This is a genomic window from Afifella sp. H1R (assembly GCF_021462425.1).
Taxonomy (GTDB): Bacteria; Pseudomonadota; Alphaproteobacteria; order Rhizobiales; family Afifellaceae; genus Afifella; species Afifella aestuarii.
On record NZ_JAKEDY010000002.1, the window covers coordinates 339,737 to 397,407 of the forward strand.

The window sequence follows — 57,671 nt, forward strand, 5'->3', positions numbered from 1 at the left end:
GAGCTGCGGTCGCCGATCGGCGCATCCGCCGCCACCTCGCCCAGCGCCTTGTCGGCCGGCACGGATTCGCCGGTAAACGCCGCCTCCTCGATCCGAAGCCCGCGGGCGCGGAAGAGCCGGAGATCGGCGGGCACGCGGTCGCCCGCCTCCAGAAGCACGATATCGCCGGGCACCAGCTCTTCGACCGGCACGGTGAGGCGCCGCCCGTCGCGGAGAACGGACGCGTGCGGGCTCACCATGCCGCGGATCGCCTCGAGCGCCTTTTCCGCCCGCCCCTCCTGGATGAAGCCGACGACGGCGTTGATGACGACGACACCGAGGATCAGCGACATGTCGATCCATTCCGCCAGAAGCGCGGTCACCGCCGCCGCCGCCAGAAGAACGAAGATCAGAAGATTGTCGAACTGGGCGAGGAAACGCAGAAGCGGTCCGCGCGGCTTTGCGACGGGCAGACGGTTTTCCCCGAAGCGGGCAAGCCGGTCGGCCGCCTCCGCCGTGCTCAGCCCGTCGCGGCTTGCGCCAAATGTGTCGAACACCGTCTCGAGCGGCGCGGCATGAACGGCGACATCGGCTCGCGCCTCGGCGGCGTGGCCGCGGCTCAGGGCCGTCTCGTCGCGTCCCTCTTCCCGGATGTCCCGCACCATCCGAACCTCCCGCCCGCCAGGCATCGGGCGCTGCCGTTCCCCGAGGCTTTCTGCCGGCGCGAGACCCACAGACATGGCCCGCACCGGGGGTCCGCCAGGGTCGCGCGCAGGTCCCGCCGGCGGTCACGCGCCGCATCACCCTTGAAGTGGCGTCGGCCGCCACGCCGGTCAAAGCCCGGCCGGCGATATGTCGCGCCCCTCCGATCCCCGCATTTCGGCGCCCGCGGCCATAAGTTGCGAACTACGCCAGCAAACAGTTACAAATTTTGCGAACTCGCCAAAGTCCTGTTCAGGAATAGGGGCTAGTTTCCGTGGCGGAACGGAAGGTTCGGCGCACCCATGCTTTCAGAAGTTTCTCCGCGGGGACGTATGCAGATCCTGCGCTGGACGACGCTCGGCACCCTTTTCTGCATCGTCTTCGCTGTTTCCTTCAATTTCTTGATGTTTCGCGATCTCGGCGATCCGGCGCTGACGCGGGCTTTGTTCAGCTCGGCCGTGGTGGCGTTCATCCTCGCCGCCCCGTCCTTCTTCTATCTGTCGCTGAAGCTTCGGCAGCTCGCGAAGACCAACCATCGCCTCAACACGATCGCCTCGCTCGACGGGCTCACCGGCTGTCTCACGCGGCGCGCCTTCTCCAGCCTCGTCGACGACTGGTTGCATGGTGTCGGCAATCCTGGCGAGACGAAGGACAGCCTGGAGAACAGGCGTCCGGGCACCCTCCTCGTCATCGACGCCGACCGCTTCAAGAGCATCAACGACCGCTTCGGCCATCAATGCGGGGACGAGGCCTTGTGCGTCATCGCAGCGGCGATCCGCTCCAGCATGCGCATCGACGACATCGTCGGCCGGCTCGGCGGCGAGGAATTCGGCGTCTTCCTGCCCGGCACGGTCGATGCCGGCGAAATCGCCGAACGCATTCGCCGCAAAGTAGAAACGATTTCATTTGCGCCGCAGGAATGTCCGCACCAGCTTACCGTCAGCATCGGCGGTGCCAGCGTCTCGGGCGGCAGCACCTTCAACCACCTCTACCGTCTCGCCGATGAACGCCTCTACGAGGCAAAGCGCGGCGGGCGCAATCGCGTCGCCGTCGGACCCGCCTCGAGCGCGGTCCCGCCGCTCAGGCTCGTTACGCAAAACCTCGCTTCGGCGAGCTGACCCCCCGTCAGAACGGCAAGAGCCACGGAACGAGCGTCACGGTGGCGACGAGCGAGATGCCGGCAAAGGGCACGCCGACGCGCACGAAATCCATGAAGGTGTAATCGCCGGGTCCGATGACGAGCGTGTTCACCGGCGAGGAGACCGGCGTCATGAAGGCCGAGGACGCGGCCAGCGCCACCGTCATCGCAAAGGGATAGGGCGAGGCGTGAAGCTCGGCGGCGACGGCGACGGCGACCGGCGCCATCAGAACCGCCGTCGCGGTGTTGGAAATGAACAGCGAGAACGCCGCCGTCACGATGAAGATGCCGACGAGAACGGCGCGCGGGCCGGCGTCGCCGACGACCGACAACAGCGCATCGGCGGCGAGATCGACACCCCCCGTCTTCTGCAAAGCGAGCGAAAAGGGCAGCATGCCGACGATGAGAACGAGGCTCTGCCAATGGATCGACCGATAGGCGCTCGTCATGTCGACACAGCCGAAAAGCCCCATGACGAGACAGGCGATCAATGCCGCCTGCACGTTCGGCACCACGCCTGACACCATCAGCCCGACGAGAAGCGCAACGGAAGCAAGCGCATAGGGCGCGCGCCCCGGCGCCGGCAGGGCATCGTCGAGTTCGGCCGGCAAATTGAGGGCGATGGTGTCGCTTCCCTCCGCCTGCAAAGCGCGGATCGCCCGCCACGGCCCGAAGACGAGAAGCGTGTCGCCGAGCTTCAGGGGCTCGTCGAGGATCGAGGTCGTCACCGCCTTGCGTCCGCGTTTCAGGCCGACGACGGCGAGATCGGTCTCGGAGCGGAAGCGCGCCTCGACGACGGTGCGGCCGATCAGGCTCGATTCCACCGGCACCATCATCTCCGCCATGCCGATTTCCTGCGAGCGGTCGGTGAAATAGGCGCCGGACAGCGGCAGCCGGGCGAGGCCGAAACGCTGGCAGACATCGTCGATGTCGATCGTCGGCACGAAGACATCGAGAAAGAGGATGTCGCCCTCGTGCAGCTGCGTCTGCGCCAGAGGGCGGATGAGATGGCGGGCAAAGCCGCGGCCGCGCTCGATCGCGATGACGTTGACGCCCGAGGTGGAGCGCAGATTGAGATCTTTGAGACGGTGACCGATGAGCGACGAACCCGGCTCGATGCGCAGCCGCCCCTCACGCCCGGCGAGCCCATATTCCTCCACCCAGTCGGAGAGATGCGGACGCACCGCCCCGCCCGCCTTCTTCGGCTTGCCGGGCAGGAGACGGCGGGCAAAGAGCATGTAGACGATCGCGAGAACGAGAAGCGGCACGCCGAAGGGCGTGATGGCGAAAAAGCCGAAACCTTCGAAACCCTGCCGCAGAAGCTCTGAATGGACGATGAGGTTCGGCGGCGTCGCCACGAGGGTCATCATGCCGCTGATGAGACCGGCGACGCTCAACGGCATCATCAGGCGGCCGGGCGCGAGATCGGCAGAGCGGGCGACGCGCAGGACCACCGGGATGAAAAGCGCCACCACGCCCGTCGAACTCATCACCGAACCGACCAGCGCCACCGTCACCATCAACAGGACGATGAGGCGGGCCTCGTTGCCGCCGGCGCGTGCCACGATGCGCTCGCCGAGCCTTTGGGCGATGCCGGTGCGCACCAGGCCCTCGCCGATGATGAAGAGCGCCGCAATCAGCACGACGTTGGGATCGGACAGGCCCGACAGCGCCTCGGAAACGGTGAGCACGCCCGTGAAGGGGAGCGCCACCATCATGATCACGGCCACCGCATCCATGCGCGGGCGGTTGGCGACGAACATCACGATCGCAGCGCCAAGAAGCGCCAGGACGAGGGCAAGGTCGATCGTCATGGTCAGGTCAGAAGGGCTGATACGGCAAAAGGACGGGGGTGCATTCCCCCGCCATAGCGCATTCTCAGCCGTCCGTCGCCCGCCCCAGGCGACGCGGACGTCAGGGCATGGGAGCCAGGGGCGCGGACGCCAGGGGCATGGGCGTCAGGGGCATGGGCGTCAGGGGCATGCGCGTCAGACTTTCAGCGCCGCACCCGCCGCCGCGGCGCCGGCCGTGCCGCCTGTTCGCCGGAGCTGCGCGTCGCAAGCCAGATGACATGGCGCGCGCCGGCGCCGTTGGAGCGGGCCCGCACCTTCTGTTCGGCAACGGCAAAGCCCGACTGCCGCAGCCTCTCGGCAAAGGCGCGATCCGGGGCGGCCGACCAGATCGCGAGCACGCCGCCGGCCGTCAGCGCCCGGCGCGCCGCACCAAGCCCGCGCCAGGCATAGATCGCTTCGTTGTCTTCGGCGACGAGACCGTCCGGCCCATTGTCGACATCGAGCAGGATCGCATCATAGCTGCCGTTCGCCTCGGCGATCAGCCGGGCGACATCCTCCTCCACGATCGTGACGCGCGGATCGGCGAGGCTCGTGCCGTAAAGCTCCGCCAGCGGCCCGCCGGCCCAGGCGACCACGGCCGGCACGAGTTCGGCGACGGTGACGCGCGCTTCCGGCGGAAGATCGGCAAGTGCGGCACGCAAGGTGAACCCCATGCCGAGGCCGCCGATCAGAATATGCGGGCGCTTGCGGTTTGAAATCCGCGCACAGGCGAGATGCGCCAGCGCCTCTTCGGAGCCGCTCTGGCGGGAATTCATCAGTTCGGCACGGCCGACCATGATGGCGAAATCGCCGCCGCGCTGCATGAGACGCATTTCGCCGCCTGCCGGCAGCGGCGCCGTATCGAGCTTGAGCCAGGGGAGCAAGGGGAACCTCTGGGATGGGGGGAAGCCCGCCCTTGCACCATTTGACGCAAAGAAGAAAGGCGCGGCAGCCATGCCGCTTCAGCATGGCTGCCGTGCAGGGTCAACTCTGCTCGATGGCGCGCGCCGCCTCATCGAGGATTGCGGCGATCGCCTTCGATTCCTCCTTCGACAGCGCCCCCCGCTCGCGGCGGAGCGACAGTGCCATTTTGAGGTTCTCGAAAGCCCGCAGCACCTCCGGTGCGGAGCGCGAAGGCTGCGCCGCCGCCACTTTTTCCATGCGCGCAAAAATCGTCTTCACCAGCGTCTCGTGCGCTTCGAGATAGGTGCGCCCTTCGTCGGTGATCGCATAGAGCTTGCGGCCGTCGCGCTCCTCGATCGAGGCGTGGCCCATCTCCTCCAGCATGCTGAGGTTCGGATAGACGACGCCCGGGCTCGGCACATAGGCGCCGGCGAGCTTTTCCTCGATCGCCTTGATGAGGTCGTAGCCGTGGCGCGGCTCGTCGCGGATCAGCGTCAGGATGACGAGGCGCAGATCGCCCTGGTCGAAGATGCGCCCGCCGCGTCCGCGTCCACCGCCATGGCTTCCGTGCCCGCCGCCGAAGCCGCCATCCGGACCACCCCGGGGGTCGCCGCCGAAACCGCCAAAGCCGCCACGGGGGCCACCCCGCGGGCCGCCACCAAAACCGCCGCGGGGACCGCCCCGGGGCGCTCCATGAAGCGCGTCACGAGGCCCGACATGGGGACCGTCATGGCCATGCCCATGGCCGCCGCCGCGTCCAAACTCGTGCCCGAAGGGATGACCATGGCGACCGTGCCGCCCGCCTTCAGCCTCCCAACCGCAGAAGTCTTGGCGATCGTCCGGCCTGCGGGCATCGGCGCGGCCAGCTCCTCTCGCCCTGCGCTCAGGCCCGAAACCGTCGCTGCCTTCGGCCTCGTCGTCGCACATGTCCCGTTCGAAGGTCTCGTCCTCAAAATACGCGCGGCCCTGATCGCCGCATGCGTCGTGCCGGTGACGGCGACCGCCGCCGAAACGATGATGTCCGCGCTCCGCGCCCGGATGGTTGTGATGATGATGCATGTCATTCTCCGATGCATTTCGATATGTCGTCGACTTAGATATATCTAAATGCATCGGACGCAAGAGGGCGTCGCGCAAAATTCTCTCCGGCCGAGAGCGGATTGGTAACCAATGCATGGCACAAGAGCGGCAAATGCGTATCCGTTTGTTGCGTTCTGCATTTTCGGGCGTGGGAGTCGGCCTTTTGGCCGCAGGTTTTGGATTCCCCTCGCCGAGCCTTGCCGGCGACACCGCATGGCAGGCCACAGCAAGCGACACCTGGCTCGATCCCCGAAACTGGACCTCCGGCACGCCCTCCCGCGACGATGCGGCCGTGATCGATGCCGCGCCCGCCGTGCGTCTCGAAGGTGAGGATGCGGAGGCTGGGTCGCTCGCCGTCGGCGCTTCGGGAAGCGGCACGATCCGCATCCTGAGCCGTCTTGCGACGCAGACCGCCACGATCGGTGCCGCAAGCGGCGCGGCGGGCGACGCCACCGTCATCGGCGACCGCGCCAATTGGCAGAATGCCGGCAGCCTCATCGTCGGCGACGAGGGCGAGGGCAGGCTCAGCGTCGAAGGCGGCGCCTCTCTCGCCACCTCCTCGCTCGCGCTCGGCGAAGCGCCTGGCGGCGCCGGAAAACTCCTCATCTCCGGCCAATCCCTCGTCACGGTCGCCACGACCCTCATCGTCGGCAAAGCCGGCATCGGCGAGCTCGAGCTTTCCTCCGGCTGGCTCACCGCCGACAGCGCCCTCCTCGGCGATTCCGCCGGTGCTGAAGGTGTCGCCAGCGTCTCCGGCAATCGCGCGACCTGGGCCGTCGCTAACAGCCTCGCGGTCGGCGGCGCCGGCTCCGGCCGCCTCGACATCACCGCAGGCGGCGAGGTCGCAAGCGCTTCGGGCACGCTCGGCGACCAGGTGGGCGGAACGGGCGACGTCGCGGTCGACGGGCGCGGCTCGTCCTGGACCGTCATCGATGGCATTGCCATCGGCACGCGCGGCTCGGGGCTTCTCTCCGTCTCGGGCGCCGCGTCGGTCGCCTCTGGCTCAGGCGTGATCGGGGCGGAGGCCGGCGCCGAGGGAAAAGTCGCGATCGACGGATCGGACAGCCAATGGACGACGGGCGCGCTCACCGTCGGCGGCAAAGGCGCGGGCGACATCGCGGTCACGGCCGGCGGAACGCTCGCGAGCGGCGACAGCACGCTCGGCGCCGAGGCCGGCTCAGACGGTCGCGTCACGGTTTCCGGCGAAGGCTCGTCGTGGACGACCAAGGCGCTTGCGATCGGCGGCAACGCCGACGCGCGATCGGCAGGCGGCGCGGGATCGACGGGCGGAACCGGCACGCTCCACGTCACGGCGGCAGGAACCGTCACAAGCGACAGCGCGAGCCTCGGAGAAACCTCGGGAGCCACCGGCACCGCCGCTCTCGATGGCGGCGGCTCGTCCTGGACGGTCATCGACGGAATTTCCATCGGCACGCGCGGCTCCGGCCTTCTTTCCATCGACCGAGGCGCGAGCGTCACCGCGGCCGAAGCAATCGTCGGCGCGGAAACGGGCAGCGCGGGCGCCGTCCGCATCACGGGCTCGGGCTCCTCGCTCGAGGCCGGCCAGGAGATCGTCATCGGTGACGGTGGCAGCGGCGATGCCAAAATCGCGGCTGGCGGCGAAGCCAGCGCCATCCGCATCGTCATCGGCAAAAAGGCCGGCTCTTCCGGCGCGGCGGCCGTCGAAGGTGCCGGCTCGGACCTCGTGAGCGCAAGCGACCTCACCATCGGCGGGGCAGGATCGGGCGACCTCGCCGTATCCCGCGGCGGACACGCCGCAGGCCAGGAGATCGTGCTCGGCAGGGCCGCCGGCGCGTCCGGCACGGTCCACGTCACCGGCAACGGCTCGCACCTCGCCTCGTCCGGCACGATCACCGTTGGAGACGCAGGCACCGGCGCGCTCAACGTTTCCGGCGGGGGACGGGTGACGGCCGCAAATCTCGTCGTCGCCCGGCAGAACGGCTCTGCGGGCACGCTCACCATCGGCGCCGAAGAGGCCCCCGTCTCCGCCGGCCGCATCGAGGCTGAGACGATCACTTTCGGGGACGGGACGGGTACCCTCCTCCTCAACCATTCCGACCGAGATTACAGGCTCGACCCGGTTCTTTCGGGCAACGGCACGGTCAGAGTTCTTTCCGGCACGACCATCCTGACCGGCCGCTCCTCCGATTTCACCGGCACGACGGACATCCGCAATGCGCGCCTTCTCGTCGGCGAGGCGGCCGGCAGCGAGGCTTCTCTCGCCGGCACGATTCAAGTCGGCGACAGCGGTCTTCTCGGCGGCACCGGCCGCGTCGGCACGACACGCGTCGATGCAGGCGGCACGCTCTCGCCAGGAGCCAACGGGATCGGCACCTTGTCGGTCGATGGCGATCTCACCCTCTCCGCCGGTTCGACCTATGCCGCCGAGCTCGCCACCGACGGGTCGAGCGACCGGGTCGATGTCGCCGGCAAGGCCGTCATCGCGGGCGGCAGCCTCGCTTTGTCCGGTGCGCGCGGCCCCGGACATTACACGCTCCTGACGGCACGCGAGGGCGTCACCGGCCGCTTCGACACGCTCCTTGCGACGAGCCGGCTCTTCCTCGATCTCGCGCTCGATTACGAGAGCGGCGCCCTGTCGCTTGCCGTCACGCGCAACGACGTCGCCTTTCAGGATGCCGCCACCCGTGCCGATCAGCGTGCCGTCGCCGCGGCGGCCGAAAGCCTCGGTGCCGGCAACGCGCTCTACGACGCTCTCCTGCTTTCGCCCGATACCGCGGCTGCCGAAGCCGCCTACAGCGACCTGTCCGGACAGGTGCATGGCGCCGCGCGCCGCGCCGTCGTGGAACAGGGCCGCTTCCTGCGCGATGCCGTCGGAGCGCGCCTGCGGACGGCTTTGCGCGATGAGACACCTTCGCGCTTTTCCCCGCTTGCCTATACGGGCGAGGATCTCCTCGAAGCCCCGGCGAGCGCGGCGCTCTCCTATGCCGCCGGCCAGAACACCGGCCGCGAACCCCGCGGCGCACGCCGCAACGTTTGGGCAAAGGCCTATGGCAGCTGGGGAACTTTTTCGGCTGAAACCGGCAGGCCGGGCTATTCGGTCAAGGAAGGTGGGCTCATCGCCGGGCTCGACAATATGGTCGGCTCGGCTTGGCGTCTCGGCAGCGCCGTCGTCCTCGGGCGCGCCTCGCTCGACGGACGCGATGGCGCCAACGCCGTCGTCGACAGCTATGGCGCGGCCCTTTACGGCGGCCGCAACATCGGCGCTTTCGGCCTCACGGGCGGAGCCGCCTATACGTTCAACCATATCGAGACGACGCGCGACATCGTCATCGGCGAATTCGCCGAACGCGAGCGCGCCGATGACTGGAACCGGACAGGCCAGATCTTCGGCGAGGTGAGCTACGAGACCTCGCTCGCCGCCCTTGCCATCGAGCCCTTTGCCGGCCTCGCCTTCCTGCATGTCGACGGCGACGACATTTCGGAGACGGGAGACGTGGCAGGGCTTGCCGGAGATCTGGAAAGCCAGAACCTCCTCTTCTCCACGCTCGGCCTGCGCGCCTCGAGCTTCTTCACGCTTCCCGGGGGCCGGCTTGCCGTTGTCGCCGGACATGCCGGCTGGCGCCATGCGGAGGGCGACCTCGCACCCGCCGCCAAACTCCGCTTCGTGGCCGGCGGTCCGAGCTTTGCGACGCAAGCCGCGCCGGTTGCCGCCGACGCGGCGCTTCTCGGCGCCTCGCTCTCCGTCGCGGTCGCCGAAATGGCGATGCTGTCCTTCTCCTACGACGGCGAGTTCGCCGCCGAAGGCCGCCGCCACGATTTCAACGGCAGTTTTTCGATGCGGTTTTAAAGAGGGGCGTTTCTGCCGAACGTTCTTGCCGGGCGTTCCTGGGGGAACCGGCCAGGGCGCCAGCGGCATCGGCGCAGCCCTCAGGCGGCGTATCCCTCCAGCCGCTCCGCCGCATGGCCTTTGAGCCAATCGGCGAACGCCTCCGGCGGCAGGGGGCGGGAAAACAGATAGCCCTGGCCTTCATGGCAGCCCGCTTCGATCAGAAAATCGGCGACATCCTGCGTCTCCACGCCTTCCGCCACCACCCGGTAGCCGAGCGCACCGGCCATATGAATGAGGCTCTGCACCAGAGTGGACCCCCGGCTTCCCGGCTCCAGCTCGCGGATGAACGTCTGGTCGATCTTGATGATGTCGGCCGGGAAATCGTGCAGATAGGAGAAGGTCGAATAGCCGGTGCCGAAATCGTCGATGGCGCAGACGACGCCGAGCTCGCGGATGTCGGTCAGGTTCTTCACCACACGGCGGCGGTTGGAGATGAAGGTGCTCTCGGTGAACTCGATCTCCAGGCACGACGCCGGCACGCCGTTCTCGGCAAGCACGCCGGCGAGACGGAGACCGAACTCCTCCTCTTCCAGATTGGCGGCTGAGACGTTGATGGAAACGCGCAGATCGTAGCCTTCGTCGCGCCAGGCGCGCAGCTGGGCGATGGCCCGGGACTTCACCCACGAGGTGAGCGGACGCATGAGGTCGGTCTGTTCGGCGAGCGGAATGAATTCGGCCGGGGACACGGACCCGTATTCGGGGTGCTGCCAGCGCAGCAACGCCTCGGCGCCATAACACCGGCCGGTCTTCAGATCGATGCGCGGCTGGTAGACGAGCGACAGCTCCCCGTCACCGCCCCTCTCCAGAAGCTCGCGCAAGGCGGCGATCAAGGCATAGCGGCGTTTGTGCTCTTCGTCGGTCGCGGCCGAGTAGATGCCGACGATGCGGTCGGTTTCGCGGGCATCCTGCGCGGCGTGATGGGCGGCGCGCAGAACGTCGCCGGCCTTGACCTCGCCGAGGAGGAAAGGGGCGATGCCGCAGGCCATGTGGCTCAGGCTCGCAGCCCCCCTGCCGCGGCTGAAATCGACGAGCATGTTGAGCCGCTTGACGAGTTCGCCCTCGACCCTTTCTTCGTCCGCATCGCCGATCACGGCGAGAAGCTGGGCTCCGCCCACGTGATAGACCGTATGGCCCTCGACCTTCAGATTGCGCACGGCATCGACGGACAGGCGCATCAGATCGTCGAGATAGGTCGGCCCCAGAACCCGCAGCGCCTGGACGATCTGGTTCGGCGGCGCGAGATCGAGAAGGATCGCCAGCCGCCGCTCGCCGGCAAAATCGCGCGCCATGTCCTCGAGATTCTCGGTGAATTGCTGGCGGTTGGGCAGGCCGCTCACCGGGTCGATGCGGCCGAAGGCATGCTGCAGCTCGATCTGGGTCATGACCATGGCGGCGAGGTCGCGCAGCGCCTTTTCGTCGTCCTCAGCGATCTCACGGGGAACCGTGTCGAGGACGCACATGGAGCCGAGCGTCAAGCCCTCTTCGGTGACGAGCGGCGCGCCGGCATAAAAGCGCACGCCGTTTTCGACGAGCACGCTCTTGTTGAAGCGCGGATCCTCGGCGAGATCGGGGACGACGAGCACGTCGCCCGAGCGCGTCACCTCGGCACAAGGGGCATGCTCGCGCGGAATCTGGGGGCCACAGCCGACCCGCGACTTGAACCATTGCCGATCGACATCGGTAAGAGAAACTGCCGAAATCGGGGTCTCGAAAAATTGCGCTGCAAGTCGGGTGATGCGGTCGAAGTTTTCGCTCGGCGCCGTGTCCAGAATATTGAGTTCACGAAGCGCTCGCAGACGCTCCTCTTCTTTTTCATCGGCAGCCATAATGATATTTTCTTCTACCCTCTGACCAATTGCGGTTTAATGGACCACATGCTGCAGAAGCGTTGTGTCAAATCGTCAGCGCTTGTCTGCATCTTCATCTCCGGGAACGTCTGGCGAATGGAATAGTTCATAGCCAGCTTCACATTCTCGTCATCTGAGCTTTTGCGAAGCTTTCCCGCAGGTCTGCCGCGACGAAATATTTTCCCGCCTCGCCTCCTCTCCCCCTCTTCACAGCGCCTCGCCACAGACGCGTCTTGACTCTCTTCGCCATCTCGGGAATCCATAAGAACAAAATAGGAACATGATCCCATCACAATGGTCGGAGCACAACACGACAAGGAGCCCGGCGCGGGCTGGCGCGCGGCCGTTCTCAAAGAGCTGCGCCGCGAAGTGGGCGCCCTGGAGGCCGGGGCCCGCCCGGATGCGCCGGCGCTCGCCTTCGAGGCGGAGGCGATTGATGCGCATCTGCCGGAGGGGGGATTGCGGCTTGGCGCCCTGCACGAGATCTGGGGCGGATCCGCCCTCCCGATCGACCGCCAGGCCCCTGAAGGGACGAACAAAACCGGAGCAGGCGGGATCGAAAAGATCGGCGGGAACGGCGGCGCGGAAGACATCGCCGCCGCCACCTTGTTTCTCGCCGGCCTCCTCGCCCGCCTCTCCGGTCCCGTTCTGTGGTGCCTCAAGGCCCGCGATCTTTTTACCCCGAGCCTTGCGGCCGCCGGTCTCGATCCGGACCGGGTGATCTATGCCGAGACCTGGCACGAGCGCGACGTGCTCGCCGCCATGGAAGAGGGGCTGCACCATGCGGGGCTTGCCGCCGTCGTCGGCGAGGTGGCGCGGCTCGGCCTCACCGCGTCGCGGCGCCTGCAGCTTGCCGCCGAAAGCGAGGGCGTGACGGCCTTCACGCTTCTGCGGCCGCATCGCCAGACGGGGGCGGAGCCGACGGCCGCCGCGACGCGCTGGCGGATCCGCTCCGCCCCCTCGCTGCCGCTGATGTCGTCGTCTTCTGCCGCCCATCCTGTCGCCGGCATCGGGCGCGGGCGCTGGCGTGTCGATCTCATGCGCTGCCGGGGCGCCGATCCGGTGAGCTTCATCACGGAGGCCTGCGATGGCACGGGTCGTCTCGGTGTATCTGCCCTTCTTCGCGACGGAGCGGATGCGCCTCACCTCGACCGATCTGCCGCCTGAGGCGCCGCTCGCCTTGACGACGCGCATCGGCGCCCAGCGCCTCGTCGCCGCCGTCGATGCGACCGCCCTGGCGCATGGGCTGAAGCCCGGCATGGCGGCGACGCAGGCGCAGCTCCTCCTGCCCGGTTTGACCTTGCGCGACTATGCACCGAAGGCGGACGCCCATGGCCTTGCGAAACTCGCCGCCTGGTGTCTTGCCCGCTACAGCCCCGTCGTGATGCCGTCCCCGCCGGACGGGCTCCTTCTCGATGTCACCGGCTGCACGCATCTTTTTGCGGCCAGGACAGGAGGGCAGCGCCGCAATCCGGACGAAGGCGAGAGCAACCTCCTCGCCGATCTCGCCGCCCGTCTCGCCCGCCGCGGTCTGACGGCAAGGCTGGCGCTTGCCGGAAGCGTCGGCGCCGCACATGCGCTCGCCCGCTTTGCCGCGGCCGACTGCACCCGCATTGCCGAAACGCAGAGCCTCAAAGGCGCGCTCGCTCCCTTGCCGGTGGAGGCCCTGCGTCTTTCGCCGGAGACGACGCAGGCTTTGCGCCGGCTCGGCTTCGAGCGCATCGGCGACCTCATCGGCGTCAAGCGCGCACCGATCACCCGCCGCTTCGGCCATGACGTGTTCCTGCGCCTCGACCAGGCGCTCGGCCTGTCGCGCGAGCCGCTCGTCCCCCTCATCCCGCCCGAGCTCGTCTCGGCAAGACTCTCCTTCGTGGAGCCGGTCATCACGGCGGAGGGGCTCGCCCAGGCGGTGGAGCGTCTCTGCGTGGATCTCGCCGCCGTCCTGGAGACGCGCCAGCACGGGGCCCGGCGGCTCGACCTTCACGTCACGCGGCTCGATCGCAGCACCGGCATCGTCTCGGTGCGCATGGCAAAGCCCAGCCGCGCGCCAGAGCATATGGCGCGCCTCGTCTGCGAAAAGCTTGCCGGCCTCGATTGCGGGCTCGGCGTGGAAAAAGTCCTTCTCGCCGCCCCTCTCACGCGCCCGCTCCTGCCCGAGCAGATCGCCTCAGAGCTTTACGGCCGGCCGCAGGAGCCCGATCTTTCCACCCTCGTCGACCGGCTCGCCAACCGGCTCGGCGCGGGCCGCATCTACCGCACGGCGCCCGTCGAGAGCGACTGGCCGGAACGCTCGGTGCGCCGGGTCGCGGCCCTTGCCCCGAAACCCAGGACAGAGACGCCGCGGCCGGAAAATTGGCTGCGCGACTGGCCGCGGCCGGCGCGGCTTCTGGCCGATCCCATGCCCGTCGAAGTCATTGCGCTTTTGCCCGATTATCCGCCAGCCCTCTTCATCTGGCAGGGGCGCCGCCACCGCATCTGCCGCGCCGACGGGCCGGAGCGGATTTTCGGCGAATGGTGGCGCGCCCCCGGCGAAATCGCGCTCGCCCGCGACTATTTCCAGGTCGAAGACGAGGCCGGCCAGCGCTTCTGGCTGTTTCGCGAGGAAGCGGGCAACCGCCCGCAGCGCTGGTATCTGCACGGCTTCTTCGCATGAGCGCCGCCCCTTACGCCGAATTGCAGGCGACCTCGAACTTCTCCTTCCTGCGCGGCGCCTCGCATCCGGAGGAATTGTTCGCCGAGGCGGCGCGTCTCGGCCTGCCGGCACTCGCGCTCACCGATCGCGGCTCGCTCGCCGGCATGGTGCGCGCCCACCAGGCCGCGAAGACGACCGGCGTGCGCCTCATCGTCGGCTGCCGGCTCGATCTCGCCTGCGGCATGCCCCTCCTGCTCTATCCGCGCGACCGGGCGGCCTATGCGCGGCTCTGCCAGCTCCTCAGCCTCGGCAAGAAACGCGCCGGCAAGGGCGCCTGCGTGGTCACGGCGGAGGAAGTGGCGGCCTTCGGCGAAGGCCAGATGGCGACGCTCATTCCGGACATGGCGGATGCGGAACTCGCCGCCCGGCTCTCCTGGCTCAAAGAGACCTTCGGCGCCGATGCCTCGCTCGCCCTCACCTTGCGCCGCCGGCCCAACGATGCGGCGCGTCTTGCCGCGCTCGTCGCCATGGCGGAGCGGGCCAGAGTGGCACCGGTCGCCACCAACGACGTCCTCTATCACGCGCCGGAGCGGCGCATCCTGCAGGATGTCGTCACCTCGATCCGCGAAGGCGTCACCATCGACGAGCTCGGCTTTCGCCGCGAGCCCTTCGCGGAACGCCATCTGAAGCCGCCGGAAGAGATGGCGCGGCTTTTCTCCGCCTACCCGCAGGCACTCGCAAGAAGCCTGGAAATCGCCGCCGCCTGCCGCTTCTCGCTCGACGAGCTCAAATACCAGTATCCGGCGGAGGTCTCGATTCCCGGCCTCACGCCGCAGGAGGCGCTCGCCAAACTCACCTGGGAGGGGGCGCAATGGCGCTTTCCGGACGGCGTGCCGGAAAAGGTCACGGCTCAGATCACCCATGAACTTAATCTCGTCGCGGAGCTCGATTACGCGCCTTATTTTCTCACCGTCCATTCCATCGTGCGCTTCGCCCGCTCCAAGGGCATCCTCTGCCAGGGGCGCGGCAGTGCCGCCAATTCCGCCGTCTGCTTCGCGCTCGGCATCACCTCCATCGATCCGGAGCGCAACGATCTCCTGTTTGAGCGCTTCGTGTCGCGCGACCGCGGCGAGCCGCCCGACATCGACGTCGATTTCGAGCATGAGCGGCGCGAGGAAGTGATCCAGTGGATCTACGAAACCTATGGGCGGCACCGTTCCGCCCTCTGCGCCACCGTCATCCGCTACCGTTCCAAGGGCGCGGTGCGCGAGGTCGGCAAGGCGCTCGGCCTCACCGAGGACGTCACCTCAGCCCTTTCCTCGCAGATCTGGGGCTGGAGCAAGGAAGGCGTCGAAGAGCGCCATGTCGCCGATCTCAATCTCAATGGCAGCGATTACCGGCTCCAGCTCACCTTGAAGCTCGCCAAGGCGCTGATCGGCTTTCCCCGGCATCTGTCGCAGCATCCGGGCGGCTTCGTCCTCACGGAAGACCGGCTCGACACGCTCGTTCCGATCGAGCCCGCGGCGATGGCCGACCGTCAGATCGTCGAATGGGACAAGGACGACATCGACATTCTGGGCTTCATGAAGGTCGATGTTCTGGGGCTCGGCATGCTCGGCTGCCTGCGCCGCGCCTTCGATCTTCTGAAGGACCATTGCGGGCGCGATCTCGACATCGCCACCGTCCCTGCAGAGGAGGAGGCCGTCTACGAAATGATCGGCCATGCCGACACGATGGGCGTCTTTCAGATCGAAAGCCGCGCCCAGATGGCGATGTCGCCGCGCCTCAAGGCGAAAAACCTCTACGATCTCACCATCCAGATCGCCATCGTGCGTCCCGGCCCGATCCAGGGCGAGATGGTGCATCCCTATCTCCGCCGCCGAGAAGGCAAGGAGACGCCGTCTTATCCGACGCCGGAATTTCAACGCGTTCTCGGCAAGACCCTCGGCGTGCCGCTCTTCCAGGAACAGGCGATGTCGCTTGCCGTCCATTGCGCCGGCTTCACGCCCTCTGAGGCCGATCAGCTCCGCCGCTCCATGGCCACCTTCAAATTCACCGGCGGGGTCAGCGCTTTTCGCGACAAGTTCATCACCGGCATGTGCGAGCGCGGCTACGACCCGGACTTCACCGAGCGCGCCTTCAAGATGATCGAAGGTTTCGGCTCTTACGGCTTTCCCGAGAGCCATGCCGCCTCGTTTGCGCTTCTCGCCTATGCGAGCTCCTGGGTGAAATGCCACCATCCGGACGTCTTTCTGGCGGCGATCCTCAACAGTCAGCCGATGGGCTTTTATGCCCCCGCCCAGCTCGTGCGCGATGCGCGCGCCCATGGCGTCGAGGTGCGGCCCGTCTCCGTCAACGACAGCCGCTGGGATGCCACGCTCGAGCCGCTCGACGGCGTGGAGGGCCGCTTTGCCGTGCGGCTCGGGCTGCGGCTCGCCAAGGGATTGGCCAACAAGGACGGCGCAGCGCTTCTCGCCGCCCGCCATCGCCCCTATCGGAGCCTGGAAGAAATCTGGCGGCGGGCCGGGCTGCCGGTGGCGGCGCTGGAGCGGCTTGCCGAGGCCGACGCCTTTTCCGCCATCGGCCTCTCCCGGCGCCAGGCGCTGTGGGAGATCCGCGCTCTGGCCGACAGCCCGCTGCCGCTCTTTGCCGCCGCCGATGCGCGCGAGGAGAAGATCCGGCCGGAGGGCAACGAGCCCGCCATCGCCCTGCAGGCGATGAAGCCCGGCCGCGAAGTGGTGGAAGATTATGCCGCCACGGGCCTGAGCCTGCGCCGGCACCCGGTGGCTTTCCTCAGAGAAGATCTCACGCGCCGCCGCATCCTGCCGACGGCGGATCTCGCCGATCTCAGAGAGGGGCGCTTCGTGACCATCGCCGGCCTCGTCCTGGTGCGTCAGCGCCCGGGCAGCGCCAAGGGCGTCATGTTCATCACCATCGAAGACGAGACAGGCCACGCCAATCTCATCATCTGGCCGAAGCTCTTCGAGCGGCAGCGGCGCATCGTCTTATCGGCCGGCATGATCGCCTGCCGCGGCCGCCTGCAGCGCGAGGGCGAAGTCACCCATATCGTCGCCGATCAGCTCATCGATCTGTCCGACCTCCTGAAAAAGGTCGGCGAGCGCGAGGCGCCCTTCCCCTTCCAGCGCAGCCGCGCCGATCAGGCGAAATCCGGCGGCGGGCCGGATTCCCGGGAGGTGAAAGCCATGGGCATGCGCGGCCGCGACATTTTCATTCCCGACCTCAGATTCGACGGCGGCCTAAACGTGAAAACGCGCAATTTCCATTAACCACACGGAAAGCGCACCATCGCTCCCGGAATCCCGGAGTTCCGCGCTTTCCGCGCACCCCCTGCGAGCTCTCCTCTTAGGCGGGGAAACGATTCCAGCCCCGACTGTCATTCAAGTGTCATACTAATTTCACAAACCTGTTTCGCCCGACGCCTAGGAAGGCCCCGGTCATCGCTGCATGGCCATGCTTTCTTACGAAGCAAAACAGGGAGATATCTCAGTGACTTACAAGCTTCTCGCTGGTGTCGCGGCGCTGGCCGTAGGCGCCGCCTTCTCGGCCGGCGCTGCCAACGCCCAGTCCCGTGACACGATCCAGATCGCCGGTTCGTCCACCGTGCTGCCTTTCGCCTCCATCGTGGCGGAAGAATTCGGCAACGCCTATCCGGACTTCAACACCCCGGTCGTCGGCTCCGGCGGTTCCTCGGGCGGTCTGCGCCAGTTCTGCCAGGGCGTCGGTGAGAACACCATCGACATCGCCAATGCTTCGCGCCGCATCAAGCCGTCCGAAATCAAGGCCTGCAACGACGCCGGCGTCAAAAAGATCATCGAAGTCCGCATCGGCTACGACGGCATCGTCTTCGCCACCAATGCCGACAAGGACAGCTTCGCCCTGAAGCCGGTCGACGTCTACAAGGCGCTTGCCGCCAAGGTCCCGCAGGACGGCAAGATGGTCGACAATCCCTACACCAGCTGGAGCGACATCGATTCCTCCCTGCCGGATCAGGAAATCCAGCTCGCCATCCCGGCCGGCAATCACGGCACGCGCGAAGTCTTCGAGGAGAAGGTCGTTCTCCCGGGCTGCGAGGAAGCCGGTCTTCCGGAGATGAGCGAAGACGAGATGAAGGCCGCCTGCCTCAACTTCCGTCAGGACCGTGTCACGGAGATCTCCGGCGACTACACCGAGACGCTGGCGCGCCTTGAAGCCAACGACAACACGATGGGCGTCTTCGGCCTCTCCTTCTACGACCAGAACCGCGACAAGCTGAAGGTCGCCACGATGTCGGGCGTCGAGCCGAGCATCGACACGATCGCCTCCGGCGACTACCCGGTCTCCCGCCCGCTCTTCTTCTACATCAAGGGCGAGCACATCGGCGTCATCCCGGGCATCAAGGACTATGCCGAGTTCTTCCTCTCCGACGACATGGCCGGCTCCGGCGGTCGCCTCGAAGAGGCCGGCATGATCCCGGCTCCGGAAGACGAGCTCGAGACACAGCGTCAGAATGTCGAGGACGAAAAGACGCTCTCGGCTTCCGACCTGCAGGGCTAATCTGATAGGGGCGGAGCGTGCCCACACGCTCCGCCCTTTTCTCTTGTCGGTTCTCTTCGTTTCCTCTCCCCGCAACATGGCCATGACCGCAAGAGACAAAAGGCATCGCGCTTTCGGTTCGCTCAGCGAGAGCGCGCAACGAGAGGTCTGTTCGTGAGTGATCTCATAATCGTCGGTATTCTGCTGACCCTGATGGCGCTCGGCTATCAGGTCGCGCTCGGCCGCTACCGCAAAGTGACGGGCCATTCCGATGCCCGCCCGCATTCCCGTCCGGCCTATCACGGCCTCCTCGTCGCCATCTGGTGCGCCATTCCCGCTCTCGCGGTGATCATCGTTTTCGGGCTCTTCGAGCCCATCATCACCCGCTACGTGATCTTCTCCGCCCTGCCGCCGGAAGTGCGCGAGCTGCCGGCCCACGAATTGCGCAGCGTCATGCAGCGCATCCACCAGATCGCCACCGGCTTCGGCATCGTCGGCGAAGCCAAGCCTTACGAGAACGTCGCGGCGACGCGGCTCGGCACCTATCACGCGGTGTGGAATTTCGCCCTCATCGCGCTCGTGGCGTCCTCGGCGGTCGCAGGCCTCGTCTACACTTTGCGCCGCATCACGCCGCGGCTGCGCGCCCGCAACGAGGTGGAACGCGTCATCCGCGTGCTCCTGCTTCTGTGCTCCGCCGTCGCCATCATGACGACCGTCGGCATCGTCGCCTCGCTTCTCGGCGAGGCGGTGCGCTTCTTCGGCTTCGTCAATCCGCTCGATTTCTTCTTCGGCACGGTCTGGAACCCGCGCTTTTCCTCCGTCGGCGCCGGCCAGGGCGATTTCGGCCTGCTGCCGCTCCTCGTCGGCACCTTGATGATCAGCGCCATCGCCATCCTCGTGGCGCTGCCGATCGGGCTGATGACGGCCATCTACATGGCCGAATACGCCTCCTCGCATCTGCGCAACATCGCCAAGCCGATCATCGAAATCCTCGCCGGCATCCCGACGATCGTCTACGGCGTCTTCGCCCTCACCGTCGCGGGTCCGTTCTTCGCCGATATGGGGGCCGCCGTTGGCCTCGACATCAGCGCCACCAGCGCCTTCACCGCCGGCGCCGTCATGGGCGTGATGATCATTCCGTTCATCTCCTCGCTCTCCGACGACATCATCACGCAGGTGCCCGCCTCCATGCGCGACGGCTCGCTCGGGCTGGGCGCCACGCGCTCTGAGACGATCAAGCGCGTCATCCTGCCGGCGGCGCTCCCCGGCATCGTCGGCGCCTTTCTTCTCGCCGTCAGCCGCGCCATCGGCGAAACCATGATCGTGGTGCTCGCCGCCGGCAATTCGCCGGTGCTGCGCTTCAACCCGTTCGAGCCGAGCACCAGTGTCACCGTCTCGATCGTCAATCAGCTGACGGGCGACACCGATTTCGCCAGCCCGCAATCGCTCGTCGCCTTCGCCCTCGGCCTCACGCTTTTCATCATGACGCTCGGCCTCAACGTCGTGGCGCTCTACATCGTCCGCAAATACCGGGAGCAGTACGAATGAGCGCGACCGACACCATGTCCGCTTCGGCGCCCGTCGACGGCCAGCTCAACGCCGTCCGGGCCAGCCTCAAGCGCCGTCATGCGCAGGAGCGCCGGTTCCAGGTGCTCGGCCTTGCCGCGATCTTTGCCGCCCTCGCCATGGTGGCGGTGCTCTTCGGCTCCGTCCTCTTCAAGGGCGTGCCAGCCTTCTGGCAATCGACCCTGCATCTTGAGATTTCGCTCAATGCCGATGTCATCGACGTCGGACAGCCGCCGGTCCAGAAGGCCAATCAGAACCCGGCCGAATTCCAGGCCGAGCTGACCGACTGGCGGCGCGCGCTCGCCCGCGTCAGCTGGAACAAGATCCTCGAAAACGCCGTGCGCGGCGTGCTGCCGGCCGATCTCGCCGACGCCAAGACCCGAGATATCGTCGGCATCGTGGCAAGCGGCGAGCGCTATGCCTTGCGCGACATGGTGCTCGAAGATCCGAACCTCATCGGCCAGACGATCGAGGTCGATCTTCTCGCCGACGCCGATGTCGACAATTGGCTCAAAGGCAATATCGACCGTTCGCTCGGGCAAAGCCGTCAGCAGCTCTCCACCGGCGAGCAGGAAATCGCCGATGCGCTCGCCGAAAAGGGCGTCATCACGCAGAGCTTCAATTCCGGCATCTTCTTCAACGTCGATTCGCGCTCCTCGCCGGCCTCGGCCGGTCTTGCCGGCGCCTTCATGGGCTCGCTCTACATGATGCTCGTCGTCATCATGCTCGCGGTTCCGATCGGCGTCGCCAGCGCCATCTATCTGGAAGAATTCGCGCCGACGAACCGCTTCACCGATTTCATCGAGGTCAACATCAACAACCTCGCCGCCGTGCCGTCGATCGTCTTCGGCCTCCTCGGCGCCTCGATCTTCATCAACTGGATGCATCTGCCCCTGTCGGCGCCGCTCGTCGGCGGTCTCGTCCTCACCTTGATGACGCTGCCGACGATCATCATCGCCACCCGCGGCACCTTGCGCGCCATTCCGCCGTCGATCCGCGAGGCGGCGCTCGGGCTCGGTGCCTCGCGCACGCAGATGGTCTTCCACCATGTCCTGCCACTCGCCATTCCGGGCATTCTGACGGCCACCATCATCGGCGTCGCCCAGGCGCTCGGCGAGACCGCGCCGCTCCTTCTCATCGGCATGAACGCCTTCGTGGCCAGCGTGCCGGCGAGCCCGATGGATCAGGCGACGGCCCTGCCCGTGCAGATCTACCTCTGGCAGGGCAACGAGAACTTCAATTTCTTCGAAGCCCGCACAAATGCCGCCATCATCGTCTTGCTTGGTCTGATGATCAGCCTCAATGCGATCGCGATCCTGCTGCGCCAGCGCATCGAGCGGCGCTGGTAACTGGGAGAATTCGCCATGAACGATATCAGCCACAGCCCGAGCGCGGCCAAAGCCACGGCGACGAAAGCGCCGCCCGAAGTGCCGCAGGAGAGTGCCGCCGTGCCGAAAATGCGCGCCGAGAAAGTTTGCGTCCATTACGCCGACAAGCAGGCCCTGTTCGACGTCGATCTCGACGTTCCGGAGAATCAGGTGATCTCGCTGATCGGCCCGTCCGGCTGCGGAAAATCCACCTTCCTCAGATGCCTCAACCGGATGAACGACACGATCGACATCGCGCGCGTCTCCGGCCACATCACGCTCGACGGCGAAAACATCTACGACAAGGCACTCGACGTCGTGGAGCTCAGGGCCCGCGTCGGCATGGTCTTCCAGAAGCCGAACCCGTTCCCGAAGTCGATCTTCGAGAACGTCGCCTACGGGCCGCGCATCCATGGCCTCGCCTCCGGCAAGCGCGACCTCGAAGAGATCGTCGCCACGAGCCTGCAGCGCGCCGGCCTCTTCAACGAGGTGAAAGACCGGCTCGACGAGCCCGGCACCGGCCTCTCCGGCGGTCAGCAGCAGCGCCTGTGCATCGCCCGCGCGATCGCCGTGAACCCGGAAGTCATCCTGATGGACGAGCCGTGCTCGGCACTCGACCCCATCGCCACCGCCAAGGTGGAAGAGCTGATCGACGAACTGCGCGAAAACTATACGATCGTCATCGTCACGCATTCGATGCAGCAGGCGGCGCGCGTCTCGCAGCGCACGGCCATGTTCCATCTGGGTTATCTCGTCGAGGAGGGGCCAACGGACATGATGTTCACCAACCCCACCGACAAGCGCACCCAGGACTACATCACAGGCCGCTTCGGCTAATCGGGAGAGGAGTGAGCCCCGTGTCTGAACATATCGTCACCTCCTATGACGAGGAATTGCGGGAACTCGCCCGCTCCATCGCCGAAATGGGCGGTCTCGTCGAACAGCAGCTCGACGAGGCGGTGAATGCGCTGTTGAGCACCAATGCGCAGCTCGCCCAGGACGTCATTCTCGGCGACCGCCAGATCAACCAGATGCACTACCAGATCGAAGAGCGGGCGATCCTCGTCATCGCCAAGCGCCAGCCGATGGCTCAGGATCTGCGCGAAACCGTTGCCGCGATCCGCATCTCGCACGATCTGGAACGCGTCGGCGACCTCGGCAAGAACATCGCCAAGCGCGCGCTCGCCATCGAGGATCAGCGGATGAACCACCAGCTTCGCCGCGGTGTCGAACATCTGGCGAGCCTCGGCCTGCGCCAGCTCAAGGACGTGCTCGACGCCTATGGCTCGCGCGACGTGCAGAAGGCGATCTCGGTGTGGCGCTCCGACGACGAGATCGACGCCATGTATGTGTCGCTGTTTCGCGAGATGCTCACCTACATGATGGAAGATCCGCGCAATATCGGCATGTGCACGCATCTTCTCTTCTGCGCCAAGAACATCGAGCGCATCGGCGACCACGCCACCAACATCGCCGAGACGATCACCTATCTCGTCACCGGCAAGCAGATGGAACGCGCGGCGACTGCGCCGTCCGCGGGTTGACGGAGTGAGCCATGCAGGTGCCCCGGATTCTCGTCGTCGAGGATGAAGAACCGCTGACGCTGCTTCTGCGCTACAACCTGGAGGCGGAAGGCTATTCCGTCGATACGGTGGGGCGCGGCGACGATGCGGAATTGCGCCTTCTGGAAGAGGCGCCGGACCTCCTCGTGCTCGACTGGATGCTGCCGGGCCTTTCCGGCATCGAACTCTGCCGCCGCGTCCGCATGCGCGAGGCGACCGCAAAACTCCCCGTCATCATGCTGACGGCGCGCGGCGAGGAAGACGAGCGCATCCGCGGGCTCGCCACCGGCGCCGACGATTATGTCGTCAAACCCTTCTCGGTGCCGGAGCTGATGGCCCGCGTGAAGGCGCTCCTGCGCCGCACGCGCCCGGAAATGGTCGCCGACAAGCTCGCCGCCGGCGATCTCGAACTCGACCGCGGCACCTTCCGCGTCTTTCGCGGGGGGCGCGAGATCCATCTCGGCCCGACCGAATTCCGGCTTCTGGAATTCCTGATGCGCAGCCCAGGGCGGGTCTTCACCCGCGAGCAGCTCCTGAACGGCGTCTGGGGCCGCGACGTCTATGTCGACGAACGCACCGTCGATGTGCATGTCGGCCGCCTCAGAAAGGCGATCAACCGCGGCCGCATGCGCGACCCGATCCGCACCGTCCGCGGCGCCGGCTACGCCCTCAACGAACAGTTCGTCACCACCTGATTTCTTCGGGACAGTCCCGCCGGGATCTGCGGTGATGAGGACGCGAGAGCTTCTTCGTTCCCGTGTGGCTTCGCTCCGACGTCGGCCAGGAAGCGCGTCCCCTCCGTCATCGCTGCAACTTAAGAACAGGGCCCCCTTCCTCTCCCCTCTGGGGAGAGGTGCCCGCGAAGCGGGCGGTGAGGGGTGGACGACAATCAGGCACCGCGCGGGATGGAAGACCACCCCTCATCCGGCGGGCTCTGCCCGCCACCTTCTCCCCACGGGGAGAAGAACGGGAGCGCTGCAACGCGCTTGCGGCGACACGCGTGTCCGCGCGGCTCCCGCACGAGGCAGCGAGAGCTTCTTGGTTCCCGTGTGGCTTCGCACCAGCGAAAGCCAGAACGTGCTCTCATCAGTGCCGTCCCAATGACCCTTATCGCTGCGCTTTCCGTGGCCGCTACGATTTCCGTGGCAGCTGCGATTGAAGAACAGCGCCTGCGGCAGGCTCCCTTCCTCTCCCCCTCTGGGGAGAGGTGCCCGCGAAGCGGGCGGTGAGGGGTGGACGACAATCAGGCACCGCGCGGGAGGGAAGACCACCCCTCATCCGGCGGGCTCTGCCCGCCACCTTCTCCCCAGAAGGGGAGAAGAACGGGAGCGCGCTGCAACGCTCTCGCGGCGAGAAGCTTGTCCGCGCGGCTCCCGCACGAGGCAGCGAGAGCTTCTTCGTCCGCCTGTGGCTTCGCACCAGCGAAAGCCAAGAACGTGCTCTCATCAGTGCCGTCGCAATGACCCTTATCGCTGCGATTTCCGTGGCCGCTACGATTTCCGCGGCCGCTGCAACTGAAGAACAGCGCCTGCGGCAGGCTCCCTTCCTCTCCCCTCTGGGGAGAGGTGCCCGCGAAGCGGGCGGTGAGGGGTGGACGAAGAACGGATCTCGGCGCGGGATGGAAGACCACCCCTCATCCGGCGGGCTTCGCCCGCCACCTTCTCCCCAAAAGGGGAGAAGAACGGGAGCGCTGTAACGCCCTTGCGTCAGATGCGCTCGTCATCCTCAAGGCGAGGGGAAGAGCGTCCAGCAGGCAACCCGCCGAAAAACCCTACTTCGTCCCGTACATGCGGTCGCCGGCATCGCCGAGGCCCGGCAGGATATAGCCGTGGTCGTTCAGATGGCTGTCGATCGCGGCCGTCACCACCGGCACGTCGGGATGAGCGGCACGGAAGCGTTCCACGCCTTCGGGCGCGGCGAGCAGGCAGACGAAGCGGATGTCCTTCGCCCCGCGCTCTTTCAGGCGCTGGATCGCGGCGATCGCCGAATTCGCCGTCGCCAGCATCGGATCGACGGCGATGACGACGCGCTCGTGCAGATCTTCCGGCGCCTTGAAGTAATATTCCACCGGCTGCAGCGTCTCCGGATCGCGGTAGAGACCGACATGGGCGACGCGGGCCGCCGGCACCAGATCGAGCATGCCTTCCAGGAGGCCGTTGCCGGCGCGCAGGATGGAGGCGAAGACGAGCTTCTTGCCGGCCAGGGTCGGCGCCTCCATCGTGGCGAGCGGCGTCTCGATCGTCGTCGTCGTCAATTCCAGGTCGCGCGTCGCCTCATAGGTCAACAGCGCCGCAATCTCGCGCAACAGACGGCGGAAACTCGCCGTGGACGTGCCCTTGTCGCGCATGATCGTCAGCTTGTGCTGCACCATCGGATGATCGACGACGGTCACATCCCGTCTCGTTGAAGCGTCCACGCCCCTCTCCTTCTCGTCTCTTGTTCGTCGGCGGCTTCTGTCTCACCCTGGGTGAAATGGGTCACGGCACCGAGGTCAACCCGCCGCCTTGAACCGAAAGGCGATATTCACCGGCGAAATCGCCTCAGATCAGGCTCGCGCCCGCGGCAAGAGGCGGCAGGGCAAGATGCGCCGACAGCGTCTGGCCGACATCGGCATAGGTCGAAAGCTCGCCCGCCGGACGCCCTTCGATGCCCGGGCCGAAGGCCAGAACCGGCACGGTTTCACGTGTGTGGTCGGTGCCCACCCAGGTCGGGTCGTTGCCGTGATCGGCCGTCAGGATGACGAGGTCGCCCGGCTTCAACAGCGCAAAGAGCTCCGGCAGGCGGCGATCGAAGGCTTCGAGCGCCGCCGCATAGCCGGCCGGATCGCGGCGATGGCCGAAGATCTGGTCGAAGTCGATGAAGTTGGTGACGATGAGGTCGCCGTCCTTTGCCGACCGCGCCGCCTCCAGCGTCTTGTCGAACTGGCTCTCGTTCTCCGGCGCCTTCAGCGTCTGCGTCACGCCGTGACCGGCAAAAATGTCGGAGATTTTTCCGATCGCCCAGACGTCGCGCCCCGCCTCCTTCGCCTCGTCGAGAAGCGTGCGCGCCGGCGGCGGCACGGAAAAATCCCGCCGGTTGCCGGTGCGTGCGAAAGTCTCCGCGCTGTCGCCCGTAAAGGGGCGCGCGATCACCCGGCCGATGCGGTACGGGTCGCAGAGCTTTCTCGCGATCCGGCAGGTCTCATAAAGGCGTTCGAGCCCGAAAGCCTCCTCATGCGCGGCGATCTGAAAGACGCTGTCGGCCGAGGTGTAGCAGATCGGCTTGCCGGTCTTCACATGCTCTTCGCCGAGCTCCGCAATGATCGCCGTCCCCGACGCATGCGTGTTGCCGAGAATGCCCGGCAGTCCCGCTTCGGCGATCAGCGCCTCGGTCAGCTCCGCCGGAAACGCTGGCTCTTCGGTCGGAAAATAACCCCAGGCCTCGCGCAACGGGCAGCCGGCGAGCTCCCAATGGCCCGTCGTCGTGTCCTTGCCGCGCGAGCGTTCGCGGGCAAAGCCCCAGATCGCCTCGGGTTCTGCGACGTGCTCGACACCGGCCGGATAGGCGCCCGACGCTGCCTCCGCGGCCCGCCCGAGCCCCAGCCGGTTCATGTTCGGGATGTTGAGCGGTCCTTGCCGCAGCCCCGCGCGGTCGGCCTCGCCGTTGGCGCAGCGCTCGGCGATATGGCCGAGCGTGTTCGCGCCCTCGTCGCCGAAGTCCGCCGCGTCCTTCGCCCCGCCGATACCGACGGAATCCATCACCAGGAAGAAACCGCGCGCCATCATTGCAGCCTTTCGACGATCAGAGGATTGGCCGAAACCGGTGTCTCGGCGATGTGATAGGCCCGCCGGATCGCATGCGCGGCATCGGCGAACGCCTCTTCGCTGCGGGCATGAACGAGCGCCAGCGGATGATCCGGGCCCACCTCGTCGCCGATCGCGGCAAGCTGCGTCACACCGACGGCATGATCGATCGCATCTTCCGCCCGGCGCCGGCCGCCGCCGAGTGTCACCACGGCGACGCCGATCGCGCGCGTGTCGATCGCCTCCACATAGCCGGTGCTGGCGGAGCCGACCGTGCGCGCAAACGGCGCTTTCGGCAGATGGCGTTCCGGGTTTTCGACGAAATCCGCCGGTCCGCCGAGCGCGCTCACCATCTTCTGGAAGCGCTCCGCCGCCGCGCCGTTCGCAAGCGCCGCCCGCGCCATCTCTTCGCCCGCCTCGGCGGTGGGCGCAAGGCCACCCAGCCTCAGCATCTCGCCGACGAGCGCGATGGTGACCTTTTCGAGCCGCCGATCGCGATGCCGGCCGGTCAGGAAATCGACGGCGTTCTGCACCTCGACCGCATTGCCGGCGGCCGAAGCGAGCGGTTCGTTCATGTCGGTGATGAGCGCGGCGGCGGGAAGGCCCGCGCCCTTTGCGACCGTCACCAGGCTTTCGGCGAGACGATGCGCATCGGCCGGATCGGCCATGAAGGCGCCGGTGCCGGTCTTCACATCAAGGACGAGGCCGGAAAGCCCGGCCGCGAGCTTCTTCGACAGGATCGAGGCGGTGATCAGCGGCACCGATTCCACCGTCGCCGTCACGTCGCGGATGCCGTAAAAACGCTTGTCGGCCGGGGCGAGATCGCCGGTCTGGCCGATGATGGCGCAGCCCGCCTCCGCCACCACCTTGCGGAAGGTCGCAAGATCCGGCTGCGTCTTGTAGCCCGGAATGGAATCGAGCTTGTCGAGCGTGCCGCCGGTATGGCCGAGCCCGCGCCCGGAAATCATCGGCACCAGCCCGCCGCAGGCCGCCACGATCGGGGCCAGCATCAACGAGACATTGTCGCCGATGCCGCCGGTCGAATGCTTGTCGAGGACGGGCGCCTCCGCCTCCGGCCAGGTCAGAACGTCGCCGGAGCGGGTCATCGCCTGCGTCAGCGCCACGATCTCCGCCTCGTCCATGCCGCGGAAGAAAACGGCCATGGCAAGCGCCGCCACCTGTCCTTCGGTGACGCTGCCGTCCGTCAGCCCCTGCACGAAGAACGTGATCTCGTCGGCGCTCAGCGCCGTGCCGTCGCGCTTGTTGCGGATGATTTCCTGCGGCAGAAAACTCATCTCGCCCCCTCCCCGGAGAAATGCCGCATCAAGATCGCCTCAAGCTTCTCTCCCCCGAGCGGTGCCACGGTCTTCGTCTCCTCATGCGAAAGCTCGCGTCCGGTCATGCCGGCCGCATAATTGGTGATGACGGAAAAGGCCGCGACGCGAAGCCCGAGAAAGCGCGCCAGGATGACCTCCGGCACGGTCGACATGCCGATCGCATCGGCACCCAGAATGCGGGCGGCACGGATTTCCGCCGGCGTTTCGAAGGACGGCCCGCTCACCCACATATAGACGCCCTCGGCGATCTCGCGCCGCGCCTCTTCGGCCGCGATCCGGAAATCGCCGATCAGCACCCGGTCGTAGGCCTCCGTCATGCCGACGAAACGCGCGTCGGAGGCCTCGCCGATCAAGGGATTGGCGCCGAGAAGGCTGATATGGTCGGTGATCTGCATCAGCGAGCCCGGCGGCATGTCCTCGCGCAGGCTGCCGGCCGCATTGGTCAAAATCAGCGTTTCGACGCCGAGCGCTTTGAGCGTCTCGAGCGCCGGGCGCATCACGTCGGCGCGGCCATGCTCATAAAAATGCGAGCGCCCGGCCATGAGCGCCACCGGCGTGCGCCGCAAAATCCCGAGCACCAGCTCACCGGCATGACCGGAGACGGAGGGCCGCGGAAAGCCGTCGAGCTCCGCATAGGGGATCGCCACGGCATCCTGGAGCTTGCCCGCCAGGCCCGACAGGCCGGAGCCCAGAACGATCGCCGCCTTCGGCGCCATGCCGGCACGGTCGGCAATGGTCTTTGCAGTCGTCTCGGCTCTCATCATTCCTCGTCCAGATCGAAAGCGAGCGGCAGGAGCGTGCCGAGCGACGCATAGGCGACGGGGCCCGTCGCATCGCAGAGATGCACGAGCGTCTCTTCGGTGCCGAATTCGCGCAGCCGCTGGCGGCAGCCGCCGCAGGGCGTGATGCGTGGCATCTTGGCGGCGAGAATGGCGATTTCGGCAATCTCGCGTTCGCCGGCCGCGACCATCGCCGCGATCGCGGAGGTCTCCGCGCACCAGCCTTCCGGAAAGCTCGCATTCTCCACATTGGCGCCGACGAAAATCTTGCCGCTTGCGGTGCGCAGCGCCGCTCCGACGGGAAAATCCGAATAGGGGGCATGCGCGTTCAGCATCGCCTTCCGCGCCGCTTCGAAAAGATCGCGCGCCATTCTAGCGCTCCTTCACGTAAGGGATGCCGCCGGCCTTCGGCGGCACTGCGCGGCCGATGAAGCCTGCGAGCAGGATGACGGTCAAGATATACGGGAGCGCCTGCATGAACTGCACCGGCACCTCGCCGATCACGGGCACGTTGGCGCCCTGCAGGCGGATCGACACGGCATCGAGAAACCCGAAGAGGAAACAGGCGCCCATGGCCGGCCAGGGGCGCCATTTGGCGAAGATCAGGGCGGCGAGCGCGATATAGCCCTTGCCGGCCGACATGTTGACGATGAAGCCCGCCGATTGCGCGATCGCGAGATAAGCGCCGGCGATGCCCGTCAGAATGCCGCAGATGATCACGGCCCGGTAGCGCAGGAAGGGGACGGAGACGCCCGCCGTATCGACCGCCGCCGGGTTCTGCCCGACCGCCCGCAGCCTCAGGCCGAAACGGGTGCGAAACAGCACCCACCAGGTGAGCGGCACCATCAGGAAGGCGACATAGACGATGAGATTGTGGCCCGAGATGAGCTCGTAATAGATCTCGCCCACGACGGGCACGTCCCGCAGCGCCTCAGCCCCCGGCAGAGTGATCGCGCCGAAGCGCGCGTCGCCACCGAGCTGCGGCGTGCGTCCGCCTTGCGAAAACCAGGCCTGACCGAGAAGCGCCGTCATGCCGGCCGCGAGAAAGTTGATCGCGACGCCCGAGACGATCTGATTGCCGCGCTGGGTGATGGAGGCAAAGCCATGCACCAGCGCCAGCACGATGGAGGCCGTGATTGCGGCGAGAAGCCCGAGCCAGGCGGAGCCCGTCCAATAGGCGGCGGCCGCCGCAAAGAAGGCGCCGGCCAGCATCTTGCCTTCCAGGCCGATATCGAAAATGCCGGAACGCTCGGAATAAAGCCCGGCGAGACAGGCGAGAAGCAATGGCGTTGCGAGCCGCACCGAGGAATCCAGGATGAGGACGATCGTGGTCAGATCCATCTCGGCCTCCCTGCAGCTCGCACTCTCCCCCGCCTCACGACCTCTCCTCCTCGGCCACGACGCGCTCGCGCTGGCTCGTCGACATCAGCGCAAACGCCCGCCCGATCCCCGGCCGGAACATGTGTTCGAGCGCGCCGGCAAAGAGAATGACGAGCGCCTGGATGACGACGATCATGTCGCGCGAGATCGTCGGCATGTCGAAGGCGAGCTCCGCGCCCCCCTGATAGAGCATGCCAAAGAGAAACGCCGCGAGCACCACGCCGACGGGATGCGCGCGCCCCATCAAGGCGACGGCGATGCCGACGAAGCCCGCGCCCTGGACGAAATCGATCTGCAGCCGCTGCTGGTCGCCCATCACCGGGTTCAAAGCCATCAGCCCGGCGAGCCCGCCGGAGACGAGCATCGTGACGATGGTGATCTTCACCGTCGAAATGCCGGCATAGACGGCAGCCGTCGGATTGAGGCCCGTGGCGCGGATCTCGTAGCCGATCTTCGTGCGCCAGATGAAATAATAGACGAAGACGCAGGCGGCGAGCGCGACGAAGATCGAGATATTGGCGGGCGCCGCCCCCATATCCGCGCCGAAGAGATGGAAGAGCCCGCCGAGTTCCGGCAGCGTGCCACCCGCCTCGAAGGTGCGGGTTTCCGGCTGCATGGAGCCGACCGGCGACAGATGATCGACGAGGAGCCAGACCATCAGCGAGGAGGCGATGAAATTGAACATGATCGTCGTGATGACGATGTGGCTGCCGCGCTTCGCCTGCAGATAGGCCGGAACGAGCGCCCAGGCGGCGCCGAAGAGCGCGGCGGCTGCGGTCGCCACCGGCAGCGTCACCCACCACGGCACGTAGCGGTCGAGCGCCAAGGCCGCGACCGCGACGCCGAGGCCGCCGAGATACGCCTGGCCCTCACCGCCGATATTGAAAAGGCCGGCATGGAAGGCGACGGCGACGGCGAGCCCCGTGAAGATGAAGTTCGTCGTATAAAAGAGCGTGAAGCCGACGCCCTCGCCGAAGCCGAGCGCCCCCCAGACCAGGATTTTTACCGCTTCGAGCGGATTCTCGCCGATGAAGAGCACGACGAGGCCCGCGACCAGGAACGCCACGACGACATTGACGAGCGGGATGACGCCGACCTCGACCCAGGTCGGCAGCTTTTGGAACGGCGCGCTCATGCTTTTGGCTCCGCTGCGCTCGCGCGGCCCATTTCGCCCTCCGCTTGAGCTTCCTCAGCGCTCTCCCCTTCGCCCTCCTCCGGCGTCACGCCGGCCATCATCAGGCCGAGCTCGCCTTCCGAAGCCTGGGGCCCGCGCTCGCCGACGATCTTGCCGGCGAACATCACAAGGATACGGTCCGACAGCGCGCGGATCTCGTCGAGCTCCACGGAGACGAGGAGGATCGCCTTGCCCGCGTCGCGCATCGCCACGAGCTGGTGGTGGATGAACTCGATCGCGCCGATATCGACGCCTCTGGTCGGCTGGCCGACGAGGAGCACGTCGGGATCGCGCTCCATCTCGCGGGCGAGCACGATCTTCTGCTGGTTGCCTCCGGAAAAATTCGCCGTCTTCAGCCGCGGGTCGGGCGGGCGGATGTCGTATTGCTGCATTTTTTCGCGCGCTTCCGCCTCGATCGCGCTCCGGTCGAGAAAGGCGCCGCGCCCATAGGCCTTGTCGCGGTGATAGCCCAAGATGGCGTTCTCGTTTTCTTCAAAGCCCATGACGAGGCCCATGCGGTGGCGATCCTCCGGCACATGCGCGAGTTTCGAACGCCGCCGCATCGCCGGATCGGCGCGGCGGGCGAGATCCTCGCCATCTGAAAGCCGGATTTCGCCCGAGGTCGCGGGACGGATGCCCGACAGCGCCTCCAGAAGCTCCGACTGGCCGTTGCCCGAGACGCCGGCAATGCCGACGATTTCGCCGGCGCGCACCTCGAACGACACGTCCGACACCCGCGCCACGCCGTTTGCGTCGACGACGGAAAGGTTTTTCACCGTCAACAGCGGAGCCCCCGGCGCCGCCTCGCCCTTTTCCACGCGCAAGAGCACATGCCGGCCGACCATCAGCTCGGCGAGCTGTTCCGGCGTCGTCTCGGCGGTCGCGAGCGTCGCCACGATCTCGCCGCGGCGCATGATCGAGACATTGTCGGTGATCGCCATGATCTCGCGGAGCTTGTGGGTGATCAAAATCACCGTCTTTCCCTGGCTCTTGAGCTGGCGAAGGATGCGGAAGAGATGATCGGCCTCCGACGGCGTCAGAACACCGGTCGGCTCGTCGAGAATGAGCGTGTCGGCGCCGCGAAACAGCGCCTTCAGAATTTCCACGCGCTGCTGCAGCCCGACCGGCAGATCGCCGACGACCGCATCGGGATCGACCTGCAGCTCGTATTCGCGTTCGAGCCGCTTCAATTCCGCGCGCGCCCGGCTCACCCCCGCCTTCAGAAGCGTGCCGCCCTCCGCCCCGAGGATGACGTTTTCCAGAACGGTGAAATTGTCGACCAGCATGAAATGCTGATGCACCATGCCGATGCCGGCCTTGATGGCATCGTCCGGCGAGGTGATGTTTCGCTTCTCGCCGCGCACGAAAATGTCGCCGGAATCGGCCTCGTAAAAGCCGTAGAGGATCGACATCAGCGTCGATTTACCGGCCCCGTTCTCACCGACGATGCCGTGGATCGTGCCTTCCTCGACGAGAAGATCGATGTTGCGGTTCGCCTGGACCGCACCAAAACTCTTGCTGATGCCGGACAGGGCGATCGCCGCGGGCGCCTGCATGTCGAGCTCGCCCGGCATCCGGCCCGGCACCTCATCACCGGACATCATCGGCCCCACCCCCAGATGCTTGATGGGCCGCCTCATGGGCCGCCGGATTTCTGCCCTCGAGATCTCCGCCCGGGCAAGCCCTGGCTGCGTGGGTTCTTGCCACCAGGGTCGCCACCGCGCGAACTCTCGTTGCACGGATCCTGCCGGCCCGAACCCCCGTTGCATGAACCCTGCCGGCCCGCACCTTGCCGGCTCGACCCCTGCTCATCCGAACCGATGCGGCTTCGCCGCCGCCTTTCGGCCGGGCGGCCTTTGCTTGCGGATCGTCTGTGTCGGGTCGGTCCGTTCTGAAATTCATGCAGGGCAAAACGCGTGGCAGGCCGGAACATGGCCGGATGGGACGGCTTTCGCCATCCTGGCACGCCCGGCCGCCGCTTGCACGCCGAAATCACCCGTCACGAGCGCCTGAAACCCGGCTTTTTCCCCTGCCGCAGCGTCAGGTTTTTCGGCTGCCGCTACGTCAGGTTTTCGCGCGCCACGGCCGATCTCCAAGCACGGGCACCAGCGATCGGGTGTTCTTCCCCCCACCCCTGTGTGCCTGAGGGGAGAAAGTGGCGTCGAAGGCGTTCGATGAGGGTGACACCTCGATGCACTCAGGCGCCAGCGATGGGGCCTTCTTCTCCCCGCCCCTGTTCCTTGGGGGGAAAAGGTGGCGCCGAAGGCGTCGGATGAGGGGTGATCTCTCAATTCGCCTCAGAGCCCGCAGCAACGCCACCCCTCACCGCCCGCTGCGCGGGCACCTCTCCCCAGGGGGCGAGGAAAGGCGTCTGCCGCTTGCGGGATGGCATGTGCCGTTGCCTCCGAACAAGCGGGACACCAGGACGGCGCAAACCGAAAGGGCGGTGTCATTTCTGATGATAAGCGGACACGTTGAAAACCCAACAAGATCGGTTTATCGTGCCGCATGGTCACCGTGCTGCGTTCGGGCGCGTTCCGCGTCGTCATCTTCACCGACGACCATGCGCCGGCACATGTCCATGTCTTCGGCGACGGCATGGCGAAGATCGACATTTCCGGCGCCACCCCACGCCTCATCGAGACGACGATGACCAAGGGCGAGCTGCGCAAAGTCGCGGCGCTCATCGACCGGCACCAGACCGCCCTTCGGCAGAGATGGAGAGACATCCATGGCTGATTTCGAGTTCTCAGACGCGGAACGCGAGGCGGCCGCCCGCCACGCACAGGCCGAGGCGGCGAGCCGTCCGGCGCCTGAAAGCGTGCGCTACGACCGCGCATCGGGCCGCATCATCGTCGAGTTCGAAAACGGCTCGGCCTTCATGGTGCCGGCGCGGTCGCTGCAGGATCTGGAAGACGCCTCCGACGACGATCTCGCCGAGGTCGAGCTTTTGGGCGCTTACGGCCTGCATTGGGAGAAGCTCGACGTCGATTTCACCATTCCGGGCCTGATGGCCGGCATCTTCGGTACGGCACGATACATGCAGCAAAAGGGCGGCCGATCCCGCTCGCCAGCGAAAACCGCCGCGGCACGCGAAAACGGCAAAAAAGGCGGCCGCCCCCGGAAAGTTTCTGACCAGACCCGATGAGCCCGGAAGAGTCTGCAAATTTCAGTGCCAGCGATCGGAGTTCTTGTTCCCTGTGTTTCGGGGGAGAAGGTGGCGCCGAAAGCGTCGGATGAGGGGTGATCTCTCAATTCGCCTCAGAGCCCGCAGCAGCGCCACCCCTCACCGCCCGCTGCGCGGGCACCTCTCCCCAGGGGGAGAGGAAAGGAGTTCGTGGCATCGGCGGGAGACCCCTGTTCCCCGAAACCCCGTCGGCACCCCCTACCGCATCGCCTGCCGCGGCTTGCGTTCCGTTCCCAAAATCAGCGCATAGAACCCGCCGGAGCGCGCGGTGGGGGCGACCGCGCCGGCGAAGCCGATCTCCGTCACATAGGCGTTGCGCAAGTTCTTCTCGTGCCCCGGCGAGGCGACCCAGCCCTGGAACGCCGCCGCCTCGCTCTTGTAGCCGCCGCCGAGATTCTCCGCGATCGCGCCCCAATCATAGCCGACGGCCGCCACCCGCTTCGGCAGTTTCCCGGCGACGGTATGGCTGATGTCGTTTTCCCGCGCCATCGCCAGCGCCTGGCGCTCGGCCACCACGTTCAGCCGTGGCGACACGGTGACCGGCCCGAGCCCGTGCCTCGCCCGATACTCCGTCACCATCGCCCGCATCGCCGCCTCGTCGACCGGCACGTTGCGCGCCTCGAATTGTTCCGACGGCCCGGCACAGGCGGCGAGAAGAAGCGTGAGAAGAAACACGAAGCGCATGGAACGACCCTGAAAAAAACGATGCGGTGGGGCGATGATCTCGCAGAACGCGCGATGCGTCGACCTGCCTGCCGCGCATCCTCTCGGCAAGGCTCAAAGGCCTTCGTCCACACCGCGTTTCGTGCCGCCCGCTTGCGTCTCGGGAGGCCGGGTTCCGAGCGCGACCGCCAGATCGTCGCTGCCGCCCGCGGGCGGGTGAAACCGCACGGCTTTGCCCGCATATCGTGCCGGCAGAGCGATCTCGACGAGCCGCTCCGGTCCCGCCCCCTCGAAGGGGATGGACAGCCCCGGCCGATCCTCCGCTCCGCGCGGCGCCGGCAAAAACAGACGGCTCGGCCCCTCCGCGCTCGTGCGGAAGCGGATGCGAAGGCATGGCGGCTCATTCCCCTCCGGCATCAGAATGCGAAGATCGCCTCCCGAAAGCCGCGTGACGCGGGATGCCGCCTCCGTTCCGTCCGTCCTCGCCGCAGAGGGCGGCGCGTAACGGCAGCTCCTTGCCGTCTCCTGGTTCACCCGCAGCAGACCCTGGCCGATCGGGCTTTGCCAGTTGAAAGGCCCCTCGCGGACGCGCAGGAAGAAGCGCCGCTCCACGGAATTGATGAGAAAGAGGCTCGGACGCCGGCTCAGCGCCGCAAGCAGGGCCTCGGTCTCGCCCCCGTCCGTGCCGATCTTGTCGATTTCGAGATCCGTCGCGCCCGGAAACAGGATGCGGGTCTTGTCGGCCGCCGCGATATAGAAGGAATCGTGGAGGACGAGGACCTGCGCCAGCCCGCCTCCCGCCGCCTGCGTGAACGGCCCGGCCCAATAGGCAGGAAACGTGTCCGTCACCTCCAGCTCCGGCAGGCTCAGCATGCTGGTGCGCAGATCCGTGGGTTTTGCCACGGGAACCGCCTGATCCGCTTCGGGAAGGCCCGGATCGGTGCCGAAGAGCGCCTTCGTCAGCTGCCGCATCGCCGCCGCCTGGCCGAGTTCGTTCCAATGCGTGTCGGTGGCGAAATAGAGGTCTTTTGACGGATCGACGTCCCGCATGGCCTCCAGATGGTCGATGACCGGCGCGCCGAGATCGCGCGCAATCGCCCGCCAGCGCGCCGCGGCTTCAAGCTTGCAGCCGGCGAGCGCGCCCGCCCGCAGACCGAGATGCTCCGGCTCGGCGACCGATTTGTCCGGCGAGACGCTGACGACGAAGCGGATGCCGGCCCCCTCCGCCACGGCCCGCAGCGCCTCCAGCGTGTCGAGCGCGGCGGTGACCTCCTCGTCCCCCAGGCATTGTCGGGGGCCGAACTGATATTTGTAAAAGAGCCAATCCCCGGCGCCCGAAATCACGCTGTCGGTGTCGACCGCATCGAAGACGCTGTAGTCGAAAAAAGATCTCGCCTGGCTCGCGAGATGCCGCGCCATCGTCCGGTTGACCAGCTGCGTGACGATCTGATTGCGGTAGCGGTCCTTCGATTGCAGCATTTTGTGCCAGATGAAGGGACGCTCCGGCGCAGAGTTGGTCCGTTGCGGCCCGAAAGCGGCGAGGCTCGCCAGGGGCGCAAGCAGAAACAGGACGAACACGCAGGCGGTGAGATATCGGGTCATCGGCGTCGGCGCCCTAGAACCGGAAATAGAGGAAGGGCGAATAGGCCTGCGGCAGGATGAAGAGCGCGAGCAGCAGGCCCGTTGCGGCGATGAAGAGGGCCCGCGCCGGCTCGACGAAGCGGGAGCGGGCCGGCCGCGCGACGACGACACCGAACGGCGTGTAATGCCCCTGCGCGAACGCCGCCGCGCTGGCGAGAAGAAGAACGAAGACGGTGAGCGGCGTCAGCGCCACCACCATCAGCGGCGCGAGCGACCAGGCGTCACCGGCGAGCGGAGAGACCATCGCCGTCGCGAAGGCGGTGAACTGGGCGAGATCGTTCGCCTTGAAGAGGACCCAGCCGAACACCACCACCGGCGCCAGATAGACAAGGCGCAAAAACGCGCCGCGCTGGTCGCCCGCCTGCCGCCCCCAGACGAGCCGCTCCAGGATCAGGAAGGCGCCGTGATAAAGGCCCCAGAGAACGAAGGTCCAGGCGGCGCCGTGCCAGAGACCCGTGGCGAAGAACACGATCGCCAGATTGACGTAAGTGCGGGCCGGGCCGCGGCGGTTGCCGCCGAGCGGGACGTAGAGATAGTCGCGGAACCAGGTCGACAGCGAGATGTGCCAGCGGCGCCAGAACTCCGTCACCGTTCTGGCCGCATAAGGGTGGTTGAAATTCTCGCGAAAGCGGATGCCGAACATCATGGCGATGCCGATCGCCATATCCGAATAGCCTGAAAAATCGAAATAGATCTGGATCGTGTAGGCGATGGCACCGATCCAGGCGGTGGCGAAGGTCACGTCGCCGTTCGTCACGGCGAAGGCCGCGTCGGCCGCCCGCGCCGCCGTATCGGCGATGATCACCTTCTTGGCGAGGCCCAGCATAAAGCGGCAGGCCCCGGCATTGAAGAGCTCGAGCGAGGTGGCAGGGGCACGGAAATCGGCGGCGACATCGCGGTAGCGCACGATCGGGCCGGCGATCAGCTGCGGGAAGAACGATTGATAGGCGCCGAAGAGGATCGGATTGCGTGCCGCGGCCACCTCCCCGCGCCAGACGTCGATGACGTAGGAGATGCCCTGGAACGTATAGAACGAGATGCCGATCGGCAGGACGATATTGGCAGCAAAGCCCTTGGCGAATTCGAGCCCGGTCAGGTCCACGTTGGAGAGCAGGAAGGCCGTATATTTGAAGAAGCCGAGGATCGCGAGGTTCGCCGCCACGACGCCGATCAGAACGCCGCGACTGCGGGTTTTGTCGATCAACAGCGCGCCGAGAAAATTGATGGTGATGCTCGCCAGGAAGACGAGCGTCAGCGCCCCCGACGACCAGAAGAAGAACACCATGCTCGACAAAAACACGGTGAGCGGAAAGTAGCGGCTGTGGCGCGTCGCAATGCCGGCGAAAAGCGCCGCCGGCAGGAAAAAGAAGACGAAGACCTGAGAAGAAAAGACCACCGCGCCCCCGCTCTGCCTTTCGGTCTACGCGGTTTTGAGCGCAGCCTCGCGCGGGGTTATAAGGGTTGAGCGCGCCGACCTTCCAGCCCCTCGCCGGGTTCGGAAGGTCGAACGGATCGGCTAAACCTTGATGTGGTGGGCGGTTTCCATTGGAACGAGTCCATCCGAGATGCATCCTCGCGCGCCGCGGCTGATACTTAGAGTTCGGCGACCTCAGGCGGGCGACACCGCCAAATCCGCAGGTTGGTGTCTCCTGGCGCGATACTACCCCAATTTCGGGTACATCGCCGCCTCAAATTTCTTCGAAGGCGCGGCACTCATGATCAAAAAAGATGACGTTGGAGACGAAGGGGAGGCACCCATCAACCAAGAAAAGCCCACATCCCTCGCCGCCATTACGCTCGGAAATCCATCCCGCCCTTATTACGGCGTGCCCGCTTTTTTTTGGACAACGCGAGCCTTAGTCGGCGTGGGTCGAAACCGACTCAAATCTCTCAGTTTGGGGATCACGTAGCGCATCAAAGTCGCGCGCTTTTTCCTCGTCCAGCACAAACTCCATTCCCACCAGGGCAGCCAAGCTCTTCATCGACTCCTCTAGGCTTGGTGGGTTGTGCTGTGCCGTCAATGAACGGCCTCCGGGACTTTGTGACATGTGCTCCCTCCAAAGCGAATCACCAGAAAAAACGAGACAACTCCACATCTCGTTCCGCAAGTGAATATCCGATAATCTTCGTTAATATCTACCTGCGGAGGACGCCAACAATGCAGCAGATCGACCCGGTCAGTTTTCCAGAGCTAATTTTCGGCACCGCAGGACCGATCGGCGTGGACATGGACGCGCTATCTCGCGCGATCGCAGAGTGCTTGGCGGCTGTTGGGTACCAGGCTGCGCATATCAAGCTCACGGAGGAGATGCTCAGGTTTCGACCCGGCATCGTTCCAAAGCCCAAAGAGGCCGGGAAATTTGCTGAATACGAATGGAAAATGGACTACGCAAATGCCCTCCGGAAGGCATACGAGAGATCCGATGCGCTCGCTCGGATCGCGATTCACACGATCCGCCTCCGACGCGCAGCGGTCACGCGATCGCGCCTAGCAGAGTCACTACCAACTGAAGTGCCACCCGAAGAAAAGCCTTTAGACCGGCACGCCTTCATAATACGACAGTTAAAGCACCCAGATGAAGTCACACTACTAAGAAAAGTCTATGGAAAGCAATTTATTCTTATATCTGCTTATTTACGCGAATCAGATCGAAAACACAATCTCATTGAAAACATAAAAACGACCGAATCGACAAGATCTTTACACTCTTTAATTGAATATAAGGCAACAAAGCTCATTGAGCGAGACGCAAGCGAAACCGAAGAACAGCTAGGCCAGAAACTGCGAGATGTTTTTCACCTTGCAGACATGTTTATCGATGGATCGAATATAGAAACAATGAGAGATGCTTTAGAAAAATTTGTAAACGTATTTTTTGGAAAGACAGACATCACCCCTTCGAAAGATGAATACGGCATGTATGCGGCGAAATCCGCATCTCTACGCTCAAGCGACTTATCACGACAAGTTGGCGCAGCGATCTTTTCTAATGAGGGTGAGATTATTACGCAAGGATGTAACGAAGCGCCGAAATTTGGTGGGGGAACCTATTGGGACTCCGAACTCCCCGATCATCGAGACATCAAAAAAGGAAAAGACCCAAACGATCTTCAAAAGAGAGAAATTCTACGGGATGTGATTGAACGTCTTCGAACGGCAGGCTGCCTAAGCACAACGCTTTTATCTAAGGGCAATGATACAGAAATTGTTAGCTTCCTTCTGCAGAAAGAAAACCATTCGCCTGACGAGGAAGAAGGCCCCCTTTCCAATTCATGGCTTATGGACCTAACTGAGTTCGGCAGGATCATCCACGCTGAAATGAGTGCCATTTGTGATGCAGCACGACTTGGGCGGTCCATCCGATTTTCCACTTTATACTGCACCACCTTTCCGTGTCACAACTGCTGTAAACACATCATAGGAGCCGGTATCAATCGAGTTGTTTACATGGAACCATACCCTAAGAGTCGCGCAAAAGACTTACACGAAGATGAGATCGATATAGAAACGGAAAACACTACACGTCGCGTTGCATTTGTTCCATTTTTAGGAATTTCTCCGTACAGATACCGAGATGTCTTTCAAAAAGGTCGAAGAAAGACAAGAGACGGCATTGCCTCAACTTGGATTCACGGAGAGCCTCGTCCCATACTCGATATCGACTTCCCTTCCTACACTCGAATGGGAGAAATTTGGGCGCTTATACCGTTATTAGGCGACCTAAAAGACGCTGTCGCCTAGCGATAATTGCGCCCTGCCCCTGATCGGGGCACATTGCCTTTGATCGCAAACGGCCTTTCGCCACCTCACTTCATCGCCGGGCAAGAATTGTCCGACATGTAATCGTGCACCTTGATCTCGCCCGAGGTGATCTTCGCAGACGCGTCTTCCACCTTGGTCTTCATCTCGTCGGTGATGAGGTCCTTGTTGGACTCATCGAGCGCCCAGGCGACACCGTCTTCGGCGAGGCCGAGGTTCTGCACGCCGCCCCATTCTTCCATCGAGACGCCGTTCTGAACGTCTTCGAACGCCTGATAGACGGCGTTGTCGACGCGCTTCACCATCGAGGTCAGAACCGAGCCCGGATGCAGCATGTTCTGGTTGGAATCGACCCCGATGCCGAGCTTGCCTTCGTCGGCGGCCGCCTGCAGCACGCCGATGCCGGTGCCGCCGGCGGCGTGGTAGACGACGTCGGCGCCGCGGTCGAACTGGCTCTTGGCAAGCTCGCCGCCCTTCACCGGATCGTTCCAGGCCGCCCCCGTCGTGCCGGTCATGTTGGCGTAGATCTCGATCTCCGGATTCACCGCCTTGGCGCCTTCGACATAGCCGCATTCGAACTTGCGGATGAGCGGAATGTCCATGCCGCCGATGAAGCCGATCTTGCCGGTTTTCGAGGCCATCGCGGCCAGCATGCCGACGAGATAGGAGCCCTCATGCTCCTTGAAGACGATCGAGCGCACATTGGGCTCGTCGACGACCGCATCGATGATGGCGAATTTCGTCTCGGGATATTCCTCCGCCACTTTCTCGATCGCCTGGGCCTGCGAGAAGCCGATGCCGATCACAGGATCGAAGCCGCGCTGGGCGAAGCGGCGAAGCGCCTGCTCGCGCTGCGAATCGTTCTGCAATTCGAAGTCGCGGTAATCGGTGCCGGTCTCTTCCTTGAAGCGCTCCGCGCCGATATGCGCCGCCTCGTTGAAGCTCTTGTCGAATTTGCCGCCGAGATCATAGACGATCGCCGGCTTCACCTCCTGCGCCAGCGCCTGGCCGGCCGACATCGCCATGGCGCATGCTGCAAAAGCGCCGGTCGCGAACCGCATGAGACCCATTCCGTTCTCCCTTGAAGTCTTCGCTGGCGGCTTTGCCGCCCAGGTTGCCATGGGGCTCAGATTGACATGGGCCCATGTGCGTTGCACCTCCTTTATCAGGCTCATCCAGGTTCGATATGGCGTCTTCCCACAAGATCGAAACACTCGCCTTTCCCGTCCTTCTCGGCGATATCGGCGGCACCAATGCCCGCTTTGCGCTTCTTCCCGGCAGGGACGAGGAGGTGCTCCACTTCGCCCCGGTGAGAACAGGCGACTTTCCCAACATCGAAAGCGCTGTCCGTGCGGCGGTCCTCGACAAAACCGAGATCCGGCCGCGCTCGGCGCTCTTTGCGCTCGCCGGACCGATCGACGGCGACGAGGTCGATCTCACCAATGCCGAATGGATTGTCCGCCCGCGCGACGTGATGGCGGCGACCGGCATCGAAGACATCACGCTTCTCAACGATTTCGAGGCGCAGGCGCTGGCGATCTCCGCGCTCGACGATCCGGATATGACGACGGAGGCGATCGGGCCGGAGCTCGCGCCGCAAGAAAATTGCCGCGTCGTTCTCGGCCCCGGCACAGGGCTCGGCGTCGCCGGCCTCGTCTATGCCTCCGGCCTGTGGACGCCGGTGCCGGGCGAAGGCGGGCATGTCGCGCTCGGGCCGGATGCCGACGACGAATTCCCGATCTGGCCGCATATCGAAAAGGAGGGCGGGCGCATCTCCGCCGAGGCGCTTTTGGCCGGGCGCGGCATTCCGCGGCTTTACCGGGCCGTGGCTGCCGCACGCGGGCTTGCCGCATCCTTGTCGACACCGGCGGAGGTGACGAATGCGGCACTTGGCGGCGAGGACCCGCTCGCGCTTGCCACCATGACGCTCTATTGCCGCCTCCTCGGGCGCGTCGCGGGCGACCTTGCCCTCGTCTTCATGGCGACGGGCGGCGTCTTCATCGCCGGCGGCATCGCCCCGCGCATCGCCCTCCTTCTCAAAGAGGGCGAATTCCGCCACGCCTTCGAGGCGAAATATCCGCACGAAAACCTGATGCGCCAGATCCCGACGCGCCTCGTCACGGCCGAGCAGCCGGCGCTCACCGGCCTTGCCGCCTTCGCACGCGCACCCGAAAACTTCTCCGTGCCGCTCGACCGCCGCCGCTGGCGCTAGCGACGTCGGGCTGGCTCAGCCCTTGCGCCGTTTGGCACCGGTCGAGGGGGCCGCCGTCGCCGGATCTTCCGGCCAGTCGTGTTTCAGATAGCGGCCGCGCATCTCCGCGCGCACGTCGCGCCACGAGCCGCGCCAGAAGCCGGGGAGATCCTGCGTCACCTGCATCGGCCGCCCGGCCGGGGATAGAAGCTCGAAGGTGAGCGGCAGGCGCCCGTCCAGAATCCTCGGGTGTACATCGAGCGAAAAAAGATTCTGCGGCGTGATCGCGACCGTCGGCGTCTCCCCCGAATAATCGATCGCGACCTCGCGGCCGGATGGCGCGACGAACGTCGCCGGCGCCTTGCGATCGAGCTCTTTGAGCAGAGACCACGGAATCAGCGGTTGAGTCGCCTCTTTCACCGAGTCTCGGCTGATTCCGCCGAGCGAGAGACTTGTCCCCGCCAAAGGCAGGAGCCATTCCGCGGCGCGCTCGGCCAGCGCCTCGTCGGAGAGGTCGGGCCAGGCGTCCCCCTCATGCTGGCGCAAAAAGCCAATGCGATCAAACATTTGCCGGGTTTCGTCGGGCCAGGGCAGCGCCTCCAGCCCACGCTTCAGCGCCGCCTCGGCGAGAAGCGCGGCCGCTTTTTCCGGATCGAACGATTTCAAGGGTTTAGCGGAAATCACGAGCGCGCCCAGCCGGCGCACACGCCGCGCATTGATGCGATCCGCCGCCGAATCATAAGAAAACTCGTCGTCTTCTGAAATCTCGAAAACCGCCTCGATCTCACCCCGGGTCAGCGGTGCGGCGAGCAGAATGCGCGCATCGGCGCCGCCGCGCTGGACCTCGGCGATCGCCAAAAACTCTTCTGCTGCAAGGGGATCGTCCTCATCGACATAGGCGCCGCGGCCGTTCGCCATCAAAAAGCGGCCGCCCGGCCCGCGCGATTTTGCGATCCTTTCCGGCCAGGCGGCGGCGAGATGAAGCCCCACCGAAATCGCCTCCTCTCGCGGCTTTCGCCCGACCGTCTCCTCCGCCAGTCGCGCCCACCGCCTCGCCGCCTCGCGCGCCTTCTCCGCCCGCCCCCCGCGCGCGCCGCGCACGACGGAGAGGCGGTGCTGAAGGTCCGCCGAGCGTCCGCCAAGCCCTTGTTCTGACACGAGAACCGCGATCTCTGCGGCTTCCCGCGCCGCGCCATTTTCGGACGCGGCGAGGATCATATGGGCAAGCCGCGGGGCGAGCGGGAATGCCGCCAGCGCCTTGCCGTGTTCGGAAATCAGGCCTGAGCGGTCGACCGCGCCGAGGCGAGAAAGGAGCTCCATCGCCTCCGAAAAAGCGGCCTTTGGCGGCGGATCGAGCCAGGCGAGCGCATCAGGCTCGCGCACCCCCCAGGAGAGAAGCGACAGCACGAAGGCGGAGAGCTCCGCCTCCAGGATTTCCGGGCGGTCGAACGGCATGAGGCCGGCATTCTGCGGCTCGTCCCAGAGCCGGAAGCACAGGCCCGGCTCGGTGCGCCCCGCCCGCCCACGGCGCTGATCGGCGGCCGCGCGCGACACCCGCACCGTCTCGAGCCGCGTGAGGCCGGAGCCCGGGTCATAGCGCGGGCGCCGTGACAGCCCGCTGTCGACGACGATGCGCACGCCCTCGATCGTCAGCGACGTCTCGGCAATCGCGCTCGCCAGCACGACCTTGCGCCGTCCGGCAGGTGCAGAACGCACCGCTCTGTCCTGCTCCTTCAGGTCGAGGGCGCCGTAAAGCGGTGCAATCTCGACATTTTTCCCAACTTTGCCGGAAAGCCGGTCGGCCAGGCGCAGGATCTCCCCCTGGCCGGGCAGAAAAGCGAGGACGCTCCCCTCCTCCTCGCGCAGAGCCTGCAGGATTGCGGCTTCCACGCCGTCTTCGGTCCGCCTGTGCGGTGCCTGGCCGAGGTAGCGGGTCTCAACGGGAAAGAGGCGACCGGCACTCTCGACCACCGGCGCATCACCGAAGAGCGCAGAAAAGCGCGCTCCGTCGACCGTCGCCGACATCGCGCAGAGCTTCACATCCGGGCGCAGCGCAGAGCGGGCATCGAGGGCCAGCGCCACACCGAGATCGGCATCGATCGAGCGCTCATGCACCTCGTCGAAGAGAATGGCGCCGATCCTCTCAAGGCCCGGATCATCAAGGATCATACGCACGAAGACGCCGCCAGTGACGAGCTCGATGCGGGTTGCGCGGGAAATGCGGCTTTCCATGCGCACGCGGTAGCCAACCGTCTCACCCACCTCTTCGCCGAGCATTTGTGCCATGCGGGAGGCGGCCGCACGCGCCGCAAGCCGGCGCGGTTCGACGACGATGATCCGGCCGCCCTCTGCCAGCCCTTCATCAAGCAGCGCAAGCGGCACGCGCGTCGTCTTGCCGGCGCCGGTCGGAGCAATGAGGACGGCAGCACCCGGCGCGCGCAGGGCTTCAAACAGCGCAGGCAGCGCCTCCTCGACCGGCAGACACGAGGCGTTCATTCTCCGCTCGCCCCACCAAGCTCGATAACCGGCCCCCCGGCTGCCGCAGCGTCCTGGTGGTCATGCGTCACCAAAAGAACCGGGAGATTGCGCTTGCCGGCCTCGTCGAAGACGAGACGGCGCATCTGATCGCGAAGCGCCACATCGAGCTTCGAAAACGGCTCGTCGAGGAGAAGCGCACGAGGGCGCGACAGGAGGGTGCGAAGAAGCGCGATGCGCGCTCTCTGGCCACCGGAGAGTGTCGCCGGATCGCGGCCTTCCATGCCCTCAAGTCCGACCTCGGCAAGGGCTCCCGCCACGGTTTCCTGACGCGCCTCTCGAGAGGAGCCGGGCCGTAGGCCGAAGAGAAGATTGCCGGCCACTGACAGGTGCGGGAAAAGCAGAGGATCCTGGAAGAGGAGGCCCATCTGGCGGGTTTCGGCGGGTCGGTCGGTCACGTCTTCGCCAGCCAAAAGCACGCGCCCTTCGACCGCGAAAATCGGATCGAGAAAGCCGGCAGCAAACGCGAGAAGCGTCGATTTACCGGAGCCCGAAGGCCCCATCACGGTCAGGACCTCACCCGGGCGGATCGTCTTGTCGACGGACAGGAGGAGCCGGCCCGCGAGGCTGATCCTCACCTGCGAAAGGGTCAGGGCATCGGTTGCTTCGGGAGCTGAGATCATCCGCCCGCACGCATGGCCGCGCGGCGGCGAAAAAGCAAGGCGGGAACCAAGGCTGCAAGTCCGAAGCCAAGGAAGGGGAGAAAGGCTTGAACGAGCGCAGTCGCAGCCGTGATGCGCCGATCGCCACCCGATGACAGGGCCACGGCCTCCGTCGTCACTGTCGGCCAGCGCCCGGCACCGATCAGGAGAGTCGGCAGATAAAGCGAGATCGAAACGGCGAAACCAAGCGCCGTCGCGGTCGCGATCGCACGAGACAGCATCGGCAGCCGGATCTTCCAGAAGACGGCGTCCGCACTGCGCCCGAGACTCCGCGCGATCAGGGCGTAACGCGGATCGAGCGCATGCCAGGGCTGCGAGAGGGAAAGAAGCACATACGGGAAGACAAAGACGAGATGCGCGAGGATGACGGCCAAAAGCCAGCCGTCGAGGCGCAGCGACACGAGAAGCATGTCGAGGCCGAAGAGAAAGGCGATCTGCGGCACGAGAAGCGGCAGATAAAGCGCGACCAGCATCCGCGTGGTCGTCGTTCCGCCGGTGCGGGTCTCATATTCCAGCGCACCGAGAGCAAGGACGACCGCCAGTGCGGAGGAGAGCCCGGCAATCAAAAGAGCATTGTCGAGAGGTCCGCCCAGCGTCGCCCCCACGCTGCGCCAGGTGTCGAAGGTCAGCGCATTCGGCCAAATGTCAGGGAAAGCCCAAAAGCCGGCGATTGACCAAAGCACCAGCGTGGCAAGACCGGCGAGGACGAGACCACCGGCAAGGCTCATCGTCGCCCCCGCCAGATGGCGGACAAAACCGTCACGGCGAAAGCGGTGACCCGACGCCATCAGCTTCGCTCCGATCCTGGCAATGAGCCATTCGAGAGCGAGCCACAGGCAAATGGCAAAAAAGGCGAGCGCAAACTGAGCCAACGCACCGGCTGCCGCGAGGCTACGCAGGGACAGGTTGGGATCCGACTGCCATTCCAGAATGCGCACTGCGAGTGGGGCCGGCGTCGTCGGCCCGAGGATCAAAGCAACATCGACGACGGAACAGGCATAGGCGATGATGGCGAAGATCGGCAGACGGAGCTGGGCGTAGAGTGGCGGCAGAACGGAAAAAAGGAAGGCCGCGACGCGCCCATAGCCGAGCGCTCGCGCCATTTTGAGGCGCGGCTCCGCCTCTACCTGCGGAAGGGCTGCGAGGGCCATCAGGAAGAGGAAGGGGATCTCTTTCACGACAAGGCCCGCCGTCATCGCAAGCCCAGCCGGATCATGCACGATCAGCCAGTCGGGTGGCCGCTCGAAACCGCTCGCCCAGGGAGACAACGCCCGCATCAGAAGGCCGGACGGTGCAATCAGGAAGGCCAGTCCGAAAGCCGCCGCCGCATGCGGGACAGACAGGAGCGGCGCAATCAGGCGCCGAAAGACGCGAAAGACCCGCGTCCCATGCCAGGCGGCGACAAAGCCCATCACCACCAGGAAGGCGAGAATCGTCGTGCACAGACCCGCGCACAGGCTGAGGGCGAGGGAGACGCCAATGCCCGGCGCGCCAACAAGTGCGACGAAGGGCTCGAGAGAGAAATCCTCAAGCCCGAGAACGGGGAGATAGCCGAACGCCGGCAACGCCGCACCGAGGAGGCCGGCGATTACCGGCAGCACCAGAAGCGCGAGAACCGCAATTGGAAAAGCGATCAGCCGCGATCGCGACCGCTCCAGCTTCTGTTGGGTCGATATTATTGGCCAGCTCCGTAGCGCCGCGCCCATTCCGCCTCCAGACGCTCCATCCAGCTTGCATGCGGTTCTGGCAGCGCCTTGCCCAGTTCCTCCGGCGGCAAGGTCGCAACGCCGAGGTCGAGCGTATCAAAGCGAGCGCGATCCTCCTTCGGCAGGGCAGCGACATCGAGCACCGTCGGGTCGCCCCAGACATTCGGGTCCTGCTTGCGGGCCTGCGCCTCCGGCGACATGAGGAAATTCGCAACAACCATGGCACCCGCCTTGGCATTGGCATTGAAGGGGATCGCCAGGAAATGCGAATTGGCGATCGATCCCGCCTCCGGCACATAGCTTCTCACCGTGTCCGGCAATTCGTGGGCCGCAATGGCGCTCGAGGCATCTGCCGGATTGAATGCAAAGGTGATGTCGACCTCGTTATCCGCCAGAAGTCGGCGCATCTCCCCGTAATTCTGAGGGAAGGCGCGTCCCTGCCGCCAGAGAAGTGGATGGAGTTCGTCGAGGAATGTGAAGAGCGGTTTCGTCTGCCGGGCGAAGGTCTCGTCATCGGCCGGCTGCATCAGAACTTGCGGATCGGGAGCGAGTTCGTAGAGCGCCTGTTTCAGAAAAGTGGAGCCGAGAAAGTCGGGCGGCTGCGGATAGGTGAAACGACCGGGATTGGCCCTCGCCCATTCCAGAAGAGCCGGCATGGATTTCGGCGGATTTTCCAGGCGCGCCGTATCGTAGAAGAAGACAAGCTTCGCCATGCCCCATGGCGCTTCGAGCCCATCCGTCGGCACGGTGAAATCGGTCTTGACCGTGGGCTTTCCCTCCTCATCCACGAAGCGGTAGTTCGGCAGCTCCGTCGCCCAGGGGCGACCGAGAAGGAGGCCCGCCTCCTTCAGAGAGACAAAGTTCTCACCATTGATCCAGACGAGATCGACGGTGCCATTTTCATCGCGCCCGGCCGCCTTTTCCGCCACGATCTTGGAGACGACATTGGCGGTGTCAGCGACCTTCACCTGTTTGAGCGCCACGCCGAAGCGCTCTTTAACTTCCCCCGCCGCCCAGGCGATGTAAGCGTTGATGCGGGTCTCGCCGCCCCAGGCATGGAAATAAACCGTCTCACCCTTCGCCTCTCCGAGCACCGCCTCCCAGTTCTCCGGATTAGGGGTCTCGGCATGGGCCGTCGTCGCAACGATCAGCGCAAAGACGGCGGCAAATATCCTGAACATGATGTTCTATCTTCCTCCCGTGCCGCACTTTCGGGCCAGGCTGAGTTTTTTGCGTCCCCCGCTTTGGAGAGGTCGGCAGAGCCTTCGCCTGGGTCGTGCATGATGGCTTTCGGGAGCGAGCTCCCTCTTTGCACCTTGAGAGCGCGACAGGAGCGTTGCAGGCAATGCAAAAAACGGTGAGCCCAGTTCACTCCCCGATCGCGACGCCTTCGCGGCGCGGATCGGCACCGCCGGAGAGCCCATCTTCACCAATGGCGATCGCATGGAGACCAGAATTGAGGTCGCGCGTCTCGACCTCGTAGCCGAGAGCTTCAAGTCCCTCCTGCAGATCCTCTGCGGACGTGCCCGCCTCCAGATCAAAGGTGCCGAAGCGATTGACGACATGCGGCAGGGCGGTTGCCTCCTGCACGTCCAGACCCCAGTCGAGAATGCCGATCAGAGCTTCGGCGACATAGCCGATGATGCGGCTACCGCCCGGTGAGCCGATCGCCAGCACGGGTGCGCCATCACGAAAGACGATGGTCGGCGCCATCGACGACCGCGGTCGCTTTCCAGGCTCCACCCGGTTTGCCACCGGACGCCTGTCCTCCTGGCTTTTGAAGGAAAAATCCGTGAGTTCGTTGTTCAGGAGAAAGCCGCGCACCATGAGGCGCGAGCCGAAGCCATTCTCGATCGTCGTCGTCATGGAGACGACATTGCCGTCGCTGTCGACGATGACGAAATGGCTTGTGGACGGAAACTCGATCGCCTGATCGTCGGCGAAATTGAAGGCGTGATCCCATTGCGGCTCGCCGGGTTCGGCCGTCTCGAGACGCACGTCACCTTCGAGGAGTTTTGCCCGCTCTTTCAGATAGGCCGGATCGAGGAGGCCCTTGATCGGCGCCGGCACGAAATCCGTATCGGCGAGATAGCGGCCGCGATCGGCGAAAGCGAGACGAGAGGCATCGCCGATCAGCCGCCAGGCGGCGACGCTTTCCGGCCCGAGGGCGGCCAGATCGTACGGTGCCAGCAGGCCCAGGATCTGACCGACCGTTACGCCGCCGGAAGATGGCGGGCCCATGCCGCAAATATCGTAAACACGATAGGCAACGCAGACCGGATCCCGCGCTTTCACCTCGTAATTTTTGAGGTCCTGCAGCCGCATGACACCGGGATTGGCGTCGAAGTGATGGATGGCGGCGACAATGTCTTCCGCCACAGGACCCTCATAGAAGGCGTCGGCGCCCTTCTCTGCGAGAAGCCTGAGCGTTGCGGCATAGGCTGCGTTCTTGAGACGGCCGTCGCCGGAGAGGGCCGCCTTGAGATCGTCGAGGAAATAGGCTTTCGCAGTCTCCTGACGGGCAAGACTGTCGGTTTCTTCAGCAACGAGGCCGGCAAGGCGCGGTGAAACCGGAAAGCCGTCTTCGGCATGCCGGATCGCGGGCTGAAACAGGTCCGGCCACGAAAGCTTGCCCCAACGTTTATGCGCCTCTTCCAGCAGCCTGGGTGTGCCGGGTACGCCGACGGAACGCCCACCGATGACCGCATCGAAGAACTCAAGCGGCTCGCCTTGATCGTCCAGGAAGAGTTCCGGCGTCGCGGCGGAGGGCGCCGTTTCGCGGCCGTCGAGGGTGACAAGCTTCTTCGCAGCGGCATCCCAGTAAAGCAGGAAGGCACCGCCGCCGAGACCGGAAGATTGCGGCTCGACGAGGCCAAGAACGAGCTGCACCGCCACCATCGCGTCGATGGCACTGCCGCCCCCTTTTAGGATCTCAGCGCCGGCTTCTGCCGCGAGCGGGTTGGCTGCCGCCACCATCCAGTCGGCCGCGTGAACAGGAGCGGTCGCGGGTTCCGCCACCGGCGTCGCAAGCTCCGGCTGAATGCGATCCGAGACGTCCTGCGCCCCGGCGGCAGATGGCACGGTCAGACAGACACAGGCGACGAGTCCTGCACGGGCGAGCCCGCGCAGGGTCGAGAACGGGACAAGCATGTCGGGCCTAGAGATGCTGGCCACCGTCGATGTTGATCTCAGCGCCGATGACGTAGGAAGCGGCCTGCGAGCAGAGGAAATGCACGACTTCCGCCACTTCCTTCGGATCGCCGATGCGGCGCATGGGCACGTCGCGCTCCACCACCTCGTCGGTGCCCGGAGACAGGATCGAGGTCATGATCTCGCCCGGCGCGACGGCATTGACGCGGATACCGGAGGCGGCGAGCTCATGGGCAAGTTCACGGGTCAGCGCCGAAAGCGCGGCCTTCGAGGTCGCATAAGCGGCGCCGGCGAAGGGATGGATACGGAAGCCGGCGATCGAGGTGATATTGACGACAGCGCCATTGGCACGCCGCAACGGTTCGCGCAGCCCCTGCACCAGCACGGCCGGAGCGATGAAATTGACCATATGGACGTCGCGCCAGATTTCGAGCGGCGTCTCCGCGGCTCCAAGCCGGCCGCCTTCGGTGTTCTTGGGCGAGATACCGGCATTGTTGACGAGCGCCGTCAGGCCCTTCTCTCCGACGCGTTCGCGTAGCTGGTCGATCGCGTACTGGATCGACTTCGGATCTGAGAGATCGACCTCAATATGGCGGACATAGCCTTCCGCCCACGGGCAGACGCGAGAGAAAGGCGTGCGCGAGAGGGTATAGACCTCCCAGTTCTCATCATAGAACTTGCGCACGATGGCGTGACCGATGCCACGACTTGCGCCGGTGACGGCCACGATCGGGCGCAAGCCCTGATCGGCAGAAAGCGCGGTATGATCCACCGGGCATACGGCCGGTGCGTCCGCCGAGGGTTCGGCGGGCGCCTCATGAGCATGGGCCGGACAGCCTTCCGGAGGACGTGTCTCCGTGGGCGCGGCGTGTGCCGGGCACTCGCCCGGCTTGTCGATCGTCCTGTCGTCCATCACGGCCTCTCCTTCCGGGGGGCCGGAGGGCCCCCTCAGGCGAGCGTCGTTTCCACCGCCCGCCGGAATTTCTCAGCAAATTCGCCGACATGATCTTGCTCGATCACGAGCGGCGGCGAAACAGCAATAATGTCGCCCAAGGCACGGACCATCAAGCCTTCCTTCCAGCAGGCCTTGAAGATCGCCTGGCCTCGCTTGCCGGGTTTTTCACCCGGACGGAACTCCACCGCGCCGATGAAGCCGTAATGGCGGATATCGACGACTTCCGGCAGGTCGCGGAGGTTGAAGAGCGCATCGCCCAGAGCATCGCCCACCGGACCCGAGGCGCGGGTCAGAAGGTTTTCGCGCTCATAGACGTCGAGGCATGCGATCGAGGCCGCGCAGGCCAGCGGATGCGCCGAATATGTGTAGCCATGCAGGAGCTCGACACCGCCTTCGGGGCCGCGCGCCATGATCTCGTCATGGACGAAGTCTGCAACAGCGACAGCGCCCATCGGCACAGTCGCGGCAGTCAGACCTTTTGCCATCGTCGTGATGTCGGGCTTCACGTCGAATTCCTGCGAGGCGAAGGGAGAGCCGAGGCGGCCGAACCCGGTGATCACCTCGTCAAGGATGAGAAGGACGCCGGTCTGATCGCAGATCTCGCGCAGCCGCTTCAGATATCCTTTCGGCGGCAGATAGACACCGCCGGCGCCGATCACCGGCTCAACAACGACGGCGGCGACCGTGGAAGCGTCGTGGAAAGCGATCAGCTCGGCCAGCTCTTCGGCAAGCTCCACGCCGTGCTCGGGCAGGCCGCGGGTGAAGGCGTTTTTCTCCGGCAGATGCGTGTGGCGCAGATGATCGGCCGGCAGCCAGGAACCGAAGGCCGTGCGGTTGGCGGTGATGCCGCCGGCGGAAAGACCGCCGAAGCCCACTCCATGATAGCCTTTCTGGCGACCGATGATCTTCTTGCGGCCGCTCTGTCCGCGCGCATGGTGATAAGCATAAGCGACCTTGATCGCCGTATCGCAGGATTCAGAGCCGGAATTGGTGAAGAGGATATGGCCGAGACCATCCGGCAGGATCGCGGAGAGGCGGTCGGCGAGTTCGAAGGAGATCGTGTGGCCGAAGCCGAAACTCGGCGCGTAATCGAGGACCGGGAATTGCTCGGCAATGGCCTGGCCGATTTCCTTGCGTCCGTGGCCGAGATGCGAACACCACAAGGCGCCGCTCATGTCGAGGACGGGGCGCTCATCGGGCGTGTAGTAATACATGCCCTCGGCGCGCGCGATCAGACGCGGATCAGTCCGGAAATCGCGGTTAGGGGTGAAGGGAAGCCAATGGTGCTCGAGGCTGATTGGCCGGTTGCGGGAGAAGTAGGTCGGTTGCTCGTTCATATATTATGGGTGCACCCGGCCCCAATCGGCGTCAACTCATCTTGTGAGCATGAGCCGCGACAGAATCTTGCGGAGCTCCCGCGTCCCAAAACGCCGGCATCGCCCGAGCCTGGACCGCGTTCTTTGCCCCCTGTCGTGCATTCGCCTCCACGCCTATGATCATGTGCAGATGACTCAACCAAGATCCGTCGTCCCGCGGGAAGGAAAATGAACAACGGTCTCATCGCCGTTCTGGCCGCAATTCTTTATATCGGGACGCTTTTCGCAATCGCCTCCTACGGGGATCGGCGCGTACAGCGAACCGGAGCGAGCGCGCGTCCGAACCTCTTCGCGCTCGCCCTTTCTGTCTATTGCACGTCATGGACGTTCTTCGGTTCGGTCGGCCTCGCCTCGCATTCAGGCCTCGGCTTTCTGCCGATCTATATCGGCCCGATCCTGATGTTCACCTTCGGCTTTCCGATCCTGCGGCGGATCGTGGCGCTGTCGAAGGAAGAGCGCATCACCTCCGTCGCCGACTTTCTGGGAGCCCGCTACGGCAAGAGCCAGGCGGTCGCCGTCGTCGCCACACTCATTTCCGTCATCGGGGTCATCCCCTACGTGGCCCTGCAGCTGAAGGCGATCTCGTCGTCGATCTCGACGATGGTCCCGGAGCTCGGCGCGGATGCAGCCGAAGCGCTTCCCCTTCTGGGCGACACGGCCTTTATCATCGCCGTGGTGCTGGCGATCTTCGCCATCCTTTTCGGCACGCGCCACGCTGACGCGACGGAGCACCAGCACGGAATGATGCTGGCCGTTGCCTGGGAGGCGGTGGTCAAGCTCATCGCCTTCCTGATTGCCGGCATCTTCGTCGTCTTCTTTCTGTTCGGAGGACCGTCCGAGCTTTACGCGCTCGCCGTCGAAAGCCGCGAGGTCCAGACAATGGTCTCGAACGGCCTCGTCGGCGGCGAATGGGTGGCGATGACGGCGATCGCCTTCACCGCTGCGATCCTGTTGCCGCGGCAATTCCACATCACCGTCGTGGAAAACAATTCCCTCGCCGAGCTTGAGCGCGCACGCTGGCTGTTTCCGGCCTATCTCGTCGCCATCAACATCTTCGTCGTTCCGATCGCGATCGCGGGTCTGATCGCTTTCGGTTCTTCGGTCGATGCCGATCTTTTCGTCCTGGAATTGCCGCATCGCGCGGATTTCCCGATCGTCGCGCTGATCGTCTTTCTCGGCGGCCTTTCCGCCGCAACGGCCATGGTCATCGTCGGCTGCGTGGCCCTTGCCATCATGATCTCCAACGAGATCGTGCTTCCCGCCTATCTGAAGCGGCAGCAGACGCGCCAGCGTGATGACATGTCCCGCTTCATCCTGAGCGTGCGCCGCATCGCCATTACCGTCATCTTGTTGTGCAGCTACGCGTATTACCGCGCGGCCGGCACGGCAGCGCTTGCCTCGATCGGCCTCCTCGCTTTCGCAGCCGTGGCACAGCTCGCTCCCGCCTTCTTCGGCGGACTTCTGTCACGCCGGATCACGGCCCGCGGTGCCATTGCCGGCATGACGTCGGGGCTCGCCATCTGGACCTATACGCTGCTCCTGCCAACTTTCGTCAAAGCGGGGCTCATCGGTGAGGGATTTCTCAATCCAGGGCCCTTCGGCATTGCATGGCTCCGGCCGCAGGCGATGTTCGGTCTCCACCTCGATCCCCTTTCGCACGGCGTCTTCTGGAGCATCAGCGTCAATTGCGCCTTGATGATCCTCGTATCGCTCGCCCGTGCGCCGGAAGCGATCGAGCGCCTGCAGGCGAAAATCTTCGTCCCCTCCGAGATGGGGCCGACACCGGCACTCAAGCCATTGCGCACGCATGTCACCTACGGAGACCTGAAGGAGACGGTCGCGCGATATCTCGGCCAGGAGCGCACGTCACGCTCGTTCGCCAATATGGAACAGGCGACTGGCCGCTCGACCGATCTCAGCGAGCCGGTCGACCACCAGGCGGTTCGCTTTGCCGAGCAGCTCCTCGGATCCGCCATCGGCGCGGCCTCCTCTCGTCTTGTCATGTCGCTGCTTCTGAAGCGGAGCGATCCCTCGACGCGCGAAGCCCACCAGCTCCTCGACGACGCCACGGAAGCGCTCCATTACAATCGCGACCTCCTGCAAAGCGTGCTCGACCATATGCGTCAGGGCATCGCCGTCTTCGACCGAGATCTGGCGCTCATCGCCTGGAACCGGCCTTTCCGTCAGATCATGCATCTGCCGATCGAGTTCGGTCAGGTCGGCGTCTCGCTCCGCGATGTTCTGCGCCATACGGCACGCATCGGCTTCCTCGGCGAGGGAGATCCGGACCGGCTCGCCGATCAGCGCATGCATGCACTCGTCTCACGGCTGCAACCCTTCGTGTCTCGCCACCCGGCCACCGATAGCGTCATCCGCATCGAAACCCGCCGCATGTCCGATGGCGGCATTGCGCTCACCTTCTCCGATGTGACCGAAGAGGTGGAGAGCAAACGGGCGCTCGAAATGGCGAAATCCAATCTCGAGCGACGGGTGGAAGAACGCACCGCCGAGCTCACCCGCATCAACGAGGCCTTGAAGAAAGCGAGTGCGGCCGCGCAGGAAGCCAATATCTCCAAGACACGCTTCATTGCAGCAGCCGGCCACGACATTCTGCAGCCGCTCAATGCGGCGCGGCTTTATGCGACCGCGCTTTCAGACCGCACGAAAGATCTCCCGGCAGCCCCTCTTGTGCGCGACCTCGAAGCCTCACTCGATTCCGTGGAGGAGATTTTCCGAGCAGTCCTCGATCTTTCGCGTCTCGACACCGGCGCGATCACGCCAGAGCTCAGACCCTTCAACCTGCGCAAATTGTTCGATCAGATCCGTGTCGAGTTCGAGCCCATGGCGCGCGAGAAAGGCCTCGAATTCCGGATTTTGCCGACATCCTTATCCGTGACGAGCGATCCGTCGCTGCTTGGACGCCTCCTGCGGAACCTCGTCTCCAACGCCATCAAATATTGCGCGTCCGGGCGGGTGGTGGTCGGATGCCGGCGCAAGAACGCCATGGTCTCTATCGAAATTCTCGATACGGGCATCGGCATTCCCGTGTCAGACCAGGAAGTGATCTATCAGGAATTTCGGCGCCTCGATGCCGGCGCCAAGGTCGCTCACGGCCTCGGCCTCGGGCTTTCGATCGTGCAGCGGCTCGCACGGGTTTTGGGAGCCGAGGTACGTCTGCAATCCGCCGTTGGAAAGGGAACGCATTTCTCCGTCACGGTGCCGCTGGCGATCGCCGTACCGAAGGAAACGAGCGAAGGCGCTCCTCCCGCACCGCCACCGGGCTCGGTTTCCGGTCTTACCGTGCTTTGCATCGACAATGACGAAAAGATCCTCTCCGGCATGGCGGCGCTTCTCGCCGGCTGGGGCTCGACCCCGCTGACGGCCAGCAATATGCGCGAGGGGATGGCCCTGTTGCGCCGCGAGCGCACGCTGCCCGACCTTATCCTCATCGACTATCATCTCGACGAGAGCGACGGTCTCAGCGTCGTCACGGATATGCGCTGGAAACTGAGCCGAACCGTACCGGCGATCCTGATCACCGCAGACCGTTCGGAAGAAGTGCGGCAGGCCGCGATGAAGGCCGGCGTCAGGATCCTCAACAAACCGCTGAAGCCCGCGGCGCTGCGCGCCTTGATGGCGCAATGCAAACCCGCACCCGTGGCGGCAGAATAACGGCTTCTATTCTTCGATCGCGCCGCGCCATTCGCCGGCTTCAATGCGGCCGGCCGCGAGCACCGCCTTGGTGCGGTTCTCCACGCCGAGCTTTTGCAGGATCGCGGAGACATGCGCCTTGACGGTCGCCTCCGAAACGCCAAGCTCGTAAGCGATCTGTTTGTTGAGAAGTCCCTCGCCCAGCATCATCAAAACGCGGACCTGTTGCGGGGTGAGGCTGCGCAGACGCTCCAGAAGCTCGGCCGTTTCGCGATCGCTTTCGGCCCCGATGAGATCGTCCGGGATCCAGTGCTCGCCACGCAGGACCGTACGGATGGCTTCGGAAATCGTCTCAAGAGATGCCGACTTGGAGATGAAGCCCGAGGCGCCGAGACCGATCGCATTGCGAACCGTCGCCGGGTCATCCATCGCGGAAATGATGCAGATCGGCGCCGCCGGATACTGACCGCGCAGATACATGAGACCCGAGAAGCCGCGCGCGCCGGGCATCTTCAGATCGAAGAGCACGATGTCGGCTTCACCTATGCGATCGAGAGCTGCGGCGACTTCATCGAGAGTACCCGCCTCAATAATCTCAACATCGGCAAAAGCGGATTGGATCGCGCTCCGCAGAGCATTGCGGAACAACGGGTGATCGTCTGCAATCACAAAAACAGGACTATCGCTCAAACCGTCACCTAATTGGGGGACAGGGGCGCAGGGCGCCGTT

41 protein-coding genes (1 of these 41 cut by a window edge) are annotated in these 57,671 nt (G+C 65.2%); 16 read left to right on the forward strand and 25 right to left on the reverse strand.

Annotated elements, in window-relative coordinates; genetic code table 11:
- Positions 1 to 644, reverse strand: partial view of a cation-transporting P-type ATPase gene (locus L0F51_RS13235; RefSeq protein WP_234629687.1) — the 5' portion only. It extends 2,119 nt beyond the left edge of the window; only the first 644 of its 2,763 coding nucleotides appear in the window; it begins with the start codon at positions 642 to 644; its stop codon lies off the left edge, out of view.
- Positions 645 to 983: 339 nt separating this feature from the next.
- Between L0F51_RS13235 and L0F51_RS13240 the strand changes: the two genes are divergently transcribed.
- Positions 984 to 1,799 (forward strand): GGDEF domain-containing protein, encoded by an 816-nt coding sequence (locus tag L0F51_RS13240; RefSeq protein WP_234629688.1) that lies wholly within the window; start codon positions 984 to 986, stop codon positions 1,797 to 1,799.
- 7 nt (positions 1,800 to 1,806) lie between these two features.
- Here the strand turns inward: L0F51_RS13240 and L0F51_RS13245 are convergent, their stop codons facing one another.
- The 3 genes from L0F51_RS13245 to L0F51_RS13255 form a co-directional block, all read right to left on the reverse strand.
- Complete coding sequence (locus tag L0F51_RS13245) at positions 1,807 to 3,633, reverse strand: SLC13 family permease (protein WP_234629689.1); 1,827 nt, start codon at positions 3,631 to 3,633, stop codon at positions 1,807 to 1,809.
- A 182-nt stretch (positions 3,634 to 3,815) separates the two neighbouring features.
- Complete coding sequence (locus L0F51_RS13250; RefSeq protein WP_234629690.1) at positions 3,816 to 4,535, reverse strand: spermidine synthase; 720 nt, start codon at positions 4,533 to 4,535, stop codon at positions 3,816 to 3,818.
- Positions 4,536 to 4,635: 100 nt separating this feature from the next.
- Complete coding sequence (locus L0F51_RS13255; protein WP_234629691.1) at positions 4,636 to 5,613, reverse strand: PadR family transcriptional regulator; 978 nt, start codon at positions 5,611 to 5,613, stop codon at positions 4,636 to 4,638.
- Between the two features lie 184 nt (positions 5,614 to 5,797).
- Between L0F51_RS13255 and L0F51_RS13260 the strand changes: the two genes are divergently transcribed.
- Positions 5,798 to 9,463, forward strand: coding sequence for an autotransporter domain-containing protein (locus L0F51_RS13260; RefSeq protein WP_234629692.1), 3,666 nt, complete (start codon positions 5,798 to 5,800; stop codon positions 9,461 to 9,463).
- Positions 9,464 to 9,543: 80 nt separating this feature from the next.
- Here the strand turns inward: L0F51_RS13260 and L0F51_RS13265 are convergent, their stop codons facing one another.
- Positions 9,544 to 11,331, reverse strand: a complete 1,788-nt coding sequence (locus L0F51_RS13265; protein WP_234629693.1) for a bifunctional diguanylate cyclase/phosphodiesterase — start codon at positions 11,329 to 11,331, stop codon at positions 9,544 to 9,546.
- 315 nt (positions 11,332 to 11,646) lie between these two features.
- On the opposite strand from L0F51_RS13265, the gene L0F51_RS13270 reads away from it, so the two are divergent.
- The 9 genes from L0F51_RS13270 (at position 11,647) to phoB (ending at position 23,707) form a co-directional block, all read left to right on the forward strand.
- Positions 11,647 to 12,519: an ImuA family protein gene (locus L0F51_RS13270; protein ID WP_234629694.1), complete on the forward strand. Its 873-nt coding sequence runs from the start codon at positions 11,647 to 11,649 to the stop codon at positions 12,517 to 12,519.
- Positions 12,440 to 14,005 (forward strand): DNA polymerase Y family protein, encoded by a 1,566-nt coding sequence (locus tag L0F51_RS13275; RefSeq protein WP_234629695.1) that lies wholly within the window; start codon positions 12,440 to 12,442, stop codon positions 14,003 to 14,005. The genes L0F51_RS13270 and L0F51_RS13275 overlap by 80 nt, the downstream gene beginning before the upstream one ends.
- Positions 14,002 to 17,271 (forward strand): error-prone DNA polymerase, encoded by a 3,270-nt coding sequence (locus tag L0F51_RS13280; RefSeq protein WP_234629696.1) that lies wholly within the window; start codon positions 14,002 to 14,004, stop codon positions 17,269 to 17,271. The genes L0F51_RS13275 and L0F51_RS13280 overlap by 4 nt, the downstream gene beginning before the upstream one ends.
- 220 nt (positions 17,272 to 17,491) lie before the next feature.
- Positions 17,492 to 18,538, forward strand: coding sequence for a substrate-binding domain-containing protein (locus tag L0F51_RS13285; RefSeq protein ID WP_234629697.1), 1,047 nt, complete (start codon positions 17,492 to 17,494; stop codon positions 18,536 to 18,538).
- Positions 18,539 to 18,691: 153 nt separating this feature from the next.
- A complete protein-coding gene (pstC, locus tag L0F51_RS13290) occupies positions 18,692 to 20,065 on the forward strand; it encodes a phosphate ABC transporter permease subunit PstC (RefSeq protein ID WP_234629698.1) in 1,374 nt (457 codons plus the stop codon).
- A 14-nt stretch (positions 20,066 to 20,079) separates the two neighbouring features.
- Positions 20,080 to 21,432, forward strand: a complete 1,353-nt coding sequence (gene pstA / locus L0F51_RS13295) for a phosphate ABC transporter permease PstA (protein ID WP_234630345.1) — start codon at positions 20,080 to 20,082, stop codon at positions 21,430 to 21,432.
- 108 nt (positions 21,433 to 21,540) lie between these two features.
- Positions 21,541 to 22,287, forward strand: a complete 747-nt coding sequence (pstB, locus tag L0F51_RS13300; protein ID WP_234630346.1) for a phosphate ABC transporter ATP-binding protein PstB — start codon at positions 21,541 to 21,543, stop codon at positions 22,285 to 22,287.
- Positions 22,288 to 22,307: 20 nt separating this feature from the next.
- Positions 22,308 to 22,994: a phosphate signaling complex protein PhoU gene (phoU, locus tag L0F51_RS13305; protein ID WP_128292146.1), complete on the forward strand. Its 687-nt coding sequence runs from the start codon at positions 22,308 to 22,310 to the stop codon at positions 22,992 to 22,994.
- A 17-nt stretch (positions 22,995 to 23,011) separates the two neighbouring features.
- Positions 23,012 to 23,707 carry a phosphate regulon transcriptional regulator PhoB gene (gene phoB, locus L0F51_RS13310; protein WP_128293256.1) on the forward strand — a complete coding sequence of 232 codons (696 nt, stop codon included), beginning with the start codon at positions 23,012 to 23,014 and terminating at the stop codon, positions 23,705 to 23,707.
- A gap of 1,076 nt (positions 23,708 to 24,783) precedes the next feature.
- Here the strand turns inward: phoB and upp are convergent.
- The 8 genes from upp to L0F51_RS13350 all read right to left on the reverse strand — a co-directional run bounded on the left by upp (position 24,784) and on the right by L0F51_RS13350 (position 33,020).
- Entirely contained in the window at positions 24,784 to 25,428 is a 645-nt protein-coding gene (gene upp, locus L0F51_RS13315; protein WP_370642404.1) for a uracil phosphoribosyltransferase, read from the reverse strand.
- Positions 25,429 to 25,552: 124 nt separating this feature from the next.
- A complete protein-coding gene (locus L0F51_RS13320; protein ID WP_234630348.1) occupies positions 25,553 to 26,773 on the reverse strand; it encodes a phosphopentomutase in 1,221 nt (406 codons plus the stop codon).
- Positions 26,773 to 28,089, reverse strand: a complete 1,317-nt coding sequence (gene deoA, locus L0F51_RS13325; protein ID WP_234629699.1) for a thymidine phosphorylase — start codon at positions 28,087 to 28,089, stop codon at positions 26,773 to 26,775. The genes L0F51_RS13320 and deoA overlap by 1 nt, the downstream gene beginning before the upstream one ends.
- Positions 28,086 to 28,895, reverse strand: a complete 810-nt coding sequence (locus tag L0F51_RS13330) for a purine-nucleoside phosphorylase (RefSeq protein ID WP_370642405.1) — start codon at positions 28,893 to 28,895, stop codon at positions 28,086 to 28,088. Before L0F51_RS13330 ends, deoA begins: the two co-directional genes overlap by 4 nt.
- On the reverse strand, positions 28,892 to 29,281 hold the full coding sequence (gene cdd / locus L0F51_RS13335) for a cytidine deaminase (RefSeq protein WP_092808945.1): 390 nt from the start codon (positions 29,279 to 29,281) through the stop codon (positions 28,892 to 28,894). Before cdd ends, L0F51_RS13330 begins: the two co-directional genes overlap by 4 nt.
- 1 nt (position 29,282) lies before the next feature.
- Positions 29,283 to 30,251, reverse strand: coding sequence for an ABC transporter permease (locus L0F51_RS13340; protein ID WP_234629700.1), 969 nt, complete (start codon positions 30,249 to 30,251; stop codon positions 29,283 to 29,285).
- Positions 30,252 to 30,285: 34 nt separating this feature from the next.
- Complete coding sequence (locus tag L0F51_RS13345; RefSeq protein WP_234629701.1) at positions 30,286 to 31,425, reverse strand: ABC transporter permease; 1,140 nt, start codon at positions 31,423 to 31,425, stop codon at positions 30,286 to 30,288.
- The gene (locus L0F51_RS13350) at positions 31,422 to 33,020 is read right to left on the reverse strand and encodes an ABC transporter ATP-binding protein (RefSeq protein ID WP_234630350.1); all 1,599 of its coding nucleotides are present in this window, start codon (positions 33,018 to 33,020) and stop codon (positions 31,422 to 31,424) included. The genes L0F51_RS13345 and L0F51_RS13350 overlap by 4 nt, the downstream gene beginning before the upstream one ends.
- A gap of 952 nt (positions 33,021 to 33,972) precedes the next feature.
- On the opposite strand from L0F51_RS13350, the gene L0F51_RS13355 reads away from it, so the two are divergent.
- Entirely contained in the window at positions 33,973 to 34,203 is a 231-nt protein-coding gene (locus tag L0F51_RS13355; protein ID WP_234629702.1) for a DUF4160 domain-containing protein, read from the forward strand.
- Complete coding sequence (locus tag L0F51_RS13360) at positions 34,196 to 34,612, forward strand: DUF2442 domain-containing protein (RefSeq protein WP_234629703.1); 417 nt, start codon at positions 34,196 to 34,198, stop codon at positions 34,610 to 34,612. The genes L0F51_RS13355 and L0F51_RS13360 overlap by 8 nt, the downstream gene beginning before the upstream one ends.
- Positions 34,613 to 34,849: 237 nt before the next feature.
- Here L0F51_RS13360 and L0F51_RS13365 read toward each other — a convergent pair whose 3' ends face one another.
- From L0F51_RS13365 to L0F51_RS13375, 3 genes are all read right to left on the reverse strand, one after another.
- Positions 34,850 to 35,335, reverse strand: a complete 486-nt coding sequence (locus tag L0F51_RS13365; RefSeq protein WP_234629704.1) for a CAP domain-containing protein — start codon at positions 35,333 to 35,335, stop codon at positions 34,850 to 34,852.
- A 93-nt stretch (positions 35,336 to 35,428) separates the two neighbouring features.
- Positions 35,429 to 36,916 (reverse strand): hypothetical protein, encoded by a 1,488-nt coding sequence (locus L0F51_RS13370; RefSeq protein ID WP_234629705.1) that lies wholly within the window; start codon positions 36,914 to 36,916, stop codon positions 35,429 to 35,431.
- Between the two features lie 13 nt (positions 36,917 to 36,929).
- On the reverse strand, positions 36,930 to 38,351 hold the full coding sequence (locus tag L0F51_RS13375; RefSeq protein ID WP_234629706.1) for an MBOAT family O-acyltransferase: 1,422 nt from the start codon (positions 38,349 to 38,351) through the stop codon (positions 36,930 to 36,932).
- Positions 38,352 to 39,113: 762 nt separating this feature from the next.
- On the opposite strand from L0F51_RS13375, the gene L0F51_RS13380 reads away from it, so the two are divergent.
- Entirely contained in the window at positions 39,114 to 40,697 is a 1,584-nt protein-coding gene (locus L0F51_RS13380; protein ID WP_234629707.1) for an anti-phage dCTP deaminase, read from the forward strand.
- Positions 40,698 to 40,762: 65 nt separating this feature from the next.
- On the opposite strand, the gene L0F51_RS13385 is transcribed toward L0F51_RS13380, so the two are convergent.
- Positions 40,763 to 41,776 carry a BMP family protein gene (locus L0F51_RS13385; RefSeq protein ID WP_234630351.1) on the reverse strand — a complete coding sequence of 338 codons (1,014 nt, stop codon included), beginning with the start codon at positions 41,774 to 41,776 and terminating at the stop codon, positions 40,763 to 40,765.
- Positions 41,777 to 41,901: 125 nt separating this feature from the next.
- On the opposite strand from L0F51_RS13385, the gene glk reads away from it, so the two are divergent.
- Positions 41,902 to 42,927 carry a glucokinase gene (gene glk, locus L0F51_RS13390; protein ID WP_234629708.1) on the forward strand — a complete coding sequence of 342 codons (1,026 nt, stop codon included), beginning with the start codon at positions 41,902 to 41,904 and terminating at the stop codon, positions 42,925 to 42,927.
- Between the two features lie 15 nt (positions 42,928 to 42,942).
- On the opposite strand, the gene hrpB is transcribed toward glk, so the two are convergent.
- The 7 genes from hrpB to L0F51_RS13425 all read right to left on the reverse strand — a co-directional run bounded on the left by hrpB (position 42,943) and on the right by L0F51_RS13425 (position 53,251).
- Complete coding sequence (hrpB, locus tag L0F51_RS13395) at positions 42,943 to 45,402, reverse strand: ATP-dependent helicase HrpB (protein ID WP_234629709.1); 2,460 nt, start codon at positions 45,400 to 45,402, stop codon at positions 42,943 to 42,945.
- A complete protein-coding gene (locus L0F51_RS13400) occupies positions 45,399 to 46,064 on the reverse strand; it encodes an ATP-binding cassette domain-containing protein (protein ID WP_234629710.1) in 666 nt (221 codons plus the stop codon). The genes hrpB and L0F51_RS13400 overlap by 4 nt, the downstream gene beginning before the upstream one ends.
- Entirely contained in the window at positions 46,061 to 47,809 is a 1,749-nt protein-coding gene (locus L0F51_RS13405; protein ID WP_234629711.1) for an ABC transporter permease, read from the reverse strand. The genes L0F51_RS13400 and L0F51_RS13405 overlap by 4 nt, the downstream gene beginning before the upstream one ends.
- On the reverse strand, positions 47,779 to 48,990 hold the full coding sequence (locus tag L0F51_RS13410) for an ABC transporter substrate-binding protein (protein ID WP_234629712.1): 1,212 nt from the start codon (positions 48,988 to 48,990) through the stop codon (positions 47,779 to 47,781). The genes L0F51_RS13405 and L0F51_RS13410 overlap by 31 nt, the downstream gene beginning before the upstream one ends.
- 187 nt (positions 48,991 to 49,177) lie before the next feature.
- The gene (gene ggt / locus L0F51_RS13415; RefSeq protein WP_234629713.1) at positions 49,178 to 50,959 is read right to left on the reverse strand and encodes a gamma-glutamyltransferase; all 1,782 of its coding nucleotides are present in this window, start codon (positions 50,957 to 50,959) and stop codon (positions 49,178 to 49,180) included.
- A 7-nt stretch (positions 50,960 to 50,966) separates the two neighbouring features.
- The gene (locus L0F51_RS13420; protein WP_234629714.1) at positions 50,967 to 51,872 is read right to left on the reverse strand and encodes an SDR family NAD(P)-dependent oxidoreductase; all 906 of its coding nucleotides are present in this window, start codon (positions 51,870 to 51,872) and stop codon (positions 50,967 to 50,969) included.
- Positions 51,873 to 51,907: 35 nt separating this feature from the next.
- Positions 51,908 to 53,251, reverse strand: coding sequence for an aminotransferase class III-fold pyridoxal phosphate-dependent enzyme (locus L0F51_RS13425; protein WP_234629715.1), 1,344 nt, complete (start codon positions 53,249 to 53,251; stop codon positions 51,908 to 51,910).
- A gap of 207 nt (positions 53,252 to 53,458) precedes the next feature.
- Between L0F51_RS13425 and L0F51_RS13430 the strand changes: the two genes are divergently transcribed.
- On the forward strand, positions 53,459 to 56,962 hold the full coding sequence (locus tag L0F51_RS13430; RefSeq protein WP_234629716.1) for a PAS domain-containing hybrid sensor histidine kinase/response regulator: 3,504 nt from the start codon (positions 53,459 to 53,461) through the stop codon (positions 56,960 to 56,962).
- Between the two features lie 6 nt (positions 56,963 to 56,968).
- Here L0F51_RS13430 and L0F51_RS13435 read toward each other — a convergent pair whose 3' ends face one another.
- Positions 56,969 to 57,631 (reverse strand): response regulator transcription factor, encoded by a 663-nt coding sequence (locus L0F51_RS13435; RefSeq protein ID WP_255701435.1) that lies wholly within the window; start codon positions 57,629 to 57,631, stop codon positions 56,969 to 56,971.
- Positions 57,632 to 57,671 lie beyond the last annotated feature (40 nt).

Coding starts and splice junctions, on each gene's coding strand:
- L0F51_RS13240 (WP_234629688.1), top strand. CDS start 984: ATGCTTTCAGAAGTTTCTCCGCGGGGACGTATGCAGATCCTGCGCTGG.
- L0F51_RS13245 (WP_234629689.1), bottom strand. CDS start 3,633: ATGACGATCGACCTTGCCCTCGTCCTGGCGCTTCTTGGCGCTGCGATC.
- L0F51_RS13255 (WP_234629691.1), bottom strand. CDS start 5,613: ATGCATCATCATCACAACCATCCGGGCGCGGAGCGCGGACATCATCGT.
- L0F51_RS13265 (WP_234629693.1), bottom strand. CDS start 11,331: ATGGCTGCCGATGAAAAAGAAGAGGAGCGTCTGCGAGCGCTTCGTGAA.
- L0F51_RS13270 (WP_234629694.1), top strand. CDS start 11,647: ATGGTCGGAGCACAACACGACAAGGAGCCCGGCGCGGGCTGGCGCGCG.
- L0F51_RS13275 (WP_234629695.1), top strand. CDS start 12,440: ATGGCACGGGTCGTCTCGGTGTATCTGCCCTTCTTCGCGACGGAGCGG.
- L0F51_RS13280 (WP_234629696.1), top strand. CDS start 14,002: ATGAGCGCCGCCCCTTACGCCGAATTGCAGGCGACCTCGAACTTCTCC.
- pstA (WP_234630345.1), top strand. CDS start 20,080: ATGTCCGCTTCGGCGCCCGTCGACGGCCAGCTCAACGCCGTCCGGGCC.
- pstB (WP_234630346.1), top strand. CDS start 21,541: ATGCGCGCCGAGAAAGTTTGCGTCCATTACGCCGACAAGCAGGCCCTG.
- L0F51_RS13320 (WP_234630348.1), bottom strand. CDS start 26,773: ATGGCGCGCGGTTTCTTCCTGGTGATGGATTCCGTCGGTATCGGCGGG.
- deoA (WP_234629699.1), bottom strand. CDS start 28,089: ATGAGTTTTCTGCCGCAGGAAATCATCCGCAACAAGCGCGACGGCACG.
- L0F51_RS13330 (WP_370642405.1), bottom strand. CDS start 28,895: ATGATGAGAGCCGAGACGACTGCAAAGACCATTGCCGACCGTGCCGGC.
- cdd (WP_092808945.1), bottom strand. CDS start 29,281: ATGGCGCGCGATCTTTTCGAAGCGGCGCGGAAGGCGATGCTGAACGCG.
- L0F51_RS13340 (WP_234629700.1), bottom strand. CDS start 30,251: ATGGATCTGACCACGATCGTCCTCATCCTGGATTCCTCGGTGCGGCTC.
- L0F51_RS13345 (WP_234629701.1), bottom strand. CDS start 31,425: ATGAGCGCGCCGTTCCAAAAGCTGCCGACCTGGGTCGAGGTCGGCGTC.
- L0F51_RS13350 (WP_234630350.1), bottom strand. CDS start 33,020: ATGCAGGCGCCCGCGGCGATCGCCCTGTCCGGCATCAGCAAGAGTTTT.
- L0F51_RS13355 (WP_234629702.1), top strand. CDS start 33,973: ATGGTCACCGTGCTGCGTTCGGGCGCGTTCCGCGTCGTCATCTTCACC.
- L0F51_RS13360 (WP_234629703.1), top strand. CDS start 34,196: ATGGCTGATTTCGAGTTCTCAGACGCGGAACGCGAGGCGGCCGCCCGC.
- L0F51_RS13365 (WP_234629704.1), bottom strand. CDS start 35,335: ATGCGCTTCGTGTTTCTTCTCACGCTTCTTCTCGCCGCCTGTGCCGGG.
- L0F51_RS13370 (WP_234629705.1), bottom strand. CDS start 36,916: ATGACCCGATATCTCACCGCCTGCGTGTTCGTCCTGTTTCTGCTTGCG.
- L0F51_RS13380 (WP_234629707.1), top strand. CDS start 39,114: ATGCAGCAGATCGACCCGGTCAGTTTTCCAGAGCTAATTTTCGGCACC.
- L0F51_RS13385 (WP_234630351.1), bottom strand. CDS start 41,776: ATGCGGTTCGCGACCGGCGCTTTTGCAGCATGCGCCATGGCGATGTCG.
- glk (WP_234629708.1), top strand. CDS start 41,902: ATGGCGTCTTCCCACAAGATCGAAACACTCGCCTTTCCCGTCCTTCTC.
- hrpB (WP_234629709.1), bottom strand. CDS start 45,402: ATGAACGCCTCGTGTCTGCCGGTCGAGGAGGCGCTGCCTGCGCTGTTT.
- L0F51_RS13400 (WP_234629710.1), bottom strand. CDS start 46,064: ATGATCTCAGCTCCCGAAGCAACCGATGCCCTGACCCTTTCGCAGGTG.
- L0F51_RS13405 (WP_234629711.1), bottom strand. CDS start 47,809: ATGGGCGCGGCGCTACGGAGCTGGCCAATAATATCGACCCAACAGAAG.
- L0F51_RS13410 (WP_234629712.1), bottom strand. CDS start 48,990: ATGTTCAGGATATTTGCCGCCGTCTTTGCGCTGATCGTTGCGACGACG.
- ggt (WP_234629713.1), bottom strand. CDS start 50,959: ATGCTTGTCCCGTTCTCGACCCTGCGCGGGCTCGCCCGTGCAGGACTC.
- L0F51_RS13420 (WP_234629714.1), bottom strand. CDS start 51,872: ATGGACGACAGGACGATCGACAAGCCGGGCGAGTGCCCGGCACACGCC.
- L0F51_RS13425 (WP_234629715.1), bottom strand. CDS start 53,251: ATGAACGAGCAACCGACCTACTTCTCCCGCAACCGGCCAATCAGCCTC.
- L0F51_RS13430 (WP_234629716.1), top strand. CDS start 53,459: ATGAACAACGGTCTCATCGCCGTTCTGGCCGCAATTCTTTATATCGGG.